Here is a 57,671-nt window from a genome sequence, read left to right as displayed (position 1 = left end):
ACAACCACTTTATCTATGTTAACGGGGCTTTTAAGACCGACTGCTGGAAATGTAAAGATGCTAGGTAATGATTTACGTGCGAATATAGGTTTTTTACCCCAATATCCACAATTTCATCCTTGGTTAACTGCGTTAGAGTTTACAGAAATGGCTGCAAAATTGAATGGTGTAGCAGCCAAAAAGGCTAAATTAGAAGCACAAAAAACCTTAGAATTTGTAGGGTTAGGGGACGTCCAACATAAAAAAATAGCCTCTTTTTCAGGTGGAATGAAGCAGCGACTGGGTATTTCCCAAGCAATAGTGCATAAGCCTAAATTACTGCTATTAGACGAACCTGTTTCAGCTTTAGATCCAGTCGGCCGTAGAGAAGTACTTGATTTATTAAAAGGACTACAGCAAGAGACGACTATTTTATACTCAACGCATATTTTAAATGATGCTGAAGAAATGACAGATCAACTATTATTCTTGCAAAATGGAAAACTAGTAGAGCAGGGAACATTACGTGAAGTACGGCAACGTTTTGATGAGCAAAATTATGTCATTGAATTTGGCAGTGAAGAAGAGGCTAAGCTTTTTGCAAATTCCTCTAATCATGTAATAGGTTGTAATGTGTATATTGAGATCGTGAATGAAGAGCCGACGATGAAAATGTTGCTTCAACGGTTAAGTGAATGTCCTTATACAATTAGAAAGGTAGAGCGACAGACAGCATCTTTGGAAGAAATTTTCATGAAGGTGGCGAAAAAGGCATGAGAGGATTCAATGTACTTCTGCAAAAGGAATTTAGAGAAGCATGGCGGAGTTGGAAGTTTCTATGGATTCCTCTAGTGTTTGCTCTGCTTGGAATGAGTGATCCACTAACAAACTATTATATGATGGATATTTTAAATGCTGTTGGAAATGTTCCAGAGGGCTTTGAAATGTTGATGCCAGAATTAATGCCACTGGATTTAATTCAAGCTTCTATCGGGCAATTTCAAACAATTGGCTTGTTGGTGATGATGGCTTCGTTTGTAGGAGCTGTCAGTAAGGAACGTGCTAATGGTATGGCAACATTACTATATGCTCGACCTATATCATTTGGCGCATATTTTTTGAGTAAATTTGTTGTTATGAGCACCATTTGTTTTGTTAGTATTTTAGCTGGGTTTGGTGCAAGTGTCTATTATACAACTATTCTATATGGAACGTTGGACGTGGGTGCACTGTTAGTAAGCTTTTCTACGTACTATATTTGGTTGCTATTTGTGATAGCTGTTACGTTAATGATGAGTGCCAGCTTTAAAACAGTTATTGCTACAACATGTGCATTTACAGTGATCTTTGTTGGGCAAATTATCGATATGATTATAGGAATCTTTTGGACAATATCACCGTGGAAACTAGCAAGCTACGGAATTGCAAAATTTCGAGGGACAATAGATATGTCAGATTACTGGTGGAGCTTAGTCATTACGCTAGCATTGACAATTATCTGCATCGGCATTGGTATCGTGATGATGAAAAGAAATGCGTCTATGACAAAAATCTGAAGAGAAAACGGTAAAAATGGATTTTTACCGTTTTTTATTTTAAATCATCCTACCATTTATAAGCAAAATCAATCCTACAAAGAACATAATCCAAGAAAGGGTCGAGCTTGTTCTTTGATCAAAAAGCGTTTGAATTTTTCTTAAAGGTTTATTCATAAATCGGCGGAATAATAGATGTAAGCATAGTAGGATGATCCCTGGTGCAATCATTACTAAATTGTATCCTGCCAATAAAGGTAACCATTCATAAAACACTATTTGATTACTCGTTAAAATACCTATTGCCGCGAAATAAGGAAGAGCGGTTGCAACTTCTAAAATAGAAGTTGTGAAACCTAAAGCTACCATAGAGCTGACATGTAAAGATTTTGGTTTAGGGGATCCATTTGCCTTTCTTTTTGGAACTAACCAACTGCCAATAAATAAAATTCCCCCTACCATGGTCATGATTAATCGAGCTGAGTAACTATCTAGCAAATTAGAAATAGGGTTGAATATGACACCTAGACCTAACATTAAAAAAATCCCAGTACTAAAGTAAAACAACCCAACAGTCATTAAATAGGTTAATAAAAGGCGGATCTGCTGTTTTTTAGCCACAAGCAATACATAGACGGATACACCAATTATAGAAGGACTAAACATGTCTAACAAAGCTAAGGTACCAATCAGTAGCAACATTTCTATGTTCATGATTGTGACTTTCCTAACGCCTGTTTTTTTGTTTCATAAACATGAAAAGCCTGCTCTATAAAATGTAGAAATTCTTCCTCTAAAGGATATAATCCTATTTGTTCAGATTTATAAGTAGATTTTCTTATCGTCCACATCTTCTCTAAAAATTCATCATTTCCGTTATATTCTACCTCGGCTTTTTCCATCATTCGTTTAATAATAAACTGCACGGAATCGGCTTCAGGGCTTTCCTTATGAAGCTGCTTTAATTGACCTAATAAACCAATCCACTCTAAAGAATTAGGATCATTTTTATTTAAATTGGGTAATTTTCTAAATAGTTCCATTTCTGTGGCTGCAAAAATCTGCTGGCGGAAGGCTTGCTTATTATCTCGTTCTTGATTTGAAAGCTTAATGTACTTTTGGATAAGGGACTCTGTCAACCCACCTTCGATAGACGAAGCATTCTTTAATCCAAGAATAGTGTCCTTCATTTGCTGTAGTTTCTTTTGCTCTTCTGCTACAAAAGCTAACTGATGGTCTAAACTTGCTTCCCAGTTCCATGAATTATTGATAAGCGTCTGAATTTCTTTCAACTTGAAGCCCAATGCCTTTAAAAATACAATCTGTTGTAACGTTTTGAGTTCGTTCTCTCCGTATATCCTATGTCCCCCCTCAGTCTTTGCTATAGGAAGTAACAAGCCGATCTCCTCATAGTAACGTAACGTTCGAACAGAAATGCCAGTTTGTTTTGATACATTGTGAATCGTAAGCAAGGTAATCACTCCTCCTCTCTGTTAATGACATTATATAAAATGACGTAACGTCACTTTCAAGAGGGATTGTAAAACTCCTTTCTTGGAATCTCTATAACTTAGGAATATAATGGGTGTGTAACTCGAAATTTGTCAAATAACTCGGAAAATATATAGACTACTATAGAAAGAAGGGACATGAAAAGTGGGAACTGAAAATTCCGATCGTTTCCTGACAGCGTTTAATCGAATAGATCATAGACTGAGAGATATTGTAGGTGCGAAGGATTTTATGCCTTTTTATCGGCTGATTGATCAAGCAAAGAAAAAGGATGTCTTGGTGAAGAAATATGAAGATGATCTCCGCTCATATGCAGACTTACGAAATGCGATTGTGCATCATCGTACATCATTACATTATGTGATTGCAGAGCCACATACTGATGTTGTAGAACGAATTGAATACATAGATGCTACCCTTGCTAAGCCAACGCTTGTGGGGCAAATGTTCCGTAAAAGAGTATTGATTTTTCAAGAAAATGATTCTTTAAAACATGTTTTAAAAGTGATACGTCAGCGCAAATATACACAATTTCCTGTTTATTATAATAAGCAGTTTAAGGGGCTCATCACAACAGTAGGAATCACAAATTGGCTTGCGTCAAAGATGGGTGGTGATCATTTACCGAAAAGAATACCAACATTGCATGATATCTTATTGCATGAGAAAAATAGAGTGAATTACAAATTTGTCAGTAGAACGATATCCATCTATGAGGCTGAGGAAATATTTAAACAAGGAGTCGAAAGAGGGAGACGCTTTGAGGCATTATTAATAACGGAGCATGGTCAACCACATCAAAGATTACTCGGTATTATTACGCCCTTAGATATTGTCAAAATTGATTAACAAAAAAACGAGACTAGACAAGCAATTAAGGGCTTGAATGTCTCGCTTTATCTTTTAAGCTGATGTACAAGGAACCATTTGTTTGGACTTGAGCAAAATAAACTTCTTCTACAGAATGCACATTTTGCTTTTTCAATTTCTTTATTACCCAGTCTTCTGTCAGCTCAAGTTCAACAATATTCTCGGTAATAAGTTGACCATCAGAAATAACTTCAGTAGGAAGGTAGGTAGGTGGTGATACATCGGCTTTAACATCCTGCTTTGTAGCCACTTGTTCAGAGGTTTTTTGTAGCACACTGAGCTTTCCATTTGTTTCTAGTAAAGCATACTCAACGTCCTGTACGGAGAAAATGGCTTGTTCACGTAACATCATTGTAAGCTCATCTAGATGAAGACGGTTTTTTTGTAGTGCTGATTCTAATATAAGACCCTTTTGAATAACAATTGTTGGTTTATCATCAATGAGAACGCGAGCTTTTTTAGATTTAATCGTAATAACGGTCATCAAATACGTTAAAGCACTCCACCAAACGAGAGAAATCAAACCATCTAAAAAAGGTGTTTCTTCCTGAGAGGCAATTTCTGAAGCGATCGACCCAAATGTAATACCTGTAATGTAATGGAAAAACGTTAACTGGCCTAATTGTTTTTTACCAAGTAGACGTGCCAGAATTAGTAAGGCAAAAAACGAAAGTGTTGTTCGTAGAATCATTTCCCAAAAGTGAGCATGAATAAAGCTTTCCATGCATATATCAACTCCTTTTACAGCTGTCGAACTATAGCTTGTGCAAAATGGTCGATAGTATGCGACAATCATGTTTAAACAAAATAAGAGTGAGGTGGCAACATGAATAAACAATTAAATGTAACCAATCCAATCTATCCAATAATGATTGCAATCGGTGTTGCTCACCTAATAAATGATACGATGCAAGCTGTTATCCCAGCGATGTTTCCGATATTTAAGAGTGAATTAGGATTGACCTTTACACAAATTGGAATGATTTCTTTTGTATTAAACATATTTGCTTCTGCATTGCAGCCTGCGGTAGGCTTTATCAGTGATAAAAAACCAATGCCTTATGCTTTACCTATCGGTATGATTAGTTCATTTATAGGGATTGCTATTATAGCGTTCACAACGCAGTATTGGATTATTATTATTGCGGTATTATTTATAGGCTTCGGGTCAGCTATTTTTCACCCTGAGGGATCGAGAGTTTCCTTTATGGCAGCTGGATCTAAACGAGGACTTGCGCAGTCAATTTATCAAGTGGGGGGAAATTCAGGGCAAGCACTAGCACCATTAATTAGTGCTTATATCTTTGATATTTTAGGGCAACGTGGGGCTGCGATCATATTAGTAATTGCAACGTTTGGTATCATTTTATTAAGTAAAATTGCTACATGGTATAAAAAACAATTGGAGCAGGAGCGTGCAACTAAGAAAAAGCGTGTACTCGTCTCAACATTGCCTCCATTAACAAAGAAACAAGTAGGAATCGCATTAACATTATTATTTACAATTATTTTTGCACGATCATTTTATACAACAAATATAACAAGTTTTTATGTGTTTTATCTAATGGATCACTATGAGGTCAGCCTTCGACTAGGGCAAATATTAATATTCACCTTCATGGCATTTGGTGTAGTAGGTACCTTTTTCGGAGGTTCTTTATCAGACCGTATTGGTAGGAAAAATGTCATTATCCTTTCTGTAGTTGGCCCTATGCCATTTTGTTTAGCATTGCCATATGTACCATTATGGGCGGCTATGATATTTTTAGTTATTATTGGTACGTTGATTATGATTAGCTTCTCCGTAACGGTGGTCTATGCGCAAGAGTTAGTCCCAACAAAAATTGGCACCATGGCAGGTTTAACAACAGGATTTGCTTTTGGAATGGGCGCAATAGGGGCAATGGTTATCGGCGTTTTAATGGATCATAAAGGCATTGATTTTACAATGATTGTTGTTTCATTATTACCTTTATTATTACTAGTTGCCTTCTTCTTACCGAAAGATAAACCTGCTTCAGCTGCTGTCTAATAAAAAAAACGCGTATCTACGCGTTTTTTTATTGTCTTAATGGAGCTAAAAATTCTGCTGGCAATTTTTCCTGATCAATTACATAGCCCTCTGAAATATGAACTTCATGCATTTTATCGTTGTAAGTAAATTTAAAGATGCCATTGTCAAAATCTGTGCCAATTTCTTTGAAGAATATACCTTCAATCGATACATACTTAGGACATGTAAATGCTACTTTAAAGTTCTCCTGTTCTTTAATTAAGTAAGCACGTACTCCTTTTTCATATGTTTCATTTGCATCATCATCGGTTGGGCGTTGAACAGCTACGATATGAAAATCAACAAAAGGGACTTCCTTTAACAGTACGTTTAAGAACGAACCTTTAGTGATTTCCTCCCAACGGCTTTGTGCGCTTTGCCCTACGATAATTTGTGAAATACTATAATTCTTCGCGACCTCTGCAATAACCTTTTGTATGGGGCGTTTTTCATTATCTTGCAAAATAAATTTTTCAACCTCAAGTTCATCTGATAACTTTTTCCATTGCTCTATATAACTAGATTTCTCTGCGTCAAATGCATCAAGGGGTTGCGAATCGACTGAAAGAATATAGAGTGGGCAATCAAGCATTGTGGCCATCTTATGACCACGACGAATCAAACGTTCGCCATTTAAGCCGTAATAAACACAAACTAATATACTTTCATCCAAACGCCCTTTTACATGCTTCATAAAAAATGTACACCTCTTATCTGTTGGTATTTTGTTAATTTCACTGTTGATTTTGAAAAAATTATCCTAAAACAGCTAAAATCGATGCTGTTACAGTGCATTATGCTCATTTATATTGTATACTTAAAAATGTATAAAAGTTAACGAAAATGTATTGGAAAACCCTTGAAGGATTAAGCTTAAATCGATAATTAGAGATTATTTAATTTATGCATTCTGTGCATCTATGCTAATTTGCTTTCATATGCCACACTATTATGCAGTGAGTTAAATAGATAGTCAAGTGTCTTCATTATGCTGATATTAACTGAGTTGTAACTGTATAAATTATCTGATTTTCCACAAGTTATTTAGGCTTGCATCGGGTTAGAAGTGACTAAATAACTAAAATAACCGTTTTTATAAACAATTAGGCACTTTAATACCCCACCACATTCCATTAATAAATTTCAAGAATACATCTAATATGTTCCTTAGCTTGAACAAATTTCTAAAGTCTTAGCACTTTACATGCCCATCACCACAAAAATTTGCTAGATGATTTAGATAGTAGGAGGTTTTCATTTGGTCACAGTTCTCATTGCGATACTTTTGCCATTTGTTTGTGCTGCTCTAATTCCATTGCTTTACAGGCGACTAAGGCGTGTCACACATCTTGGCTGGTTTGTTTTATCTGTTCCATTCATCTTGTTTCTTTTACTCGCTCGCTATATTCCTCAATTAGCCGAGGGTAAAACCTTTATTCATACATATGAGTGGATTCCCTCTTTTAATATAAATTTCACAACTTACCTAGATGGACTCAGTATGATTTTTGGTCTGCTGATTACAGGTGTAGGTAGTTTAGTCATTTTATATTCTATTTTTTATTTATCAACGAAAGAATCTCTTCATCATTTTTACTGCTATTTATTACTATTCATGGGCGCTATGCTTGGCGTTGTTTTTTCAGATAACCTAATGGTATTATACACATTTTGGGAATTAACGAGTGTGTCATCATTCCTATTAATCGCATTTTGGCATCATAGAAAGGCTTCTCGGGCAGGTGCTAAAAAAGCGATGATGATTACCGTCTTTGGCGGACTCTCAATGCTTGCGGGTTTCTTAATGCTCTATGTAGCTTCTCATACATTTAGTATTCGTGAAATTGTAGCTAATGTAGAGGTTATACGAGATCATACCTTATTTACGCCAGCGCTTATTCTAATTTTACTAGGGGCTTTTACAAAATCTGCACAATTTCCATTCCACATTTGGTTGCCTGATGCTATGGAGGCCCCAACACCTGTTAGTGCTTACTTACATTCCGCAACAATGGTGAAGGCAGGCATTTATTTAGTTGCTCGTTTTTCACCGGTTTTTGGAGGAGAGGCAGTATGGTTCTGGCTAGTTAGTGTTATCGGCCTAGTTACATTATTCTGGGGCTCCTTTAATGCTGTCCGTCAGACGGATTTAAAAGCATTATTAGCCTTTTCAACAGTGAGTCAGCTTGGTTTAATTATGAGTCTCTTTGGTCTTGGGTCTGTTGGTCATTATTATGGCTATGAGGAAAACTCGATTCTTTACACCCAAGCAAGCTTTGCAGCGCTATTTCACCTTGTGAATCATTCGACCTTTAAAGGAGCTTTATTCATGATGGTTGGAATTGTCGATCATGAAGTAGGTACCCGTGATATTCGTCGTTTAGGTGGCTTAATGTCTTTCATGCCTATCACTTTTACAATTGCTGTGATTGGTAGCTTCTCAATGGCAGGACTGCCACCATTTAATGGCTTTTTAAGTAAGGAAATGTTTTTTGCAGCAGTATTGGCTATTCGTGATGTAGAAGCATTCTCTATTGCTGATATAGGGCTGTTTTTTCCTATAGTAGCATGGGTGGCAAGTATCTTTACCTTTGTCTATAGTTTGATTTTAATTAGTCGTACATTTTTGGGTAAACTACAGCCAGAGAAGATTGATAAAAAACCACACGAAGCTCCACTTGGCATGTTAATATCGCCAATTATTTTATGCTTGTTGGTAGTTGGTATCTTTTTCTTCCCTAATATATTAGGTCATTATATTTTAGAGCCTGCTATGGCTAGTATTTATCCAACATTCCCAACTACAAGTGAGTTAACACCACATATTCATGCATGGCATGGCATCAATGCAGAGTTATTGATGACAGTAGGTGTCATTATTATTGGAATTATCTTATTTAAAACATTAAAAAGCTGGAAGCCACTTTATCGTCTATTTTCACAAAAGTATACGTTTAATACGTATTACAATCGAATGATAGAGATGAGTGAAAATGGCTCACAGAAGCTTACCAATAAATATATGACAGGTAATTTAACACATTATTTTGTCTATATATATGTATTTTTTGTTGCACTTATCGCTGGTTATTTTGTTTGGTCAGATGCCATGACCTTTAATTTTGACAAAGATTCCGCTATAGAATCCTACGAGTTAATCCTTGTGTTTGTCATGATTTTTGCTGCTGTTTGGATGATTTTCGCAAAGGGTCGGGTGACAGCCATGTTGCTAAATGGTGTACTAGGCTATTCTATTGCCTTCTTCTTTGTTATTTTCCGTGCACCAGACCTAGCTTTAACACAATTAGTTGTTGAATCGGTCACAACAGCTTTATTCCTTTTATGTTTTAAATATCTGCCAGATTTAATGCCAGAGCTACCACGTAAAAGGGTTCAATGGTCAAAAGCATTAATTTCTATTTTTGTTGGTGCAACCGTAACTATTGTTGGTTTAGCAGTAGTACACTATGATCGCTTTGAACCAGTGGCTACTTACTTCAATGATGCCTATGAATTGGCTGGCGGTTCCAACATCGTTAATACAATACTAGGGGATTTCCGTGCTTTTGATACGATGCTAGAGGTTGTTGTTCTTCTAATTGCTGGCTTAGGGGTCTATGCTCTGACAAAGCTTAAGCCACGAAAGGAGGAAGCAGATCATGAAAATTAATGATGTGATTTTAAGAACCGTCACCAAAGCCGTTGTGTTCATTATTTTAACACTCGGCGTGTATTTATTCTTTGCTGGGCATCATGCTCCTGGTGGTGGCTTTATAGGTGGTCTGGTGTTAGCCTCAGGCATTGTTTTGTTATATCTAGCCTATGATATTGAAACTGTTCATAAAGGGATGCCTTTCGACTTCAAAAAAGTTGCAGCTCTTGGTGTATTGCTAGCAACTGGAACAGCAATAGGTTCGTTGTTTTTTGATGTCCCATTTTTAACACAAGCACATACGTATATAGATGTTCCTATCTTTGGAAAAATGGGCTTTTCAACTGTCACTATTTTTGAAGCAGGTGTGGCTTTAACAGTGGTGGGGGTTGTTGTAACAATTATTTTAAGTATAAGCGAGGATGAGTAGCCAATGGAGTCTTTAATACTTGTTTTAGTAGGTATATTAGTAGCTGTTGCGACGTACTTAATCCTCTCGAAGCAGTTATTGCGTGTTATTTTAGGCACCGCTGTTTTATCTCATGCTGCCCACTTACTGATTTTGACTATGGGAGGTTTAAAAAAAGGGGATGTCCCGTTATTAGGAGAATCAGAGGGACCATATACAGATGCATTACCTCAAGCATTAATATTAACAGCGATTGTGATTAGCTTTGCTGTCACTGCTTTTGTTCTCGTTTTAGGGTATCGCGCGTACAAAACAAATGGTTCAGGGAATTTTGATGAATTGAGAGGTACGCCTGATGAGTAATATGATTGTTTTACCATTAATTGTACCAGTAATTACGGCTATTTTACTGGTGTTTTTAAAAGAGCATGTGACGCTACAACGTATCATCAGTTTATTGACATTGAGCTTTATTATTATCATTAGCGTCATTTTATTAGTAGAGATTCAAGAACAGGGTGTGATGCGCATTGATTTTAGTGGATGGGCACCACCATTTGGAATCTCATTTGTAGCCGATTCATTTGCGACACTATTAGTGTTAGTTGCAAATATTGTAGCTCTCATTTGTATGCTATATGCAATTTTTACAATGGAGCTAAGATATGAAAAAATGTATTTTTATCCATTTACCTTGCTGATGATAGCAGGTGTCAATGGCTCATTTTTGACGGGCGATATTTTTAACTTATTTGTGTGTTTTGAAGTAATGTTGCTCGCTTCCTATGCATTGATTAGCTTAGGTGGCGAAAAAATTCAGCTACGTGAAGCATTGAAATATGTGCTCATCAACATTGTTGCCTCTTGGATTTTCTTAGTAGCACTAGCTTTTCTGTATGGAACGGTAGGCACATTAAATATGGCACATATTTCAGTTCGTGTAATGGAGGCAGGAGCTAATCCTCTTATTACAACAGTAGCGCTTATTTTCTTAATCGTCTTTAGCTTGAAGGCTGGACTTTTATTATTCTTCTGGTTGCCAGGATCTTATAGTGTACCACCAACTGCCATTGCTGCTTTATTTGCTGCTTTATTAACAAAGGTAGGGATGTATGCACTTGTACGTTCCTTTACATTGCTGTTCCCTAACAATTCTGAAGTCACACACACAGCTCTTGGCATCATGGCTGGACTCACAATTATAGCAGGCTGTATCGGTGCACTTTCAGGTCGTGATGTTAGAACAATAGCCTCTTACAATGTACTAATTGGCGTTGGTTTTATAATAATTGGGCTAGCTGTAGGCACAGAGTCAGCCTTACAAGGTGTTATCTACTATTTAATGCACGATATGATAGCTAAGGCTATGTTGTTCTTAGCTGTTGGCATGATGATATATCTCACTGGGGAAACAGTAATTGATAAGATGAGTGGACTTATTCGTAACTACCCCTTTTTTGGATGGTTGTTCTTTATAGCAATGTGTTCACTAGCTGGTATACCCCCACTGAGTGGTTTTTTAGGAAAGGTTTTAATTGGACAAGGTGCGATAGAAGGTGGCCATTTCGTTCTATTAGGTCTAGGGTTTTTCTCTAGTTTAATTGTTTTATATTCATTGTTAAGGATATTTCTTTCTTCCTTTTTCGGCGAAACCATTATTAGCTTAGAGGATGAAAAACCTTTACCTAAACGTATATTGTTGCCATTAACATTACTAGCTGTTTGCACATTTGGGTTAGGTATTGGGGCAGAAAAACTGGCACCATTTGTCACAGATGCAGCTGAAACACTTTATACACCATCTATCTATATCGATGCAGTTTTAGATGGCGAACAATGGCAAGGTGAGGTGAATAAATAATGGCGATGCAGTTTATTTTAAATTTATTTATCGCAACACTTTGGTTACTTCTACAGGATGAAGTGACACCACAATTTTCAACATTTTTAATGGGTTTTGTTGTAGGTATGGGTATTCTATATGCGATGCATCGCTTTTATGGTACTCAATTTTACATGAGGAGAGTCTTTTCCATTATCAAGTTATTATGGCTGTTTAACTGGGAACTATTTTTATCAAGCTATAGTGTATTAAGACAAATCACTACACCTAAGCTAAATATTACACCGGGTATTTTCACATATAAAACTGTATTAGAGGGTGATTGGGAGATTACAGCTCTTGCCTTACTGTTAACGTTAACACCTGGCTCTGTCGTCATGGAGGTATCGGAAGAGGGAGATGTCTTTTATATTCATGCTATGGACATCGAACAGTCAAAGGATGCTGTTATACGATCAATTGGAAAATTCGAACAAGCAATAATGGAGGTGACACGCTAATGATTAACAATATATTACTTCTTGCACTTGCTTTCTTCAGTATTTCCATTGCGCTGTCGTTATATCGTGTTATCCGTGGTCCGTCAATGCCTGATCGAGCGATAGCTCTCGATACAATTGGTGTTAATTTATTATCGGCTATTGCGATTGTCTCTATTATATTGAAGACTAAAGCATATTTAGAAGCTATTCTTATTTTGGGCATTTTAGCGTTTATCGGAACGATTGCATTTACAAAATATATAGAAAGAGGTGTGATTGTTGAACGTAAATCAAATGATTGAATGGGCAGCAGTTATCCTTATTCTTATAGGTTCCATTGTGAGTGTTATTAGCGCATTTGGGATGATTCGCCTACCAGATGTCTATACACGATCACATGCTGCTACGAAAAGCTCTACATTATCGGTTTTAACCTGTTTGTTAGGAGCGTTTATCTATTTCTGGGTACATGACGGTTTTGTTAGTGTACGGCTCATTTTAGGTATTCTTTTCGTCTTTGTGACAGCACCCGTTGCAGGGCATTTAATTTGTCGTGCTGCCTATCGTTCTCGCGTTCCATTAGCAAAGGACTCTGGTGAAGATGAATTAAAGTCAAAATTGTTCCCAGAAGAGCATACGATAAAATAGAAGGAGGACTGTTTGCCCTAAAGCAAACAGTCTTTTTAGTGCAAAATAATGAAAATAGTAGAACTGCAAAATTGATGAATAGATTGTTCAAAGAGAGTGGCGAAATCCCTGCACAAAAGATAAGAGAGCACTGGCTTAAGATAGCAAACATTGGACATTTCTTAACATTCAAGTGGATTCTAAATAAGTGAAAGGGAAGTTGATTGGCTTAATCAACTTCCCTTTCAAATTATTCTTGAAAAACTAATTGATACCCAGAGCCTCTTACCATAACGATTTTAGCTGTATGACCTGGAATCGTTTCAAGTTTTTTTCTTAAATTGCTGATATGAACTCGTAAGGCTTGTGTTTGTCCAAAGCTATCCTCGTCCCAAATAAGTCGGTACAGCTCAGCGGCTGGAAAAGCTTGATTGCAATGCTGTGCTAAAAAGAATAAAATTTGGAATTCCTTTGTTGATAAAGTTAATACAGTATCACCAATTGAAACTTTTCCTGAGTGTATATGGAAGTGTAATGTATGAATAATTTTGATTCCTTCATTTACGGAAGTATGTTCAATTGGTTGCATCAACTTTTTATGTTGCCTTCGTTCAAGTAGCCGCTCAATTGTTTTTAAGAGTCGGTTGTAGTCAATGGGCTTTAAAATATAATCTATAGCCTGTACATTAAAGGCCTCTAAAGCATAATTTTCGTAAGCTGTAACAAACACAATATCTATATAGCTTGAGACATCTTCTATTTTAGAAGCAAATTCAAGTCCAGTCATTTCAGTCATTTCAATGTCTAAAAACAATATATCAGGTTTTAACATATCAATATTTACTAAACCATCTTTTGGATTCTGGAAGGTTCCAATAATCTCAATAGAGCCACTTGCCTTTAGCATGGATTCTAATAAACGAATGGCTAAAATTTCATCATCTATAATAACTGCTTTTAACAAGCTGCTCACATCCTCTATAAAGTAATTATTGGAAATCTTATTTCAACAGTCGTTCCTTTGTTTTCGTGGCTATCAAAATGGATAGTAGCGTTGTCGAATTTTTTTAATCTTTTGGAAATATTTAAAATACCAATGCCTTGACTAGCTGTTTTTTCACCATTTTGAATTTGCCTTAAAAGCTCTGAAGATATCCCAATGCCGTTGTCAATCAGTTGGAAAATCACCATATGCTCTTCCTGCCTTATAACTAATAGTAGCTCGCTAACCTCTTTTCTGACTTTCAAACCATGAAGAAGGGCATTCTCTACTAAAGGCTGAAGCAGTAAAGGAGGAATAAGACATTGGATAGGCTCATCCATGCAAATATTAAATTCTAGTTGCTCAGGATATCTAGTACGATGAATATTTACATATGCCTCAATAAGACTAAGCTCCTTTTCCAAAGGGACAAGACTGTTGGCATTTTCAAAGGCAAAACTGTTACGTAAAAATGTAGCAAAATCTGTAATCATTGCCCGTGATTTATCTAAGTCTAAATAGCTTAGGGACAGAATGGAATTTAAGACATTATAAATAAAATGCGGTTTTATTTGTGCTTGTAAAAACGCAGTTTCCATTTTCACAGCTGTTTCTGCAGACTCCTTCAATAAAAGAAGATTGCGAACCCTTGTCATTAGCTCGGTAGCATCTAAAGGTTTATGTAAAAAATCATTTGCTCCAGATTGAAAGGCTGCAATCATATCCTCTGGGCGAACCGCAGCAGTCAACATTAGAATAGGTAGCTCTGTAGACGTGTAATGTTGCCTAACCTGTTGACAAATCTCATAACCAGAAATAGTGGGCATCATTATATCTAAAATTAATAAATCAATACTAGGTTGTTGTGTAAGGTACTCAAAAACATGGTTTCCATTATCAATTGCTATAATGGAATAGTTTTCTTGTGTCAATATATCTATTAGTACCTTTAAATTAACAGCATCGTCATCTACAATAAGAATTTTTTTCTTTCCTATTTTCTCAACAATATGTGGGAATGTTAGGAAAGGATGCTGGTATGTTTGGATTGGCATTGATGGTAATTCCTCATTTGTCGGCTGACCTTTTCGTAATTTGAATGAAAAGGTAGCGCCTTGTCCGACAATAGAATCAACAAATATTTTCCCACCCTGCCGTTCGACAAGCTCCTTTGTAATATGTAAACCTAATCCACTGCCACCAATTGAATAATTGAATTGTTGGAACGGGTTAAAAATGGTTTTTAAATTTTCAGGTGCTATCCCACACCCAGTATCCTTAACTTCAATCACAAGGAATGACTGTTTCTCATAACAAGTTATATCAATTTTTCCTTCATTTGTATACTTCACTGCGTTATGAATTAAATTATATAAAATTTGGCGAAGACGGTTTTCATCAGCTTGGACAAAGGTTCCCCGTTCTATATGATTATAAATTTTGACATTCTTACTAATCGTGTAGGAAAGCACTTCTACAGTCATATGTGTAATGGCATATAAATCAACAGATGCCATCCGCAATGTTAATTCATTCTCCTTCAGCTTTGAAAAATCAAGTAAATCATTGACTAAATAGGATAGACGTTCTGCAATATTGAAAATAAGTGATACTTTTTCTTTTTGTTCGTCCGCTGAGATAGGTAAACTATTATCCTTCAGCATAGATTGTGAAATGCCTATAATGCCATGTAAGGGCGTTTGGAATTCATGAGATGTTTTAGCGAGAAACTCATCCTTTAATTTATCTACACGTATCAGTGCCTCCGTTAGCTTGCCTTTTTCTAAATAAGAATCTGCAAAACGATGAGAAATATATAGGGAAAGCATTGTCAGGCAAATAAATGGCAACAATGGTGGTAGAGCACTCAGTTCAAGATTAATATTTGTATTTAAAGTAGCAACGATAAAATAAAGCAAAATGGCTAGAGAGCTTAATGTTAAATACATTACTCCAGTAGCACGTTTGTAAATTGCTATAATTTGTACATAGAAGATATAAACAATATTTGCGAATACATACAATGAGTTGATATTCTGAAATAGTGAATTAATGGATGTTGGAAGCAATGCAACCAGCATTAGAAGGGTACCTATTGCGCAAAACACTTTCACAACTAAACGATTCATATGTTTTATTAGAGCACGGTAAAAATACAACAATATAAAAAGGCCTACAGCTATACTAGAGATCATTTGCATTTTCTGAAATGGAGCATAGGAAATATTTATAAAGTCTAGTAATAGCTTTTCGCCATGAGTAAGGGTGTAAACCCCACTTGCGAAACAAAATATAGAGAAGTAAAGCTGTTCTATACCAAATTTTGAATAAAGATATGAGCCAAAAAAGTAGATAAACATTGTTAAAAAACCTGCTAAGGTAATTAAATCGTAGAATATGGCACCCTCTCGAAGCTTTGCAATACTAGATTGATCCCCCAAAAAAATGGAGCTAATAATTCCTCCTCCTGGTGCATAATCAAAATTGGCTACATGAACAATCAATTCAAGTTCTTTTTTATCAGGCGAAAAATAAGCGGTATATGGGGTATTGTGGGGTATATAGCTGCTATCCTCAGCTGGCTCTCCACTATGTCCAATTCGCTTTCCGTTAATATACAATGCGTTCGACATTCGAATGTTACTCGTTTTAATTCCTAAAATATCTTCGGTATCATCGATTAAAACCTTGAGACGATAAGTCCCACTTTCAAATACAGGTATTTGTTGCCCATCAATTGTATATTTTGTCCAAGCTGAAGGGACATTAACAAGATAGCTTTGATAGGAATCAAAGGCTTTACCGTCCACTAAATGATTCGGGATAAATTCCCACTCCCCATCTAATTTGATAGGCGTATTATCGTGAAATGAATGATGACGTAAATCCATCACACCTTCAATCGCTTGCGGCCCATGCGACTTAGGTTGAGTTAAGAAAAAGGTAATGCCTGCTATCAGCACTGAGCCAATAATAATTGCGAACAATAACGATAATTTTTTCATCGTAAAAATCCCTTTCAAATGATTTATTTGGATTATACAAGATAACTTACGGCATTAATACAAAATTCCTACTAGCGATGAAATCTAAATATTGCGAGCTTAAAGGATGGCGATAATCTCTATCTCTGAACTGTTGAAATTAAGTTGTTTTTATGATGGAGGAATAAATAATGCTAAAACGGAAAATAGTAAAGTTACTTTGTAAAATGAATGAAAACAAAAATAAATTGACTTATCAGAAAATTATGCATATAATATTTAGCTAAAATTTTTTTAGTTTATCTTGATTATTATTTCAAAAGAGTATATCTTAATTAGCAGATAGATTTTTTATTCTTCAACATGAATAAATATCCAATCAACTATATTCGAGAAATGTATTCTCATACACAATAAATTATAAATAAAAGGAGTTACAATTTATGAAGAACAAGTTATTCATCATGATGCTGGTACTAGTAATAGGTGTACTTGCAGCATGTGGCACTAAAGACAATAATGCAAGCGATACAGGTTCTACTACGGATACAGAGGGTAAGCAAGTATTAAAAGTTGGTACATCAGCTGACTATGCGCCATTTGAATATGTGGATGCAGCAAAAGGCGAAGAAATTATTGGATTTGATATTGATCTAATCAAATTAGTTGGAGAAAAAATAGGCGTTGATATGCAAGTGCAAGATATGGACTTTAACAGTTTAGTGCCAGCACTTCAAGCAGGGAAAATTGATGTCGTTATTTCTGGTATGACACCGAATCCAGAGCGTGAAAAAGTGGTAGATTTCTCAGATAAATATAATGAAACAGAGCAAGTAATCCTTGTTAAAAAGGATAGCGGTATTAAAAAAGAAGCTGACTTAGCTGGTAAAAAAATAGGTGTACAAACTGCATCTATTCAGGAAAACTTAGGTAATGAAATTGCGAAAAAGGTTGATGTAACAGTAGAAGGACGTACGCGAATCCCTGAGATTGTGCAAGATATGATGTCTAAACGTTTAGACGCAGGTATTTTAGAGGGTGGCGTTGCGAAAGGCTATTTAAAAACGAATGATCAATTAGAGGCTTTCCCAGTGGAAGAACAGCCTGAAGATTTCAAAGCAATCGCTGTTCCAAAAGGAAGCGATTTAAAAGATAAAATTAATAAAGCTTTAAAAGAGCTAGCTGAAGAAGGCAAAATCAAAGAGTTAGAAGAAAAATGGTTAGAAAAAGTTGAATAATAATTGCGTGCGATAGCTCTACTTTTGGGCTATCGCTTGTGCTTTTCATTATTATCCTTTAAGCCTCTTCTAAATTTGTGTTTGGTACAAAAAACAAAGCTACATCATGATGAAAAAGAAAGGAGGGAGCGCTGTGAATTTAGATTTTACAGCTATCGTTCCCTCTATTCCTTATATTTTAAAAGGGATAGGTGTTACACTTCAAATTGCAATCGGTGCATCCATCATTGGTTTTATCGTAGGTATACTTTTAGCATTATGTAAAATTGGTAAAGTGAATTTTTTACGTTGGTTTGCTGATTTCTATACGTCGATTTTCCGCGGTACACCTCTTGTATTACAATTACTAATTATTTATTATGCAGTACCGCAATTACTAGATATCCAAATTGAGCCTATTCCAACAGCTATTATTGCTTTTGGTTTAAATTCAGGTGCATATATTTCGGAGATTATCCGTGCTGGTATCAATGCAGTTGATAAAGGACAAATGGAAGCTGCACAAGCATTGGGTATTCCATATGCAAAAATGATGAAGGATATTATTATTCCGCAAGCAGTAAAAAATATTTTACCATCCTTAGTAAATGAATTTATTACATTAAATAAAGAAACAGCAGTTGTGACAGTAATCAGTGCATTAGATATTATGCGTCGTGCCTACATTGTAGGAGGTTCGACATACCGTTATCTTGAGCCACTACTTTTTGCAGGGGTAATCTATTACATCATGACACTTGTTTTAACGTTCCTTGGCAAACGAATCGAGAAAGGAATGAGAAAAAGTGATTAAAATTGAAGATTTACACAAATCTTATGGGCAGAATGAAGTATTAAAGGGTATATCAACTGAAGTTAAAGAAAAAGAAGTAATTGCTATTATTGGACCTTCAGGATCAGGTAAATCGACATTTCTTCGTTGCTTAAATTTATTAGAAACTCCGACAAGTGGGAAGGTAACGATTGCAGGGGATGTCCTGACAGATAAAGGGACAAATATAATGAAAATACGTGAAGAAGTAGGTATGGTATTTCAGCATTTTCATCTTTTCCCTCATAAAACTGTGCTTGAAAATTTAACATATGCGCCAATCAATGTGAAGGGTTTGGATAAGGCTACAGCTATCAACAAAGCAGAAGAGTTACTAAAGAAAGTAGGTCTGTTTGAGAAGCGTCTAGAATATCCAAATCGTTTATCGGGAGGACAAAAGCAACGTGTTGCTATTGCGCGAGCACTTGCCATGGACCCTAAAGTTATATTATTTGATGAGCCTACATCGGCACTTGACCCTGAAATGGTTAAAGAGGTATTGGCTGTTATGAAAAACCTCGCAGATTCTGGGATGACAATGTTGATTGTGACACATGAGATGGGCTTTGCTCGTGAGGTTGCTGATCGTATTCTTTTCCTTGATGGCGGCAAGCTCATTGAGGATGCTCCTCCAGAACAGTTTTTTTCAGCGCCATCAACACAGCGTGCAAAGGATTTTTTAGAGAAGGTTTTATAATAAAACAACAGGCATTTAGCTTCTCCGTTAGATGAGAGCTAAATGCCATTTTTATTGAAGGGACATATCAAATTGAGTCTGTAAGGTGTCTAATGTAAATAATTCCTCAATATGATAGGCTCCTGCTGGATGTTTATTGTTAAGAAACTCGTTAGCTATAAATGCTGCAACTTTCGCTGTTACAAGTGATTCATCGCGATCAAGAAAGTCTAATGTGAAGCTTACTTCTTTGTGATGTTTTGTCCCAATGGCTTCTATTTGTATGCCACACACATCAGAACCAATTTTAATTTTTTGAATAAGTGAAGCGAGCAAGATTTGTATTCCGTTAAATTTTAATAGGCAAGCAATTCTACTCTTTTGTAAAAAGGATACAAATTTATTGAGTGGCTCAACATCAAAGCCTAATCTTGTGACGATAGGAATAGAAGGGAAATGCTTTGTTAATGTATGCTGGTCAGAGAAATTAAATTGATACACACTTCGTTTCCCAATCTTTTTAAATTTCACGGTTCTCTTATTAGTAAAATTAGCAACCTTATGATTGTTGTAGCTACTAAAGGGTTTATTTAATTGTTGCAATATCCAAAGAATTGCCGCGGTGCCATGTGTATCGCCTGCCCCAAGTAAGATGGAAATATGCATCTTCTCGAGGGAGGATAATTGCCTTGCAGCATGCATGGCCATTAAGTTGGTCAATCCTGGAGCCATACCAACACTAAAAATGGCTGTAGAATGTTTTTGTATAGCTAGTGAGTGAAGTGCCTCTAACTTTTTAAGGAAGGTATAGCTTGCAGTAATATCGATATAGATAATCCCTTCATTTAAGCAGAGCTGTGCAAATGCAGTATCTTTTTGCTCTAGACACATAATAACCAGTGCTACATTTTCTAATTGCTCTGGATGCACTTTTTCTGACACATCCAATTGAAGAGGTCTTACTAAGTTTTTGTGCTCGACACAGAAATCCTTAGCCTTTTCTATATTTCTTCCGGCAATCCATATTCTGTTGGGATAGCTTTGCAACAATAATTTTGCAATTTTCCCTCCCACTTCACCATAGCCTCCGATGATTAAGATATTCCCATTTTTCATATAGTAGTTTCTCCTTTAATAGCGACTAAAGCGTCAATCATATGTGTTTTAAAATAGGGAAGGATTGTTGTAAAGCCAGCCTCTTTCAGTAAATTAATAAGCAATTCAAGATTAATCGGATGGGTTGTGACGCTAAAGGATTGCTCAAAGCGTTGCCAATGATCCTCACCTATTCCGTTATGAAGCATGGAGCTTCGCCAATAACAAAGCTCATGTTTGAACGTTTGTGAAGTTAAATCAGCATTTATCGATGAAATAAATAACACTCCATTTTCTTTTAAGCTATCCGCAATCTTTTGAAGCATTGTTCTCTTTTGATCAAGGCTTTTTATGAAATGCAAAACCAAATGACAACTAACTACATCGAAAACCTCATTTACTCTTAAGGATAGTAGATCCTTCTCAACCCACATAATAGTAGGTCGATGTGGTAGCGATTCAATTTGTTTAGCAGCCAGCTCCAGCATTTCCTTTGAGGAATCGACTGCTGTGAAATGGGCAGAAGGAAAGGATTTGCCTAAAGTGAGTAATTCCTGTCCGCCACCAGCACCTACTACTAAAAATTTATTTGCAGCAGTAAAATTGTGAAGTATACTGGCCATCATGTCATAGATAAGATCATAGCCTATGATTTTTTGTCGAATGGACTGTTGATATGTGTTGACAGAAGGACTGTCCCAGCTATATATAGATCTATACATTAAAATACCTCCAAAGCAATTTATTTTTATACGTTAAAATTTCGAGAGCAATTCCTTCATCTTTAAGCAATCATTCTGATGAAAGGCTGATGATTGTTTAGTGAAGTCACCTAGTATCTGTGTAGGACTATTCCCTAAAAATATCTGGTGGACCACCTTAACTAGGTATGAAAATAGTTTGATGTGCTAGACCTCCTATAAGTTGTAATGGCACTCTTTTTGCATATAGATTAGCTCCCATATTAAGAGGAAGTACCATAAATTGTGCTTGGTTTTTTTGTATTTGAGCTAAAAGGGTATCTACTGTTTCCCAGGTAATAAGTTCAATATCCTCTTCTGTTCTGCCAACAGGATGCTTGGAAAAATAGCAGACGAGTTAGGGGCACTAATAGTAGCTTTAATCTGAATTCACACCACCCACAATTGCTTGAGACGATTTCTCTGAGCAGCCACTAATAACGGAAGTAGCTAGCAAGAAAATAAAAAGTAAAAATTTTCTTCAAAATAGTATTCCTACTTGTTGAACTTCTGTACAATTCAATTAAGAATTATTCTCAATTATAAACTTTCGGAAAAAAAGAACTATCCCATATTTCTGGGGGGAGGTAGGTGTTTATGAAGGAAGCACAATATTGGCAACGAAAATCTGACCAATGCTTAAAGCACAGCAAAAATTCGTTTGAATATCGTCAATTGATGATCGAAGCTCTACGAACACATATAAATTTTGATGCGTATTGCTGTACATTAACGGATGTACATACTCTTTTTTCGGTAGGAGCAGTTACTGAACAATCAATAGAGGCGATTCATCAGGAGATTATGGAATTGGAATATACGACAGAAGATGTAAATAGATATGGATTCTTAGTTCAAAGTGGGCAAAACATAGGCAGGTTAAGCGATTCCTCAAGTCGAAGCTTTCGCTATAGAGAAGTTTTAATGCCCAATGGTTTTAGTGATGAAGTAAGAGCTGCATTAATTTATCAAGGACAATGCTATGGTTTTTTAACACTATTCAAAAGAGCTGAAAATGAACAGCCTTTATTTAAAGATCAAGATGTGATGCTTATAAAAAGACTGATGCCAATTATGGGTGAATCATTAAAGAAGTTCTATCATTATATTATTGAGGAGAGGATTCCAGCTGTAGAAGGAGAACAAGGCATTGTTATTTTTGATAAAGGGTTAAAAATTCTTTCAAGTAATACCAAAGCTTGTGAATTGCTAGCCATTTTAAGAAAGTATGAAAGTTTAGCAGAAATTCAAGTTCCTAAGCCTATTCAAGCTATCTGTGCAAAATTACTTGCTGACAAGTACAATTCAAATACTTCTTTAATAGTACCTATCAAAGATACAGGCTATATTGCTATTCGGGCTTCACTTTTGCTGACAAGCCAACAAGAACAGCAAATTGCTTTATTAATAAATGAAGCATCATCAAGAGAAATGCTCAATTTCTTAATAACAGCCTATAATCTTACCCCTAGAGAAAAGGAAGTAGTATTTGAAGTTATTAAAGGGATTCCTACAAAAGAGATTGCTTATAATCTTGATATTTCAATCTACACGGTACAAGATCATTTAAAGGTAATTTTTCAAAAAGTAAATGTCTCAAATCGAAATGAGCTAGTATGGAAGATCTTCTCCCGCTTCCAATTAGATTAATAAGGTGAACTAACGAATCTGCTAGCTTTCTAGCAGATTCTTCATGTTGTTGAAAAAAGATGATGTCAACTTTTCCTTAACTTTCATACTTAGCTGTAGTGAACAAATAGCCCATTATTTGTATAACTAGAGAAAGAATAGGCTTTTTTTCATTGTAGAGAAGTGATGGGTGACAACACCTCTTCATAAGAGTAGTGAAGACCTCCACCTTATTTGAAAACCTTTGCTAAAAAGGTAACACTTTTGTGGGGCGGATTGGAAGGCTACTTGACTCCGGTGGGATAGCGAGACAGGCGAACCCTGCATGGAATGGAAGCGGATCAGCGCTCGCCTACAGGAAAGTAAGTATAAAGGAATTAAATCCATTTGATAGTTAAAAAGAAGCCAATAACTATACTTTAGCTACTAGTATCACTAATCATAATAAAAGGTTAAGAAAAATTAACCTAAAAAATGGAATAAATTCATAGTGAAATCTATTGACCTATAATATAATGAAAAAAAGGCTAAAAGCCACAAAATAAATGCAATAACAGACTTTTTATTTGGGTATTAAGTATTATTTATTACTAGGATTTTAAAAATCTGAATTTTTTGATAAATGAAGTATGGGAGATATAGGATATGACTCTATAATTAGTAAGCTATTCAAGAAAAGAAGGAGGCGAAAGGATGGAAGTAGAGCTTAAGTCTATTACGAAAGAGGACGAGCCATTCCTTTACGAAGTCTATGCTTCTTCTCGTAGGAAAGAAATAGATTCATGGGGATGGTCTGCTGAACAAATACAGCACTTTTTAGAAATGCAGTGGTGCGCACAGCAAACCTCATATAGACAACAATTTCCACATGCAAGCCATTGTATTATTACTTCAGATGAGCAATATGTTGGAAGATTGTTAACAGAAGATTTACCTGAGCGACTACATATAATTGATATTTCTATTTTGCCAAGTTTTCAAGGTAATGGAGTAGGATCTTATCTCATTAGCAATCTTCAGCAAAAGGCAAAAGAAGAAAATAAACCAGTGATATTACAAGTTCTTCATACTAATCCTGCAAGAAATCTATATGAGAGACTAGGATTTCATGTAGTGTCAACTGATGAACTCTATTTAAAAATGAGGTGGCAATAAACGTATCAAGTCTTTTAAAGCTGCCTCTCGTCCATTATTAAAAACTAAAGAGAGGTGAATGTGAAGTGCCAATATCAAATTCGGCTTTACAGACATATGAAGAAAATTTACGGCAAACGATTCAGTACTTTTTTAATTTAGAGGGACAAATCGAAAATGTCATTGTACACATTGACAGCAGTATCAAAAACTATATTCAAAAAAAAGAAAGGAGATTTTTATTAGCAAGTAAAAAGAAAGAAAAACATCTCGAAGAAGTAAGAATACTACAATCGGATTTACAAAAATCTTTAATTGGTATGGCACATATTAAACAGCTACTTGTCAATGAAATAAACACTTTGCAAAAAAATAACAGAGAATTACAGCAAACTTTTAAGGAAATGCTTCCCCTACTTCCATTTGCAGTATCAAGCATCCCTTTTGAGACAAGTTTTTCTTCAAATGTTCAATTCAACATATTGCTGTCCCTCTTAATTGAAAAAGAGATAGTAACAAAATTACCCCTTCTAACTGCAACAATTGAATCGAGTCAAGTAAATGAAATAATAGTAACCCTAGACAATTTTGATGTGAACATAAAAGAGCAAATAAATGAAGCAAAAAGCAGTGTTGCTAAATTAATGTCAATCATTATGGATACTGAAAATGAATTGGACAAACTATTTGGCGATGTCGTCTCTAATTTAAATCAAAGTGATAAGTTGTCAGAATCGCCCTATACGCAACAGGATGTCATTACAGAGATTAAGAGCAAGGGAGAGCAGTTGAAAATATGGGCGGACCATTATCAAATGCTTCATACAATGTTTGAAAAAGATATGGAATTCCAAGAAGCTATACATCTAACGGCAAAAGTATTAAGCGAAAGTTTAGAGGAACCAGCACAAATCTATCAAAACCAGAGAGTTTTACAAGGAGCTTATCTACTCGAAACAGGTGCGAACTATGTGACATTAGCACAAGATGTAAAGCTATCAGAACAACAGGCAAAGCTGTTAGTAGCAGCATACTTATTGCTAAACCAAGAGAGCATAGCAGTAGTTGCTGAAGAAGTGAATTTAGAATTTATGGAGATTGAAGCTTTTTATAAAGAAAATAAAGAATTATTTTCTTTAATTATTTCCTAATCAGAAAGGAGAAAATGCTATGCCAATTTCGGAATATCAATTAGACAACTATGTAAAGGAACTTCAACCCAGTATTAAAAATATAATTGAACTAGAAGACAAGCTTGGAAAAGCCGGTGGAGATATAGACAGTATTTTATCTAAATTAAAAGATGAAGGATTTGACCTAGGTGCATGGCTTGGTGACAATCTATTTCGGACAGATAACCCGAAAAGGAAAGAAACAGCTATTCAACTGTTAAATGACTTAAACAATGAATTAAGTAATGCAAAAATTGATTTAAATATTTTAAAGCATGATATCCAAGATGAATTAAATACTTTATTAAAAGAGTATGGGGATTGGAAAACTTACTTTGATAATAGGTTACCATTTATTGCGTTTTCCATAGCTGTACCTAAATTCCAGGCTTTTAATCCCTTTCATCGATTAATGCTAGGGTTTGTATTAACCGTCGTATTGAAAGATATATTACTACCAATATTTGAGGTATTAGGGTTAGGTGTTGTAGGTCTTATTGTTGTGGTGGTGTTAATAGATGGAATAATTCAAGGCGAAAAAAGAATGGAGCTATTTGAAAATATCCAAAAAGAAACAAAGGCTGCGATGGAGGATGTTAAAAAGTTAAGACAGGATATCAATGATGTGCAGGTGCAAGTAAATGCCTTTTTTGAAGATGTGGCAAAGAGCTTTCAAGAAACAGGCTTGTTAACAAAGCCATATACAAACCATCAGGAGCTAGTATCGTTCGTTAAACAACAGGCTGGCACATTAAGACGTTGGTCGGATCAATATGATTCGATGAAGCGAATGATTAATAAAGGCTTAGATATTGAATTTTCAGCAGAAGTGGTTGCTGCAAATCTAGTAAATAAACAAGATGATGAAAATGAATTAGACAATTACAGCAAACTGTTAATGGGTGCCTACCTTATTGAAATGGGAGAGCAAAATAGTGTAGTTTCTCAAAAGCTTGATATGTCCCTAGAAAGAATTAAAAAAGTAAAAGCAACCTACATGTTATTTAAAATGCATACACCAGATGAAATTGCACAAGTCTTGGAAATGGATGTAAACGAGGTCATGACAATTCAAGAGACAAATAGCGATTTAATAGCAATTGTTAGCTAAAAAATAATTTTAGAATGGATGGATAATATGGCGATTACAGAAGCGACATTAGCAACCTATGTAGAAGAATTACAGCCTACTCTAAAAAATATTTATGAGGTAGAAGACAAGCTGGCTGAATGTAAAGAGGGAATTGATAGTATCATTTCTAAGCTATTGGACGAGGATTTAGAAATTAGTGCATGGCTTGGGGACAATGTATTTCGTACAGATAACCCAGAGCGAAAGGCACAAGCAATTAAGCTTTTAAAAGAGCTGAAAAGTGAGTTAAGTGGAACATCAATTGACTTAAATATTTTAAAGCATGATATCCAAGATGATTTAAATAGTTTGCTAATGGAATTCCTAGAATGGAGAAAGTGCTTTAAAAATACGTTGCCATTGATTTCTTTATCAATCGTTGTGCCTTCTTATAAAAAAATCACTTTAGATAAATATGTCGCGCTTACATTATTTGTTGTGAATCAATGGATTGGAAAAATAAAAGTGCTGGATAGCTTAGTAGCAAAACTTGGTACGCTTGGCGCAATAGCAGCTGTCCTTTATCTTATTACAGGAATTATTCAAGGGGAATTACGCAAAGAGTATTTTGAAAATATTCAAGCAGAAACGAATAAGGCAAAAGAGGATTTAACTAAGACAAAAGAAGAGATTAATCGTGGCCAAAGTCAAGTTAATGCTTTCTTTAAGGATCTTGCAAAGACTTTTAAGGAGACGGGACTTTTACACGATACGGATGTAAATCATCGAGAGCTTGTTTTCCTAGTAAAGGAACAAAACTATACATTACGCAAATGGGCGGATCAATTTAATGCTATGAAAAGGATGCATGAAAAAGGGATGGATTTATCCGTAGCAGCGAGTATAGCTGCAGAAGCATTATGTAAAAACGTTGTGGACCAAAATGAGTTACAAAAAGTCACTAATACTTTATTAGGTTCGTATTTGATTGAGAACCATACGGATTTAGCTGAAATCTCCAATATTTTAAAAGTCTCTGGAGATCAAGCAAAGAAAATAAAAGCTATGTATATGTTATTTACAAAGCATACACCATCCGAGATAGCAAGAGTTTTAGAAATGGAAATTCAAGAAATCGAAGCTATACAAGAAGAAAATAAGGATATTTTAGCGAGTGTTGCTTAATATTGTTTGAAATTTCAGGAAAGAGGTGAGTGGCAAAGCAAAAATGAAAGATAAAGTGAAATTGCGAGTGGCATTAAGTGAAGAGGAAGATACCCTTTATTCATTATTTGTATCTACAAGAAAAAATGAATTTGCCATATTAGAATTGGATGAGCAACAAATAGAAGGTTTATTACGTATGCAATACGATGCTCAAAAAGCTTCTTATCAGCAACAATTTCCTAATGCCAAATATGAAATCATAATGTATGAAGGTGTAGGTATTGGTAGATTAATAACCGAGGTACAGCAAGAAGCAATACGTCTGATTGATATTTTCATACTTCCTGAATATAGAGGTAGCGGAATCTGTACAGTGCTATTGAGGGAATTTCAGCATGTAGCTGCTGAATCTAGATTGCCAATAGAATTAACTGTGTTGATGGGGAATCCTGCACAGAGGTTGTATGAGAGATGTGGGTTTGTTGTTACCGGAGAGGTAGTGCCGCATGTGATGATGGCGTGGCATAGGAAATAATGAATGTTTCTTTGAACTTACTAAGTAGTTTTGTCATTGGAGTTAAAGTGAGGGAACTGCCGATTTTTAAATGATTGGAATACTTATACGATTTTTAAGTTAATTATGAGTGTCGGAGAACCTTTCAAGCGTATTTGTATTAAAGGAAATTTCCCTCAGTAAGAATAAATAAAATTAAAGTGAGGTATAAAATTATGGCCGAAATGTATATGGGATCTATTGTTGCATGGCCAGCACCATTTGCTCCAAAGTACTGGGCATTTTGCAACGGTCAAGAACTTCCAATTCAACAGAATCAAGCTTTATTTGCTGTATTAGGAAATCGATATGGTGGAGACGGAAAGAATACTTTTTGTTTACCAAACTTAAATGGACGTGTGCCAGTAGGCGCGTGTGGGAATGGGGGAATGGGAGGAACTATACCACAAGGAGTCACTCCGTGTAATCTAGGACAGACTGGCGGTGTGGAGAAAATAACCCTTTCTCCATTAAATATGCCACAACATACTCATAGTGCAACTACGTCTACATCTAATCTAACAGTAAGTAATATGAACGTTGCAATCCCAGCCTCCTCTCAAGGGGGAGGAAGTAATTCACCAAATAATGCAAGCCTTGCAGCCTCTGTAGATCAAGGTATGGGAACAGCAGATTTTTATACAGCGGGAACTACGGATACAAACTTGAAGCCATTTTCTGTCTCAGGTGGAACAGTGAGTGGGAATGTAACAACCACGATTGCGCCAGCTGGACAATTAGCGCCTTCTGCATTGGATATTCGGCAGCCTTTCCAAGCGTTGAATTATATTATTTGTATTCAAGGCTGGTTCCCTATTCGAGAATAAATAAAATCTATTTTTTATTAAATAAAATTAAAGTGAGGTATTTTATGGCAGAGAATTACACAGGAACTATTGTAGCATGGCCAGCATCATTTGCTCCACAGGGCTGGGCATTTTGCAACGGTCAAGAACTTTCAATTCAACAGAATCAAGTTTTATTTGCTGTATTAGGAAATCGATATGGTGGAGACGGAAAGAATACTTTTTGTTTACCAAACTTGAATGGACGTGTGCCAGTAGGCGCGTGTGGGAATGGGGGAATGGGAGGAACTATACCACAAGGAGTCACTCCGTGTAATCTAGGACAGACTGGCGGTGTGGAGAAAATAACCCTTTCTCCATTAAATATGCCACAACATACTCATAGTGCAACTACGTCTACATCTAATCTAACAGTAAGTAATATGAACGTTGCAATCCCAGCCTCCTCTCAAGGGGGAGGAAGTAATTCACCAAATAATGCAAGCCTTGCAGCCTCTGTAGATCAAGGTATGGGAACAGCAGATTTTTATACAGCGGGAACTACGGATACAAACTTGAAGCCATTTTCTGTCTCAGGTGGAACAGTGAGTGGGAATGTAACAACCACGATTGCGCCAGCGGGACAATTGGCGCCTTCTGCATTGGATATTCGGCAGCCTTTCCAAGCATTGAATTTTATCATATGTATTCAGGGGATATTTCCTAGTCAACAGTAGGTGTTGCAAAATGCTAGGTTCATATAACATTTCTTTATTTGATACATAGAAGGAATAGTTTTGTTGGAGGAGATATTTATGAGACAACGTTATAAGAAAATAGTAAGTATCCTACTAATCTTTCTATTATTTTTTCAATGGATACCCAGTACATTTGCTGATTTTACACTAGCAACACCACCAAGTGTAAACTATAAAGCAGTGGCTTATGGTGATGGTAAATATGTAGTTACTGATACTACTGGTAAGGCTTATTATTCAACAAATGGATCATCATGGACACAATCAACTATTATAACTTCCTTACAAACAATTAACTCAGTAGTTTATGAAAATAATCATTTTATGGCAGTTGACAATTCATCTAATTTTTATACGTCATCAGATGGGCAAACATGGACAACAGCTACTTCAGTAGATAGTAGTACCCCTCTTCATTCAGTAACATATGGATATAATAAATATGTTACTGTTGGTAATTTAGGTAATATGTATGTTTCAAGCAATGGGGTGACATGGCAAAAAAAAACCCCACAGACAAATCATCTTTATGGTGTAATATACGCTAATAATCAATTCGTCGCAGTAGGTGCTGGTGGAACGATATTAACATCTCCAGATGGGGAAAATTGGTTATTGCAAACCTCTAATACCAAAAATATTTTAAGATCTGTAATTTATGCAAATGGTCAATATGTGGTCGTTGGTCAAAATGGAACGATTCTCACCTCACCAGATGGGGTATATTGGACAATTCAATACAATTTACCAGTAGATGCAATGTCTTTCCTCTTAACTAGTGTATCTTATGGAAATGGTCATTATGTAACAGTTGCAGCTTCTGGTAAAGTATATTACTCTATGGATGGAATAAATTGGTATGAACAAGCGGTTGGTTTAGGTAAAACTATTTTACAGGGGGTTACTTATGGAAATGGCCAGTTTGTAGTAGTTGGTAATAGTGGAACTATACTGTATGGGAATCCAGATGTACCGACTCAAGCACCCGCAGTTATAACCTTAACCCCAGCGACAAATATTACGAGTACAGGTGCAACGGTAGGTGGGGAGGTAACTTTTGATGGAGGGGCCGAGATTACAGAACGTGGAATTGTGTATTCAACGAGTACCGAACCAACTACGGAGAATAGTGAGAAAGTAACTGCTATTGGAACAACGGGAGCGTTTAGTGTCGATCTATCAGGTCTTAATCCAAGTAGTACTTATTATTACCGAGCGTACGCGAAAAATTCGGTGGGGACTAGTTATGGTGAAAATGAGATGTTTGAGACACTAACTGTTTTGCCAGAATTGGGAGGCACGGTAAGCATCACAGGAGAGGCTAAGTATGATGGTGTGCTAACCGCGGATATTAGTGGTATCACGTATACACCAACAACGACAGCGGATGTGCCAACCTATCAATGGTATAGAGGGAACACGGTAATTCCAGGAGCGACCTCATTCACATATACGTTGGCAGAGGCCGATATCGGTGAGAAACTCAAGGTTACAGTTAGTGCCGATGGAACGCATGCGACAGGAAGTGTAACGAGTGGAGCGACGGCAACTGTGGAAAAAGCGAATGGTCCAAGTGCACCGTCAGCACCAACTGAAGCCAGTAAAACGCCGACAAGTATTACGCTAAATGGAGTAGCAGGTCAAGAATACAGTAGAGATAACGGGACGACCTGGCAGGATAGTCCAATCTTTAGTGGACTCACTTCAGATACGGAATATATTTTTATCACGAGAGTGAGAGAAACTGCGACTCATAAGGCATCACTAGTAAGTGCAGAGGCACCAATCCAAACTCAACCTGTAGCGATTCCAGTAATAGGAGGCACGGTAAGTATTGCAGGAGAGACACAGTATGGAAACGTATTAACCTCGGATATTAGTGGCATCACGTATACACCAATAACGTCATCAGATGTACCAACCTATCAATGGTATAGAGGGAACACGGTAATTCCAGGGGCGACCTCGTCCACGTATACATTGGTAGAGGCGGATATTGGTGAGAAACTCAAGGTTACAGTTACTGCCGATGGAACGAATGCGACAGGAAGTGTAACGAGTGAAGTGACGGCAACTGTGGAAAAAGCAGATGGACCAAGTGCTCCATCAGCACCAACTGAAGCCAGTAAAACAACAACAAGTATTATGGTACATGGAGTAGCAGGTCAAGAATATAGTAAAGATAACGGGACGACCTGGCAGGATAGTCCGATCTTTAGTGAACTTACTCCTAATACTGGGTATATGTTTATCACGAGAGTGAAAGAAACGGCAACTCATAAAGCTTCGTCAGTGAGTATAGGAACACCGATCCAAACTCAACCTGTAGCGATTCCAGTAATAGGAGGCACGGTAAGCATCGCAGGAGAGACAAAGTATGGCAGCATGCTAACCGCAGATATTAGTGGGATCACATATACGTCAACGACGATAGAAGATGTGCCAACTTATCAATGGTATAGAGGGAACACGGCCATTTCAGGGGCGACCTCACCTACGTATACGTTAGTTCAAGCAGATATTGGTGAGACGATTAAAGTTACAGTCACTGCCGATGGAACGAATGCGACAGGGAGTATAACGAGTGGTGAAACAGCTTTCGTGGAAAAAGCGGATGGACCAAGTGCTCCGCCAGCCCCAACCGAAGCCAGTAAAACATCGACAAGTATTACGCTAAATGGGGAAGTAGGTCAAGAATATAGTAAAGATAACGGGGCAACGTGGCAGGATAGTCTAATTTTTAATGGACTAATACCTGAAACGGAGTATACATTTATCACGAGAGTGAAGGAGACACCCACTCACAAGGCATCACTGGTAAGTACAGGAACATCGATCCAAACACAAACTCAACCTGTAGCGGTTCCAGAAATGGGAGGTACGATAAGTATCACGGGAGAGACGAAGTATGGAAGCGTGTTAACTGCAGATATTAGTGGGATCACGTATACGCCACCAACGACAGCAGATGCACCAACCTATGAATGGTATCGAGGGAACACGGCTATTTCAGGAGCGAACTCTTCCACATATATGTTGGTTCAAGCAGATATTGGAGAGACGATTAAAGTAAGAGCCAGTGCCGATGGAACAAATGCAACAGGAAGTGTAATGAGTGGGGAAACAACTATTGTGGAAAAAGTGGATGGACCAAGTGCTCCGCCAGTCCCAACTGTAGCCAGTAAAACAGCGACAAATATTACGCTAAATGGGGTAGTAGGTCAAGAATATAGTAGAGATAACGGAACAACGTGGCAGGACAGTCCGATCTTTAGTGAACTAACGCCTGATACAGAGTATACGTTTATCACGAGAGTGAAAGAAACGGCGACGCACAAAGCTTCATTAGTAAGTGCAGGAACCCTAGAGAATACTTCTGTGATTAGTACGTTTACTATCACCTACAACGGCAATACAAACACAGGGGGCACAGCTCCAACAGATAGTGAAACGTATGAGCAAGGAGAAACTGTAACAGTTCTGGGTAATATAGGAAATCTAGTAAAAGTGGGTTACACGTTTGAGGGCTGGAACACGCAAGCAGATGGAAGAGGAATAGATTATGCATCAGCTTCAACTGTCCTTATGGGTAGTGGAAATATCATATTATATGCAAAATGGAATCCAGTGACTGTAACACATACGGTAAGCTTTGATGTAGCAGGGGGAAGTGCTGTCTCTAATCAGACGGTAGTACACGAAGGAAAAGCAAGTCAGCCAACAAAAGCGCCAACGAAAGCTGGCTATACATTTGGTGGCTGGTATACAAATAATGCCTACACAACACCATATAACTTTAATACTGTAATTACAGCAAACACAGTGATCTATGCAAAATGGATTAGTAATAATACAGGTGGCGATAATACTGATCCTTCACCAAATCCTGATTCAGGTTCATCAACACCTTCAACCAATGTAGAGGAAATTGTAGTAGATGTAGAATCTGGAAATGGTGATGTAGTTTCAAAAACAACGATAAAACGAGCAAAAAATGTAGATAACACGATGAATGATGATGTCACATTAACAGCAGCAAGCGCAACAGAGACAATTAGGAAATTAAAGGAACAAGGGAATGATAAAGCAAGGATTATCATCCCAGACGAGAAGGATCAAGTAAATCAAGTCCAAGTGTCCATTCCGAAAAATGTGCTGTCACTTCTGCAAAATGGAGCAGTCCATCTCGAAATTGTTACCGATAAGGTTAGAATTGAAGTGCCAAAAACTTCATTGGAAATGTTTAATGAGAATCTATACTTCCGACTGGTTCCTATAAAAGAGTATGATAAACAGCTAGAGATTGAAGAACAAGCCAAAAGGGAAACCGTTGTGCAGCAATTGGTAGAAGGTGGGATTGTAAAGTTGCTTGGTCGTCCAATGACCATCGAAACTAATATGCAAAGCCGTCCTGTTAAATTAACATTGCCGTTGCCTACAGATTTAACAGATGAACAACTTGCCAATTTGGCGATCTTTATCGAGCATAGTGATGGCACAAAAGAAGTTGTACGTGGGAAGGTTGTAGAATATCAAAAGGGAATAGGTTTGCAGTTTGAGGTGAGTAAATTCTCCACCTTCTCCATTCTCTACTTACCAGAGAAGGAAGAAGTGAAGGAGCCAATTACTGAGGGTGTTACCCATCTACCTTACATTCAAGGCTATCCAGATGATACCTTCCGTCCAAATGCTCCTGTTACAAGGGCACAGATGGCAAGTATGTTTGCTCGTCAATTAACAGGTAACGCCATTCCGCAAGCAAAGGCAACCTATACAGACACATTCCAACATGATGCTAAAGATGCAATCGAATTTGCGAAGGAAAAGGGTCTGTTTAAAGGGGTTACAGCAACGAACTTTAATCCAAACGGCTTGATTACGCGTGCACAGATGGCTACAGTGGCAGCCCGCTGGATAGAACAGCAATGTGTAGAACGTCCTGATGCAGATTTCTGTCCACCAACCTCACAAAGTGCAGTATTCAAAGATGTGAGTGTCCATCATTGGGCAGGGCAAGCAATTGATACTGTCAATGCGGCGGAAATTATGACAGGAATAACAGCAGATACATTCAATCCAGATGGATTGTTAACACGTGCACAAGCAGTGAAGGTATTAAATCGACTGTTTGAACGTCAAATTCTCATTGAAGATCAAACACCATTATTTAAAGATGTTCCAAAACACCATTGGGCATTTTATGAGATTCAAGAAGCCGCAAAAAAATAACCAAAAAGAGGGTACGCGATTCGTAATGTAATCGCAGTGCCCTTCTTTTTCATGGCTCGAAATGGAATTTATATCCCGAACCCCTCACTGTTATAATCTTTGCTCTATGGCCAGTAACGGATTCTAGCTTTTTTCGTAAATTACTAATATGAACCTTCAATGCCTGTGTATGCCCGATACTTTCCTCTGCCCAAATAAGCTTATACAGCTCTGATGGGGGAAAAATTTGTCCTGATCGTTGTGCTAGAAAGAAAAAAATTTGAAATTCCTTTGTAGATAGGGCTAATGCTGTGTTACCGATATATACTCTTCCAGAATGAACATGAAAGTGAAAATCCTCTATTATATGAGCTTCTTCCTCTATGTGGTGTACAGCAGCTTTAACTTGAAATTGCTTTCTACGCATGGATATTCTCTTGATTGTCTTCATTAAACGCTCTTTCTCAATAGGCTTTAAAATATAGTCAACAGCCTGTACATTAAAAGCTTCTATTGCAAAACGTTCATATGCAGTGACAAATACAATGTCCATTAAAAAAGGAAGGTCTGCAATCTTACTAGCAAGTTCAATACCATTCATTTCGGCCATATCTATATCTAAAAAAAGAATATCAGGTTTGAGTGTAGGGATGTTTGCAATAGCTTCTAGTGGATTTACGAATTTTCCGATAATAGTAACATCGCTATTATCATGTAACGTGGCTTCTAATAAATTGATTGCTAAAATTTCATCATCTACTATGATGGCTTTCAACATTTTTTCACCTCTTATCATCTAAATTTAGAATATTATGTAGCCCAACTGTACTAAATAAATTTTTCGTCATCAATTTTATACTTGCCTGTAGCAATGGAAGCTGGATTCTGAAATTATTCGATTCTGTAAATTATGTAATTTATTAGTATGTAAAACACATTTATCGTCCAATCTAACTCGATTATTACCTACAATAAAGCAATTCTTTTCTCCTTTAACTGATTTAAGTTTATTAGTATTCTCGCACTTTAGTAAATGAGATGCATTTCCCAAATCGTGATGTATTATGAGGTGATAATAAAATATGCCTTTCTACCCATAGTATAGCATGCCAATAGTTAACAAAAAATAGATTAAAGCGTGTATCATAATCTAATGATAAAAATTTTAAGCTAAGTGTATTTTGTGCATTTTGTGTATTTAAAGTGCATATACTTACAATCACTCTGTTTTTTGCTTATAATGAGAAAGTCAGAATTATTTCTGAAAAAAGTAGCCACAAAGTGAGCGATTGCGATTGAAAAAATTATTATATGGTATCTTCTTTGTTGTTTTTATAGTCATTTTTTTGTACGTAAACAATCACTGGCTAGTCGTAAGTAAACATGTGTTTGAATCAGATAGTGTGCCTGACAGCTTTGATGGGCTACGCATTGTACAAGTTTCGGATTTACATGACGCTGTCTTTGGTGACAAGCAACAAAAATTGATTGCTAAGGTAAAGGATACAAAGCCTGATTATATTTTTATCACAGGTGACGTGATCGATAGTAATCGCTATAATTTAAAACAAAGCCTACAAGCAGTGGAAGGACTAGTTAAAATAGCGGATGTTTATTATGTACTAGGAAACCATGAGGTAGCGACGAATAAGGTGAATGAAATTTATGAGGCGCTGTCATCGTTAGGGGTACATATTATGGCCAACGAATCGACCGTGTTAGAGCGCGACGGGGAGCGCTTGGCGATTGTTGGTATTGAGGATCCGTTAATGGGTAGAACAACAGAAGATATGCTGGACATTGCAACGGCCTATTTGCCAGACGATATGTTTAAGTTGTTACTAGCACATAGACCAGAATTATTTAATACGTATGTAAATTATCACATAAATTTAGTATTTTCGGGACATGCGCATGGTGGGCAAGTTCGTATTCCTGGGCTTGGAGGACTTGTGGCACCAGGACAGGGGCTGTTCCCAAAATATACAGCTGGTGTCTACGAAGCAGACGCGACGAAAATGGTAGTTAGTAGAGGGTTGGGTAATAGCACAGTACCATATCGTATTTTTAATCTACCAGAAATTATTGTGATGGATCTAAAGAAAAAATAAGCACTGCGTAAAATTTACGCAGTGCTTTCAATTTGTTTGCGTTCTATACGTTTAACGAGGTAAATACTTATTTCATATAAAATAATCATCGGTATTAATACGAGTAACTGACTTATAAAGTCTGGTGGCGTGATAACAGCGGAGCCTACGCCCATTGCGATATAAGACCAGCCTCGTATTTTTTTCATGGATTCAGCAGTCAGTACACCAATGGCTGATAAGAATAGGGCAACAATCGGTAACTCAAATAATAGACCAAGCGGTACAGTCGTCATGATTAAAAAGTGCATATATTCATTTGCTGATACCATGACATCGAAATTGGTAGCCCCAATGCTTACTAAGAATGTATAGCTAAGTGGGTTAACGACGAAATAGCCAAAAGCTACTCCTACTAAAAATAGAACTAACATGATTGGTGCATAGAGGCCTAAAAATCGACTTTCCTCTTCTTTTAAGCCTGGTTTAATAAAGCTCCAAAGAAAGTGGACGAGGAAAGGCATTGCAAGACCAAAAGCTAAAGTTGTTGAAATCGTCATGTAAAATTTAACTACTTCTAGTGGTCCTAAAATAACGAGTGAGTGACCTCGCGTTATGAATGGAAACCAAATATTAATAGTAGAAAAGACAACAATGAAAAATAAAATAAAAACCGTTAACCCTTTGATAATTTGCTTACGTAAATCACTAAGATGCTCCAATAATGAGGTAACAGGTATCAGGGGTTCATCTGACACATGATCCTCTTCAATTGCTACCGTAGGTATTTCAACTAAAGCCTCCACTGGCTTTGGAGGCTCGGCTTGTGGTTTATCTAGAGGGCTTAAATATTTTCTTTTTCCGTCTTCATATGGATCCATAGGAAACCCTCCTACGAAGCATCAGATTTTTTTTCGACCTTTTTTACGGTATCATCTTCATCATCCATAAGTCCCTTAGTAGACTTTTTAAATTCTGCAAACGTTTTGCCAACTGCTCCACCGATTTCTGGTAATTTTTTTGGGCCAAATACAATTAATACAATCACTAAAATAATGATTAATCCAGGTACTCCAATTGCTCCTAGACCTCCCATAAGTCTTGCCTCCTTTAGAATGATTTTTTTATACTAATGAACCACCTGATTGACTGTATTTGATGACTCCCTCAGCACAACGGTAGGCAAGTGCCCCTAATGTGCCTGTTGGATTATAACCACTATTGTGTGCAAAGTTGCCTGCACTTACTGCGAAAAGGTTATCAACATCCCAGTGCTGTAAGTAATTATTCACAACCCCTTGTTCTGGTGTTAAGCTCATCACCGTACCACCTGTATTATGCGTTGTTTGGTAAGGTACGATATTGTAATCGGTAATTTCCGCGTTAGGGACAATAGTTTTTGCACCCATTTCCTTCATAATGTCAGCTGCACGTGCAGAGATATATTTATGAAGAGCTCGATCCTGATCAGTAAAATTGTATGTTAACTGAGTTAATGGCAGCCCGTAAGCATCCTTATAGGTAGGGTCCAGTGATATATAGTTTTCCTTATGTGGCATAGATGCTCCTTGCGCACCAATCCCAAATGAACGTGTATAGTAATAAATAGATTGCTTTTTAAATTCTGGTCCCCAAGTAGGCGTATCAGGCGGAGTTGGATTTGAGCCGATTGGTCGCGTACCTGTCTGTGTAAGTGCAATATTACCTCCGTGAATAAAATCTAAATCACTATGGTCAAAATTATCCCCATTGTAATCGTCTATACACATGCCTAACGAACCTGCACCCATAAATGTATTGTATTGTTCCTCGAAGAACCCAGCAGCACCAGGCAAAATTTGATAGCAATAGTTTCTGCCAAGTGTTCCTTTGCCAGTAGTAGGGTCATATCTTTCACCAATGTCAGAGACCATTAATAGCTTGGCATTATTAAAGACATAACTAGTTAATACAACAGCATTAGCTGGCTGAATGAATTCTTCTCCCGAAACAGTATCGATATATCTTACACCTGTAGCCTTGTTACCCTGCTTTAAAATTTCAACAACATTGGAATTAAAGCGTAAATCAAAATTCCCTGTCTTCAGGGCTGTAGGGACAACAGTAATTTCTGCGGACGACTTTGCACCATATTCGCATCCAAAGCGTTCACAAAAACCACAATATTGGCAAGCGTTGATTGTTTCGCCATCTGGATTTTTATAAACCTCTGATACATTAGCTGATGGAACCATATAAGGTGTTAGCTTCAGGTTTGTTGCAGCTTTTTCGAATTGTGCAAGCATAGGCGTTTTTTTCATAGGCGGTGTTGGATAGGGATTCGAACGCTTTCCACTAAATTTATTTTTATCATCACCCGAAATACCAGCTGTTTTCTCGAACTTATCGAAATAGGGCTCAAGCTGATCATATGTTAATCCCCAATCCTGAATCAGATAATCTGGTCCAAGCTTATTTGGTCCATAACGTTTATCTGTTAATGTCTTGATTTGAAAATCATAGGGTAAAAATCGATAAGTCATTCCATTCCAATGTGTTCCTGATCCACCCAGACCCTCTCCAAGTAAGAAGGAGCCAAGCTGACGCATTGGTAATGCCTTCATATTTCGATCATTCCGAAAGCTTACGGTCTCTTTAGAAAGATTTTGCATTAAATCATATCGGATGGCATAACGGTATTCGTCATGAACATTTAAATAATCCTCGGTCCCACGCTTTTGACCTCGCTCTAAACCGACTACCTTTAAGCCAGCTTTAGCACATTCAGCAGCGACAATACCGCCAGTCCAACCTACACCAACTGTTACAACGTCTACACTCGGTAATGTTTTAGCCATTTTGTATCCCCCCTTAGTGGTTGCCTAATGGATTAGGCTCAATTTTTTGGAACTTGGCATCTTCTATTTGTGTAATATAAGCCATCTGGTGACCAGGGAAGCCCTTCATACGCCAGCCATCCATATTGCGATTTCCTCCATACATAGGGTCAGAATAAGCTCCCTCTAATGTAGCTGCTCGTAATAATGTAAAGAAGAACGCGGAAGTAACCCCAACCATTTCTATGTCACCTTTTTGGAAGGCAGTTAATAGTTCATCCATTTGTTTGCCATCTAAATCGTTAAAGCTTTTCTTATAACGCTTTTGTGCTTCATCCTCCATTTTTTGAATACCCTGTCTAAAAATTTCCGCTCGCGTTAAACGGCTCTGATAGCCTTGAGTTGGGGCACCAACATCAAATGGACCTTGCATATATTCTTTAGAGTTACTTCCATAATTTCCTGCAAGTTGATGATCGATAAAATAGGGAACGTCTAAACCAATAGCTCCTGGTCCCAAATCGTCCTCTGGGAAGATACGTTCCGTGGCCTTTGATAAGATACTAAAATCTTTTTCATTTCTGAAGAACATCTTAGCTTTTGGTGAGCCTGTGGCCTCATTCGTTGTTTCATGACCACCATGCTCTAGGGTAGAAGTACCTTTACCATGGATGTTGTAACCAACTAATCCTCCAATTAAACCACCACCGACTAATGTACCAGCAGCAATACCTGTAGTTTTTAAAAAGTCTCGACGAGAAACATTATTTTTGTCTGAACTCATGGAAATCCTCCCCTCAAAATGTGTTAAACGGATCCTATCTTTAATAATCAGCAAAAAATGTGAATTATAATCAATTTTTGTTGGAAAATGTTTTAATTACCTCTATTAGCATGGTGTACTCTCCTTTTTAATGACAAGAGGGATCTATGAATTGAAAATTTTGTAGAAAATTGTTAGCACTATAAAGGTAGTGCGAATGGTATTATTATACATTTATTAATCATATTGGAAAACTTTTGTTGACTTCTACTTTTAGTGACTTTACTCTGAAGTTATGCAAAAATATGCGGATTGTATAGCTAAAAATGGAAGAAGTGAGAAAAAGAGAAATGTGGTTAAAAGGTATTGGTGGTAAATTAATTGTTGCAATTATAGCTCTTATATTTGTAACATGTGGCACGCTTGGGCTATCTACTTGGATAAATAGTACAAAAGCTGTGAATGAGCAAGTGGAATCTAATTTGGTATCTAGAGCAGAGGATGTGTCCCAATACATAGAAGAACACTTCCAATTAACACTAGTGGAGGTGGAAGCCATTGCAGAGCAAGAGGCAGTTCGGAGCATGGACTTTGAAAAGCAGAAGCAGTATCTATCGAAACGTCTTGCCAGTAATGAAAATTACTTAGGTTTTGGCATTATCAATGCTAATGGAGTTGCCCATTATCTGGATGATACAACAGCTGATCTAGGGGATCGTGATTACGTAAAAGAAGGTTTTACTGGTAAGTCTGTCATGTCTGACATTACGATTAGTCGTGTAACAGGTGAACCAGTCATTTTAATCGTTTCTCCAATTGACACAGTGACAGGTGAAAAAGCTTTATTATTAGCACGTATTGACGGCTATTACCTATCTAAAATTGTAGAAGGCATTAAGGTTGGAGACAGTGGCTATGCATTTATGTTAGATGCTAACGGAACAATTATTGGACATAATAATCATTCGTATGTGAAGGAGCAATACAATCCAATTAAGGAAGCAGACGAAACAGGTATCAAGACAGGAAGAGCAATGGCTGCTAAAGAAATGATTACTAATGATAACGGTTATTTTACTTTTAAAACGGAAGATACAGGAACTAGTCTAATGGGCTATCATACCCTCGATAATGGTTGGAAAATGGGGGTTATCGCACTAGAAGATGAGATGCTTTCAGGGCTTACTAAGCTTAAGACCAACTTCATTGTCACTACGATCATTGTTTCGATACTTGGGCTATGCATCTCATTTGCCATTTCTCGCTCTGTTAGTAGACCACTTCGACATGTACTTCGCATTAGTGAGGGCTTATCGAATGGAGACTTTACACAGGAGATTCCAGAAAAATATTTGAAACGTATTGATGAAATGGGAACGATGGCACGTGCATTAGATCGCATGACTGATAATATGCGGGAAATGATAGCCAAAGTGAGTCAAGAAGCAACGGCAGTGAATGAAGCTGCGTGTGATTTAATGGGAGATGTAAATGGAGTAACAAAGCGTTCAAAGCAAATTGCTGGTGCAATAAGTGAAGTAGATCGAGGGGCACAAAGCCAAACTGTGATGGCAGAGGAAAGTGCCTCAGCAATGGAACAAATGGCAATAGGGATACAAAATGTAGCTGAAGTTGCCTCCTCAATTGCTTGTAATACAGATTTTATTTCCCAGAAAATTAGTGAAAGCAATCATGCAGTTCAACAATCCGTTCTATGTATGAATGAGATTCAGCAAGGCACAACAGATGAACTATCAATTATTCACAAACTAGAAAAAGAGTCAGAAGAAATTAGCTTAATTTCAAAAATGATTACCGATATTTCCGATCAAACAAATTTATTGGCATTGAATGCCTCTATTGAAGCAGCACGGGCTGGAGATGCTGGTAAAGGCTTTGCCGTTGTAGCAGAAGAAGTTCGCAAGCTATCGGAGCAAACAGCAGAATCAGCTACTAAAATTAATGTGCTCATCGAAAGAGTTCAATCTTATACATTAGAAGTAGTAAAAGCAGCGGAGTCTGGTGAAGATAATGTTGAGCGTGGTTTAGCTTCCATTGAGGCAGTAGGAGAACGCTTCGAGGAAATGGTTCAAGCAGTAGGAGAAATAGCAGGTCAAATTGAAGAAATGAATGCTTCAGCTGAACAAATGTCTGCCAACACGGAGGAAGTTTCCGCGTCTATGGAAGAAATGGCGGCTACTGCACATGCGGCCAGTGATTATGTGCATGAGGTAACAGATGCAACAGCGGAACAGTTGAAGACGGTAGCAGTAATGAACAATCAAACTGAAAAACTATCAGAAATGGCAAAACGTTTATATGAAGCCATTCAAAAATTTAAATATTAAATTAGAGAGGAGCTGTCTATTAATGACAGCTCCTCTCAGAGTGTTGAAAAACAAAACCATTCATACAATTTTTGTGAAAGGTGAAGATGGATTACCGCTCCATACACTCCACCTCATAAAAATGTTACTTTTTTTGCAAAGGCTTAATTGAAGGTGTTCACTACTCATTTTATGGAGAGGTGTGGTCAATCATCATTTCTCCCATTGAAAATAAGAGTCTATCCTTTCTCGAATTATACATTTGCTATTTTGTTCACAACGACTGTATGAAAGATAAGGAAAAGCCACTTTTACAGAATGGTTGATTGGAGTGGAGCCAGTGTCACTCCTAGGGGATTTAGTGAACTGCACCCAAAATATTGGACTTAAAAAATCTAATATAGGGGGTGCAGTTAGTGATTTCTGATGAACAAAAGTTAGCCGCAGTTCTAGCTTACATTGAAGAAAAGGAAAGTACGTATCAGATTGCCAATAGATTACAGAGGGATCGACAGTACGTTCGATTATGGATTGAATTATATCGATACCATGGCATTGAAGGAATTATTCGTCCTCAAGGGTTCACGAATTACGAAGATTCTTTTAAAATAAAAGTAATTCAACACCTGATAGAGACGGGCGATTCGCTCCTTCAGACTGCTGCGAAGTTTAATATTCCTTCTCGTGAAACCATTCGGAGATGGAAAAAACAGTGGATGTCCAAGGCTGGAAAGGTGCTCTATCAAATAGAAAAGGAGCACCAATCAATGCCAAAAAAACAACCACCTTCGTCTGATTTAAATGAAAAAACAACGGAAGAGTTAAAAGCGGAAATTGAGTATTTACGGATGGAAAATGCCTATTTAAAAAAGTTGAAAGCCTTAGTTCAAGAAAAGGAAGCATTCAAACCGAAGAAAAAATGAGAGCTGTGTATGAGCTAAGGCTGGAATTTCCACTTCAAGCTCTATTAAAAGTGGCAAAAATCAAGAAAAGTACGTATTATTATCATCTTCAAAAATGGGTAAAACCAGATAAATATCAGGCGATCAAAGAACGAATCCAGACACTTTTTCATCACCATAAGGGGCGTTATGGCTATCGTCGTATTTGTCTTGCCCTCCGAAATGAAGGTTTTTTCATCAACCATAAAACGGTACAACGATTGATGCAAGAATTGGGCTTAAAAGGGACGGTACGCCCTAAAAAATACCGTTCGTATAAAGGGACAGTCGGCTATGTCGCAGAGAATGTCATCCAACGTGATTTTGAAGCCACTGCATCCAATCAGAAATGGGTAACCGATGTCACAGAGTTTAAAATAAACGGTCAAAAAATCTATGTATCGGCTGTATTAGATTTATTCAATCGAGAAATCGTTGGATATGAGGTATCAAAATCACCTAATTTTGAGTTAGTTCAACAGTCTTTTAAAAAGGCGTTTACGTATACAAAGTTATCGAAAAAGAGTGGCTTAATCATTCATTCTGATCAAGGATGGTTATATCAAATACCCCGTTTTAAAGCGTTATTGACAACGCATGAAATCAAGCAAAGTATGTCACGGAAAGGAAATTGTTTAGATAATGCCGTAATAGAAAGCTTTTTTGGTATTCTGAAATCAGAATTTCTGTACACAACTACGTTTAAAAACTATGTAGAATTTACAAAAGCATTAGCAGATTATATTTACTATTACAATCATGAGCGGATTAAAAGAAAACTCAACGGAAAAAGTCCCGTTGAGTATCGAAAAGCTTCGTAAAAAAGTTTATATTTTTGGGGTCAGATCATAGCGTCATAGATGAGACCCTGGAGCGAACGTAAGTGAGTGAAGCGACTCGTCGGACGCCCCCTGGAAAGGACGCTGGCGAAACGGAAATCAACCCCTCGCCTAGTCAAGAAGTCTTTTTCTGCTAGCAACATTTTCTTTTCTCAACAACATAGTAGGAGCCGTCTTTTAATAACAGCTCCTCTATATATGCAACTAAGCGTCTTGCATCGCTGCTAGTAATTCTTCTTTCGAAACGGTGCAATCGCCACCGCCTTGTACCATTTGGTCACTTCCGCCACCCTTACCATTAATAAGCGGCAGTGCCTTTTGGGCAACATCCTTCATGCTTTTTGAAACATTATTACCTCTTGCTGCAACGAATTGTAGTTTGCCTTCATTTTCAGACACAAGTAGAGCTATTACATCTTTCTGTTCCGAAACAATCATACGGGCTATTTTTTGTAGCTCTTGCATTGTTCGCTGATTAAAAGCAGCCGTTACGACACCTTCGCTATTAACAAGTGCCTTTGCTTCATACGTGAGTAATTCCTCTTTCGCAGCAGCGAGTGCTTTTTCTGTAGTTTTTTGAGTAGATAAAACTTTTGTAAGTGCTGTGGCAGCATCAATCTCAGGGACACTTAATTGACGAGCAACGTCCGCTAATACTTTTTTCCGCATGCCAAGCTCAGTCAAAACGCGTTGACCACACACAAAAGAAACGCGCACATTGCCCTTCATTTTTTCGGTCCCTAATATTTTGATGGTACTAACTTGCCCTGTGGATGTAGGGTGAGTGCCACCACAACCGTTGTAATCAAAATTAGGGATAATCACAAGTCGAATGTCTCCCGTCACTGCAACTTCTTTACGAAGATTATAGTTGCCCAGCTCTTGCTCTGTAACCCAGCTAGTTTGAATGGGGCGGTTCTCTAGAATAATGTCATTGGCTCTTGCTTCTGCCGCTGCAAGCTGTTGCTCAGAAATCGTTTCTATAGCAAGATCAATTGTTACTTGCTCACTGCCTAGATGAAAGCTTACAGTCTGCGCATTAAAAAGCTCTACAAAAGCAGCTGTTAAAATATGTTGCCCAGCATGCTGCTGCATATGATCGAATCGTCTTGGCCAATTTAACTTGCCATGTACCACACCATCTAAAGTCGATAGATCACCTTCAATATAGTGACGAATTTCATCATCCACTTTTTCAACATCTATGACCTCCAACGCATTCAATGTACCTGTATCGTGAGGTTGACCACCACCAGTTGGATAGAAAGCGGTGTTCGATAGTACAACATAATGACGGTCGGATTCGTCAGTTCCTTTACTAATAATAGTTGCATCAAACTCTTGTAACATAACGTCTTGATAATATAATAGCTCTTTCATGAAAAAGCCTCCTCGTATGTAGGGAAATTTAGTTCTAAATTAATTCCATTTCATTGTGGCATAATTACTGACAGGTGTATACGAGTTTTCTAGTTGACCCATGCTGAAATTGATTTAATATAGAAAAGAACAGCTAAAGAAAAAGGAGCAAATATAATGGAAATTACACAATTCTCAATGGAAGAGATTTTAGACCCAACAAATATTATTGAAGGTAAGCGTTATGAATTTATTCTGGATGTAGAAATTGATGAAGAGGATGAGCTTTACCACGAAGCTGGCATTGAAATTCGTGTCCTAATTGGTGAAAAAGACGAAGAACCATTTATATTAAATTACTTCATCATGGAAAAGGCTGAAGGTGAATATTTAGACTTTGCATTAGAGGATGATGAACTAGAAGAAATTTTGACATTCTGTAAAGAAGAAATAGCGAAAGCATAGTAAGTAACAGGTAGAGAGTATAGATTCTTTACCTGTTTTTTTATTGAATTAAGGATTATGTAAGCTTGATGAAATATACATGTAGTATTGAAGGACTAAACTTAGTTTTAGTGTTCAGAAAATAGGGCAATTTAAAGAGAGAGGTGTTTTTATGTCAACGTACACGCAATCCATTTTTATAGCATTTTTCATAACTATTATTTTATCCTTTGTACTATTTATACCATGGCTGATTTATACGTATCGTAAGTATGGATACTTATCGATGTCCAAAACCATTATCATGTTCTCATTTATTTTTTACTTTTTATCAGCGCTTTGTTTAGTATTACTACCATTTCCGTCTACAAGAGATACTTGCTCACTTCAATCCGCGGACACCGTTCATACTAATTTGCGACTTTTTCAATTTGTTGATGATGTTTTAAAGGATAGTGGCGTTGTTGTCACAAATCCATCTACATGGCTTGCTATCACAAAACAGCAGGCATTTTTTCAAGCCTTCTTTAATTTCTTACTACTAATGCCATTCGGCGTTTACTTGCGATATTTTCTTAAAGAAAGAAGGTACTGGAAACGTGCATTTTTAATTAGCTTTTTGCTAACATTGTTTTATGAGGTCACACAAAGAACAGGCATTTATGGCATCTTTAATTGCGCATACCGAATCTTTGATGTCGATGACTTATTACTAAACAGTGTAGGTGCGCTCCTAGGTTTCTTCTTAGCACCAATTGTTTGGGCATTATTCCCCTCTCATGAAGAGGTTGAGGCTAAAGCTGCTGAAATGGAAAAAAATGATATTGTTAAGCCGATTTCTATTTTACTAGCATTGGCCATTGATTTATTTATCGTCCAATCAGTTTGGATGATTATTGGTGTTCTGACAGGGTATAGCGGTACTTTTGAATTCTTAGTGAAAATGGCTCTGTACGTGGTACTCTTTGGGGTGTTACCAAGTATGATGAATGGTGCAACACTCGGTATGAAGGTGATGCGTTTTACAATGGTCAACAAGAATGGCAAAAGTATTGTAAAGCAATCATGGCGTCGTTGTATTGCTATTATCGCTACCTGGTGTTTATCAGAAGCCATTACAACATTAGGTGACATCCAATTAGATATGGATTCACCATTTTATGTTCTACAAATTGTCATTTCTCTACTTGCCGCAATAGCAGGTTTTGCACTTACAATGATAATAGCTATTCATGTGGTACGGGTCATCGTAAGTGGTGGAAAACGACGTTTGTATATCGATCAATATGCAGATTTAATGGCAACAAGGAAAAAATAAGGGGGCTTGTAGAATGAAATACGTCATCATTGGTGGAGATGCTGCAGGTATGTCTGCAGCAATGGAAATCTATCGGAATGTTCCAGGAGCAGAAATAACTACTTTAGAACGTGGTTTTATTTATTCATATGGGCAATGTGGATTGCCTTATGTTGTAGATGGTCGTATTTCATCAACCAAACGTTTAATTGCAAGAGATGTCGAAACTTTTCGAGATAAGTATGGCATTGATGCAAGAGTTGGCTATGAGGTAGAGAATGTAAACATAGAGAAGAAGGTTATTACAGGTACACAAGCAAGTGGTGATAAATTTGAGATTACCTACGATAAACTTCTTATTGCAACGGGGGCTAGTCCAGTCATGCCTGTGAAAAGGGGGAATGAGCTAGATGGTGTCCATACGGTAAAAACAATTCCTCAACTGGAAGATTTGATGGCAGATTTAACATCAGAGATTGAGCAGGTAACAATCATAGGTGGTGGCTATATTGGTTTAGAAATGGCTGAAACCATACATGCCTGTGGGAAAAAGGTAAGGCTTATTCAGCGCGGAAGTCATGTGGCCCGTATTTTAGATGAAGAACTTGCTCAGCATGTTCATGAGGAAGCGAAAAAGAACGATGTAGAGCTGTTATTAAATACGAGCGTTGAAGCTTTTGAAGGAAATAAACGAGTGGAACGTGTTATTACAGATAACGGCGTTCTAGAGACGGATTTAGTCATTGTCGCTTCAGGCATAAAACCAAATACACAGTTTTTAAAGAATACTGGGATTGCACTTGCAAAAAATGGAGCAATCATTGTAAATCGCCATTTAGAGACTTCCCTTGAAAATATTTATGCAGCTGGCGATTGTGCAACTCACTTTAATATTGTGAAAGAACGTTTAGATTATATACCTTTAGGAACGACTGCTAATAAGCAAGGTCGTTTAGCAGGTCTCAACATGTCAGGCAAATTTGCTCCGTTTAGAGGAATTGTGGGCACTTCTATTTTAAAATTTTTCAATTTAACTATTGCTACAACAGGTATTAATGAGCGCGATGCTAAAGAGCTTGGTTTTGACTATGAGGCATTTAAATTATCTGCACGCCATATAGCCGGCTATTATCCAGGTGCACAACGTATGTTTATAAAAGTGGTCGTTCGCAAGCGTGATCAATTGTTATTGGGTGCACAAATCGTGGGACCAGCGGGAGTTGATAAGCGTATCGATGTGTTTGCGACAGCATTATATAGTAAAATGACCTTACCTGATTTGCTAGATTTAGATTTGGCCTATGCACCACCATTCAACGGTGTTTGGGACCCTTTGCAGCAGGTGGCAAGAATGAATGGACGTTTATAATAGGAGGTAGAGAGATGAGCATTTATGATATTAATGTAACTTTAGAAGATGGTACTATCTATAGCCTTGAACGTTATAAAGGAAAGCCGATGCTAATTGTTAATACAGCTTCCAAATGTGGCTTTACACCACAATTTGAAGAATTAGAAGGTCTCTATGAAAAATATCAGGAGCAAGGTCTGGTTGTACTTGGTTTTCCATCAAATCAATTTAAACAAGAGCTAGCGTCAGCTGAAGAAGCGGCTTCCCAATGTCGACTAACATATGGAGTGACGTTCCCGATGCATGAGATCGTGAAGGTGAATGGTAAAGAAGCACATCCTATTTTCGATTATCTTACTTCCCATTCCAAAGGATTTTTAGGCAATAGTGTTAAATGGAACTTTACAAAATTCCTTGTAAACCGTAATGGAGAGGTTGTTGGACGATACGCCTCAGCAGATAAGCCAAGTAGCTTTGAGGAAGATATTCAAAAAGTATTAGCACAATAGATTAGAAAAGATTCATGCACAGTTTGTGTATGAATCTTTTTTTGTCTACAAATTTCAAAAAGCAGATGATTTAAGGTTGCTGTAAGCTTGCGACAAATTTGCTGTAAGTTTGAGGTCGTATACTAAAGTCAGAAAGAAGAGGTGAGCGTATATGACGCCATTATTAAAGGTACAAAACGTTGGGAAAAATTACGGCAAAGGCGCAAATACTTTTACAGCGCTATCGAATATATCATTTGAAGTAGAAAAGGGAGAGTTTGTTGGGGTAATGGGTCCTTCTGGGGCTGGAAAATCTACGCTTCTTAATGTATTAGCAACGATTGATACGCCAACAACTGGTGAAATTATTATTGAAGATACTAATTTGGCACGTATGAAGGATGCTGAATTAGCGGATTTTCGTCGAGATAATTTAGGGTTTATTTTCCAGGATTATAACTTGCTCGATTCTTTAACAGTGCGAGAAAATATTGTTTTACCACTAGCGATTGCAAAAATGCCGACAAAGGCTATTAATGCAAGAGTTGATCGAATTGCTGCATTGTTTGGAATTAGTGATTTATTAAACAAATATCCTTATCAAATTTCAGGTGGGCAAAAGCAGCGTACAGCCTCGTCGCGAGCATTAGTGACAGAACCAAAACTAATTTTTGCCGATGAGCCTACAGGTGCGCTAGATTCAAAATCTGCAACCGATTTATTAGAAAGCCTAAGTGATTTAAACCAATCTCAAGCCGCAACGATTATGATGGTTACACATGATGCCTTTGCCGCTAGCTTCTGCCAGCGCATTCTATTTATTCAGGATGGACAGCTATCTAAGGAAATTCAACGTGGGACTCTAACGAGGAAGCAATTTTTCCAAGAGATCTTGCAGGTGCTATCTAGCATCGGGGGTGGAGTAAATGACGTTATTTAGTTTAGCGCGTAAAAATATTCAACGCAATTTATCGAATTACTTTTTATATATTGCCTCAATGGTATTTAGTATCGTTATTTACTTTACGTTTGTGACGCTCAAATATAATGATGATCTTTCAGCCTTAAAGCAATCGTCACAACAAATTAAAGGATTAATGAGTGCCTCGTCAGTTGTACTTCTGTTCTTCATTGTCATCTTTATGGCCTATTCCAACTCGTTTTTTATGAAGAAGCGGAAAAAGGAAGTAGCCCTTTACTCGTTACTAGGTGTACGTAAGCAAAAAATTGGCTTAATGCTCTTTTTTGAAAATTTAGTCATAGGGCTTGTCTCTCTTGTGTTTGGTATCCTTCTAGGTTTCTTTATGTCCCAAGGGCTATTAATGATACTAGTACGCTTAATGGGCTATGAAGTGGTTGGTAGTCTGACATTTTCAATGGAGGCACTAATTAATACAACGGGCATTTTTACACTACTGTTTTTATTCACATCCTTACAAGGTTACCGTGTGATTTATCAATTTAAACTAATTGATTTATTCCATGCAGACAAACAGGGAGAGCAAATTCCACGTGCATCATTAGTAGCTGCTTTACTTGGCACTGTACTTATTGCATTTGGTTATTATACAGCTGCCTCTGATATGTTTACGAGTGAAATATGGAGATTCTTTACGGTATTAGGTACGCCATTAATGGTTATAGGGGTAACAATTGCAGGGACATACCTTCTATTCCATAGTGTGAGTGTCTTTGTATTAACAGCATTAAAGAAAGCAACATCATGGTCCTGGAAGGGTTTAAATTTAATCGGTGTTTCTCAATTATTGTATCGTATTCGAGCTAATGCCAAATCGTTGTCAATCATTGCAATTTTAAGTGCCACTACGATTACAGCAGGTGGCGGTGTCTTCGGTATGTATTATAATGCAGAAGCCTCTGTACGTCAGATGCTGCCAAACACATTTATGTGGAAAGGCGAGACAGTAGAATTTTCACAACAGGATGTCTTATATAATGAAGCACTGGCTGTGAAAAATTTACGTGTGGATAATGAATTCTCATTTTTCGAATATACATTACTTAAGGAATCGGACTATAATCGCTTAGCGAAATTACAAGGCAAGGATAAAGAGCTACACATTGCAGAGGGTTCTACGGTTTTACTGGATGCAGCCTATGATGAACGATTTTCACATGACTTTACAGGAGAGGACTTTAAGTTACAAAACGGAGACTCCTTCCATGTAGAGAAGATGTACATGGAAAGTGTATTAAACTTTATAGCAGCTGGAACAGTTCTCGTTGTGAATGATCAAGAGTTTAAAGCTACTGATGCCGATGAGATTATAATGCAGGTTGTTGGATTGGACAATGATTTGAAACAACAGGACGTGTCGAAAGACATTTACCAGCAGTTGTCTTCTGAACAACAAGAATCATTTTCTAGTGTACCGCAAAGCTATGAGGATAGTTTAGCAACAGTTGGTGCCCTATTGTTTGTGGGAAGCTTCCTAGGATTGGTCTTCCTAGCGGCAACAGGCAGTATTATCTACTTCAAAATTTTAACGGAAGCCGAAGAAGATCAGGCAAAATATGCTATTTTAAATAAAATTGGTGTAAATAGTAAGCAAATCTTAAAAACAGTAGCAGGACAGGTCGCTGTTATCTTTAGTGCGCCACTTATTGTGGGTATTGCACATAGTGTGTTTGCATTACTAGCATTTTCACAGCTATTTAACATGAATATTACAAAACCAGTCATCTTGTGGATGATTGCTTATTCAGCTATTTACTTTATTTATTATATCTTTACCGTTCGTTCGTTTTATAAAATAGTGAGACAGGGGAATTAATATGAAAAAAGTATTTGTCGGAATAGGTGCATTGTTTATCTTATTCGTAGCAGGGTTAATTGTATTGATGACTGTAGATTTTAACCGATTAAATAAAGATACCTACTATGTTCATATCACGGCTGATGGTGAGGTAGAGGAGTATAAAGCAGATAGTGGTGAAATCTTTAAAATGTATTGGTACGAGCTACCTACTTACGATAAAAATGGGGAAGAGATAACATTAAAGTTTTCTGCTCATAAAAATTTACGCCAGGATGCTTATTTAAAGCTTTACGTGAAAAAGGAAACAGAAGTTACTTCATTTGATGAAGTGAAATTCCATGAATTACCTGCTAAAGTACAGGATCAAATGAAATAGCACAAAGAGGGAGTCTCAAATTTTGAGACTCCTTCTTTTCCACACGAAAGTTCAGTGCAAAGTATTTAGCGTTTAAATTCAACTGGTTAAATTTAGTTTATTTAGTATTCCTTTTGTAGATCAATAATAACGCATGTACCTTTTCCTTTTTCCGAGGTGATGGTCACTGTTCCTCCATGGGCCTCAATGATATCTCTAGCAATAGCTGTACCTAAACCAGTCCCAGCAGTATTGTCCGTATTTGTGCCTCGGTAATAGCGTTCAAAAATATGTTCTAGATCCTCTGGGTCTATCCCCTTGCCATTATCAGAAATTGTAAGAGTATTCTCATCAACAGACACATGGACAGATACATCGGGAGCATTATGAAGCAATGCATTGTGTAAAAAGTTCATGATAGCTCTGCGCATAAAATGTTCATCGATCTGATGCAGACTTTTCTCGGTTGTCGCCTCAAACATAAGATTAGCTTGTTCATATTGTGGTGTATTTAATGTTTCAATCACTATCTCTCGAATAAAAGGCACCATGTTCACTTCATTTAGTGTAAGTGGAAGCTGTTGATGTCTTAAACGCATCGTTAAATTTAAGTCATCCAGTAGATTTTGCATATGCAATGATTGCTTTTCTATAATTTGTGCATACTCCATTTGCTCAGTATTTGTTATTTGTGCATCATTCAATAGTTCTGCATAACCTCGAATAGAGGCAAGTGGTGTTTTCATATCGTGTGAGACATTACTAATCCATTCTTCACGCATAATCTCTAGTCTCTTTCGCTCCTGTTCATGGGCTGCCAATTCTCGTGATACTTCATTTAAGTTTTCAAAAACCGGCTTGTAGACACCACCAGGAGACTTAATAGACGTATGATCATGATTCTTTAAATGATGAATGCGATCTATCATCGCATAAAGAGGTTTCGTTAATGTACGACCAAAAAGCCACCCTACTAATGTAGCTACTAACAAGTCCGCAATCACGATGAACAAGCCAAATTTCCCTATAAACTGTAAGAGTGATGTGCCAGAAACATGCGTAACAAACCTTGTAACACCGCTACCTTTAATACCGATTAAATAACTAATGGAATCCTTACTGCCAATATACACAGTAGTATCTGAATCGAATTCTTTATATTTATATACTTGAATTAAGTCGATAGGTGCATAGTGCAATGGTGCTTTATCTGGTGCAAAATGAGCATCAATCACTTGACCATTTTCATCAAGCAATTGTATCCACGCATTTCTTTGATGCAATTGTTCGATTCCTTCTGCACGTATGGAAGTTGCTCCATTTTTTATCTCGATATATTTTTGAAATTCCCGCACAAAGTTTTCCTCTTCTGTGGCAGAAACGCCTTCAGAGTCAGTTGCTAGCCGATAAGTAAGGAGTCCCATGAAGATAGCTGTATTGACGAAAATAACAATGATGACGATAGAAAGTACGGAAAGGAGAAAGCGAGCGGTTAATTTCCACTTCATTCTTGTGCCTCTTTTGGCATGACAAACTTATAGCCAAGTCCTTTTACAGTTGTGATATATAGAGGATTAGAGGCATCCTCCTCAATTTTTTCACGCAACCGGCGAATATGCACCATAACAGTGTTATCAGAACCGAAGAAATCCTCTCCCCATACACGTTCAAATAATGTTTCTTTACTTAAGATTCGATTGGGATTGTGCATAAAGCACGCCATTAATCCAATTTCCTTAGCTGTTAACTCCAATAATACGCCATTTTTATGGACTTCAGTTTCATCGGCATTCAACTGAAATGGTCCAATTTGTAGTGCTTTTTCAACAATATTCGTTACGGTATCTTGTGTTTGATAGCCAGCTCTACGTAGTTGCGCCTTCACACGATAGGCTACTTCTTTCGGGCTAAAAGGTTTTGTAATATAATCGTCTCCGCCAATGGCTAGTCCTAAAATTTTATCAATTTCCTCATTTTTAGCAGACATAAAGAGCACAGGGACATGGGATACTTCACGGATACGTCTACATAAATCGTAGCCCTCACCATCGGGAAGCATGACATCTAGAAGTATAATATCGGGTGTTGTTTGTTGAAAGCTTGTCCATGCATCGTGAATGGTACCAGCTGTATAAATTTGTTTGTAGCCCTCTTTTTGTAAGCTTACTTTTAGTAGATTCGCTAAATCTGCCTCATCATCCACTACTAAAATGGTTGGTTCTTGCACTTGTTCACACGACCTTTCGATTTGGAAGAATCTTTACTGACAATTATTATAAATGAAATGTATAGAAAAGAGGAAATGTTGGGTTGTATAGCTTAACCAGTAAATGCTTTTATTCTACAAGAGAAGAAGAACATTTTTTATATAAATCAATACATGGTGAAACCTTTACAGATTCTAAAGCGTAAAAAGAGTATTACAAATTAGGAGGAATGACGATGTTTAAAAAAATAGCAGCAGATGCACTTGGACTTTCAGATATTGGTGTGGTTGTGCCAAGAGAGGACTATGATAAGACAGATGCAGATGATTTTATCTTACATGAAATTGATGAAAAAATTTACTTTTTAATTAAAACGAAGGCAGATGAGTATTGCTTTACAAATCGTGCGATTATTCATGTAGATGGCGAAAGTGCTATGAGCAAGAAACGATTACTGCGACGCTATGACTATTCAATGTATACTGTGACAGAAGTTTTTCTCGAAACAGCAGGAACAATCGACCTTGATGTCGAAATTAAGTTTACAATCGGCAATTCCCCACTATCCATCGACATTCATAAACGCTTTATTGATGACATTAAAGATTTATATAAAGCACTACATGCCATTAGCTATGAACAAAAGAACAATGCTTATAAGCTAGAAGTAGCGGAAAAAAGTTTAAACATAGCATCATCATCACTTGGTCGAATTGGCAATGACAATATATCTCCTGCGTCGTCATTCAAAGAAATTACAAGCTTTGCGAATACTTGGATGATCGATCATAAAGATAAGTATAAAAAAGAAGACTTCTCACATATTTTTGATTTATATATGAACAATTGATAAAAATAGCTCTCTGCAAGTGTAGAGAGCATTTTTAACATATAACGATATACATAAAAATTATTCTAGGAGCGTGATTAGAAAATGACAAACGACATGCATGTGCTAGAAAAAGAAGAGGTAGAAAGTGATGATTTTATACAGCAACCTCAAGCCGCTGAAACATTGTTCGTAAATGAGTTTATTGATGGTATTTTAGATCCATCACAGAAGATGTTAGGGCCGCTTAAGGATGGTGGAACGATTATTGCCAATACAACACCTGGATGTTGGGGACCCATGCTTACTCCTACTATTCGTGGAGGACATGAAGTAACGAAGCCCGTGTTTGTAGAAGGAGCAGAGGTGGGTGACGCCATTGTTATAAAAATTAAATCTATTCAGGTCACATCTCTTGCAACTTCGTCTGGCCATGATGAAGCAATTGTAGATCGATTCATTGGTGATCCGTTTGTTTCTGTAAAATGTCCAGGCTGTGGCAAGCTTCATCCAAGCACAGTTGTAAAAGGAATAGGCCCACATGCAATTCGATGTTCTACATGTGATACAGAAACGGCACCCTTTAAAATGACAAACGGCTATACGATGGCACTCGATCATAAAGGGCAAATGGGTGTAACTGTTGGACGAGAGGGTGCTAGACGAATTGCACTTGATGCTAAAAACTACATGAGAACACCTGAAAATTCTGTACAAAATCCTGTTGTTGCATTGGCTCCAAGCGACTTAGTAGGTGTATTGGCGAGAATGCGACCATTTTTAGGTCAGCTTGGGACAACCCCTTCTAAAGCGATGCCTGATTCACATAATGCAGGTGACTTTGGTTCATTTTTAATTGGAGCACCACATGAATATGCTTTTACTCAAGAAGAATTGGATTTACATCGTACCGATGGACATATGGATATCAGCCGAGTACGAGAAGGTGCGACTATTATTTGTCCAGTCAAGGTACCAGGCGGTGGTGTATATATTGGAGACATGCATGCTATGCAAGGGGACGGCGAGATTGCAGGACATACAACCGATGTAGCGGGTATTGTGCAGCTTCAAGTTAAGGTATTGAAGAAAGTAGCTTTGGAAGGCCCAATTTTACTACCAAATGTAGAAGACTTACCTTATACAGCAAAACCCTTTACCAAGGAAGAAAAACGTCGCGCACGTGAGCTAGCGGAGGAGTTTGGTGTTAAACAGGTAGAGGATGCATTCCCAGTGTCGGTGATTGGTTCTGGTAAAACGTTAAATGAGGCGACTGATAACGCGATTAGTCGAGCTGCGAAGCTATTTGAGATGAGCGAACCAGAGGTTTTAAATAGAGCAACTATCACAGGTTCCATTGAAATCGGACGCCATCCAGGGGTTGTCACAGCCACTTTCCAAGTACCTAAAACTGTATTGAAAAAGGTAAGAATATATAAAACTATTAAAAAACAATATGACTAATAATGATTTCTTGAAAAAGCAAACTTTTAAAAGTTTGCTTTTTTGTATGAGCTACAAGTCAGATAAGTAAATGTTTGTCTGAAATTTGAAGTTTGGATTGAAATCTATTGTTGTGTTGATATAATAGTTAAAGTTTAAAAATGAATAACAGGACCTTATATAAAACAGATGAGTATAGAAGAGAAAAGTTGGTGTCTAATGACAGAAATTATAGGTGTGGAAAACAAAATAGAGAAAAAGAATAGTATAAAACCTTTTATATTAAAAATGAGAGGAGGAGGTCATGCCCCATCTCGAACAAATTTCGCTGATGCCTTTACTGGAGCGATGGGAGGATTAATATGCATTTTTGTGT

Annotated in this window: 53 protein-coding genes (2 of these 53 running past the window's edge); 37 read left to right on the top strand and 16 right to left on the bottom strand. The window is 37.2% G+C overall.

All coding sequences use genetic code 11. The features are described from left to right. Both AAJG31_RS12715 and AAJG31_RS12710 read left to right on the top strand, forming a co-directional pair. Window positions 1-756: the 3' portion of an ABC transporter ATP-binding protein gene (locus AAJG31_RS12715; RefSeq protein ID WP_048395781.1), read on the top strand. The gene continues 129 nt to the left of window position 1, outside the view; 756 of the gene's 885 nt are visible here — the last part of the coding sequence; its start codon lies off the left edge, out of view; the stop codon is at window positions 754-756. After that, window positions 753-1,535, top strand: a complete 783-nt coding sequence (locus tag AAJG31_RS12710) for an ABC transporter permease subunit (RefSeq protein ID WP_066038454.1) — start codon at window positions 753-755, stop codon at window positions 1,533-1,535. The genes AAJG31_RS12715 and AAJG31_RS12710 overlap by 4 nt, the downstream gene beginning before the upstream one ends. Window positions 1,536-1,574: 39 nt before the next feature. On the opposite strand, the gene AAJG31_RS12705 is transcribed toward AAJG31_RS12710, so the two are convergent. Together AAJG31_RS12705 and AAJG31_RS12700 are read right to left on the bottom strand one after the other, a co-directional pair. Then, complete coding sequence (locus tag AAJG31_RS12705; protein WP_066038455.1) at window positions 1,575-2,228, bottom strand: GAP family protein; 654 nt, start codon at window positions 2,226-2,228, stop codon at window positions 1,575-1,577. Then, window positions 2,225-2,995 (bottom strand): MerR family transcriptional regulator, encoded by a 771-nt coding sequence (locus AAJG31_RS12700; protein WP_279493612.1) that lies wholly within the window; start codon window positions 2,993-2,995, stop codon window positions 2,225-2,227. Before AAJG31_RS12700 ends, AAJG31_RS12705 begins: the two co-directional genes overlap by 4 nt. 175 nt (window positions 2,996-3,170) lie before the next feature. Here AAJG31_RS12700 and AAJG31_RS12695 point away from each other — a divergent pair, with 175 nt between their 5' ends. Continuing rightward, complete coding sequence (locus tag AAJG31_RS12695) at window positions 3,171-3,875, top strand: CBS domain-containing protein (RefSeq protein ID WP_048395772.1); 705 nt, start codon at window positions 3,171-3,173, stop codon at window positions 3,873-3,875. Between the two features lie 25 nt (window positions 3,876-3,900). Here AAJG31_RS12695 and AAJG31_RS12690 read toward each other — a convergent pair whose 3' ends face one another. After that, window positions 3,901-4,620 (bottom strand): DUF421 domain-containing protein, encoded by a 720-nt coding sequence (locus AAJG31_RS12690; RefSeq protein WP_082148191.1) that lies wholly within the window; start codon window positions 4,618-4,620, stop codon window positions 3,901-3,903. A 102-nt stretch (window positions 4,621-4,722) separates the two neighbouring features. Between AAJG31_RS12690 and AAJG31_RS12685 the strand changes: the two genes are divergently transcribed. Next, window positions 4,723-5,928 (top strand): MFS transporter, encoded by a 1,206-nt coding sequence (locus tag AAJG31_RS12685; RefSeq protein WP_048395769.1) that lies wholly within the window; start codon window positions 4,723-4,725, stop codon window positions 5,926-5,928. Between the two features lie 28 nt (window positions 5,929-5,956). On the opposite strand, the gene AAJG31_RS12680 is transcribed toward AAJG31_RS12685, so the two are convergent. Beyond that, window positions 5,957-6,643 carry a histidine kinase gene (locus tag AAJG31_RS12680; protein ID WP_036075307.1) on the bottom strand — a complete coding sequence of 229 codons (687 nt, stop codon included), beginning with the start codon at window positions 6,641-6,643 and terminating at the stop codon, window positions 5,957-5,959. Window positions 6,644-7,207: 564 nt separating this feature from the next. On the opposite strand from AAJG31_RS12680, the gene AAJG31_RS12675 reads away from it, so the two are divergent. The 7 genes from AAJG31_RS12675 to AAJG31_RS12645 are packed head-to-tail and all read left to right on the top strand — an operon-like array spanning window position 7,208 to window position 12,983. Continuing rightward, on the top strand, window positions 7,208-9,619 hold the full coding sequence (locus AAJG31_RS12675; protein WP_048395768.1) for a Na+/H+ antiporter subunit A: 2,412 nt from the start codon (window positions 7,208-7,210) through the stop codon (window positions 9,617-9,619). Continuing rightward, on the top strand, window positions 9,609-10,031 hold the full coding sequence (locus AAJG31_RS12670) for a Na(+)/H(+) antiporter subunit B (protein ID WP_004233141.1): 423 nt from the start codon (window positions 9,609-9,611) through the stop codon (window positions 10,029-10,031). The genes AAJG31_RS12675 and AAJG31_RS12670 overlap by 11 nt, the downstream gene beginning before the upstream one ends. A 3-nt stretch (window positions 10,032-10,034) precedes the next feature. Continuing rightward, window positions 10,035-10,373, top strand: a complete 339-nt coding sequence (locus AAJG31_RS12665; RefSeq protein ID WP_004233143.1) for a Na(+)/H(+) antiporter subunit C — start codon at window positions 10,035-10,037, stop codon at window positions 10,371-10,373. Continuing rightward, window positions 10,366-11,871, top strand: coding sequence for a Na+/H+ antiporter subunit D (locus tag AAJG31_RS12660; protein WP_066038458.1), 1,506 nt, complete (start codon window positions 10,366-10,368; stop codon window positions 11,869-11,871). The genes AAJG31_RS12665 and AAJG31_RS12660 overlap by 8 nt, the downstream gene beginning before the upstream one ends. Then, the gene (locus AAJG31_RS12655) at window positions 11,871-12,353 is read left to right on the top strand and encodes a Na+/H+ antiporter subunit E (RefSeq protein WP_048395764.1); all 483 of its coding nucleotides are present in this window, start codon (window positions 11,871-11,873) and stop codon (window positions 12,351-12,353) included. The genes AAJG31_RS12660 and AAJG31_RS12655 overlap by 1 nt, the downstream gene beginning before the upstream one ends. After that, on the top strand, window positions 12,353-12,637 hold the full coding sequence (locus AAJG31_RS12650; protein WP_004233151.1) for a Na(+)/H(+) antiporter subunit F1: 285 nt from the start codon (window positions 12,353-12,355) through the stop codon (window positions 12,635-12,637). The genes AAJG31_RS12655 and AAJG31_RS12650 overlap by 1 nt, the downstream gene beginning before the upstream one ends. Then, window positions 12,615-12,983 (top strand): Na+/H+ antiporter subunit G, encoded by a 369-nt coding sequence (locus AAJG31_RS12645; protein ID WP_048395761.1) that lies wholly within the window; start codon window positions 12,615-12,617, stop codon window positions 12,981-12,983. Before AAJG31_RS12650 ends, AAJG31_RS12645 begins: the two co-directional genes overlap by 23 nt. A gap of 229 nt (window positions 12,984-13,212) precedes the next feature. Here AAJG31_RS12645 and AAJG31_RS12640 read toward each other — a convergent pair whose 3' ends face one another. Further along, window positions 13,213-13,935: a DNA-binding response regulator gene (locus AAJG31_RS12640; protein ID WP_345803549.1), complete on the bottom strand. Its 723-nt coding sequence runs from the start codon at window positions 13,933-13,935 to the stop codon at window positions 13,213-13,215. A 5-nt stretch (window positions 13,936-13,940) separates the two neighbouring features. After that, window positions 13,941-16,949: an ATP-binding protein gene (locus AAJG31_RS12635; RefSeq protein ID WP_279493615.1), complete on the bottom strand. Its 3,009-nt coding sequence runs from the start codon at window positions 16,947-16,949 to the stop codon at window positions 13,941-13,943. Between the two features lie 422 nt (window positions 16,950-17,371). Here AAJG31_RS12635 and AAJG31_RS12630 point away from each other — a divergent pair, with 422 nt between their 5' ends. The 3 genes from AAJG31_RS12630 to AAJG31_RS12620 all read left to right on the top strand — a co-directional run bounded on the left by AAJG31_RS12630 (window position 17,372) and on the right by AAJG31_RS12620 (window position 19,674). Next, window positions 17,372-18,166: a transporter substrate-binding domain-containing protein gene (locus AAJG31_RS12630; RefSeq protein WP_004233155.1), complete on the top strand. Its 795-nt coding sequence runs from the start codon at window positions 17,372-17,374 to the stop codon at window positions 18,164-18,166. A 133-nt stretch (window positions 18,167-18,299) separates the two neighbouring features. Next, window positions 18,300-18,959 (top strand): amino acid ABC transporter permease, encoded by a 660-nt coding sequence (locus tag AAJG31_RS12625; protein WP_036075291.1) that lies wholly within the window; start codon window positions 18,300-18,302, stop codon window positions 18,957-18,959. Continuing rightward, window positions 18,952-19,674, top strand: coding sequence for an amino acid ABC transporter ATP-binding protein (locus AAJG31_RS12620; protein WP_054548544.1), 723 nt, complete (start codon window positions 18,952-18,954; stop codon window positions 19,672-19,674). The genes AAJG31_RS12625 and AAJG31_RS12620 overlap by 8 nt, the downstream gene beginning before the upstream one ends. 51 nt (window positions 19,675-19,725) lie before the next feature. Here the strand turns inward: AAJG31_RS12620 and AAJG31_RS12615 are convergent, their stop codons facing one another. Continuing rightward, on the bottom strand, window positions 19,726-20,769 hold the full coding sequence (locus AAJG31_RS12615; RefSeq protein WP_259951225.1) for a saccharopine dehydrogenase NADP-binding domain-containing protein: 1,044 nt from the start codon (window positions 20,767-20,769) through the stop codon (window positions 19,726-19,728). After that, window positions 20,766-21,470 (bottom strand): class I SAM-dependent methyltransferase, encoded by a 705-nt coding sequence (locus AAJG31_RS12610; protein ID WP_259951226.1) that lies wholly within the window; start codon window positions 21,468-21,470, stop codon window positions 20,766-20,768. The genes AAJG31_RS12615 and AAJG31_RS12610 overlap by 4 nt, the downstream gene beginning before the upstream one ends. 615 nt (window positions 21,471-22,085) lie before the next feature. On the opposite strand from AAJG31_RS12610, the gene AAJG31_RS12605 reads away from it, so the two are divergent. From AAJG31_RS12605 to AAJG31_RS12565, 9 genes are all read left to right on the top strand, one after another. Further along, entirely contained in the window at window positions 22,086-23,138 is a 1,053-nt protein-coding gene (locus AAJG31_RS12605; RefSeq protein WP_259951227.1) for a helix-turn-helix transcriptional regulator, read from the top strand. A 672-nt stretch (window positions 23,139-23,810) separates the two neighbouring features. Then, on the top strand, window positions 23,811-24,272 hold the full coding sequence (locus AAJG31_RS12600) for a GNAT family N-acetyltransferase (protein ID WP_103117272.1): 462 nt from the start codon (window positions 23,811-23,813) through the stop codon (window positions 24,270-24,272). A 65-nt stretch (window positions 24,273-24,337) separates the two neighbouring features. Continuing rightward, window positions 24,338-25,402: a hypothetical protein gene (locus AAJG31_RS12595; RefSeq protein WP_115673066.1), complete on the top strand. Its 1,065-nt coding sequence runs from the start codon at window positions 24,338-24,340 to the stop codon at window positions 25,400-25,402. A 19-nt stretch (window positions 25,403-25,421) separates the two neighbouring features. After that, window positions 25,422-26,534, top strand: coding sequence for a hypothetical protein (locus AAJG31_RS12590; RefSeq protein WP_115673065.1), 1,113 nt, complete (start codon window positions 25,422-25,424; stop codon window positions 26,532-26,534). 27 nt (window positions 26,535-26,561) lie between these two features. After that, the gene (locus AAJG31_RS12585; protein WP_103117274.1) at window positions 26,562-27,680 is read left to right on the top strand and encodes a hypothetical protein; all 1,119 of its coding nucleotides are present in this window, start codon (window positions 26,562-26,564) and stop codon (window positions 27,678-27,680) included. A gap of 43 nt (window positions 27,681-27,723) precedes the next feature. After that, entirely contained in the window at window positions 27,724-28,197 is a 474-nt protein-coding gene (locus AAJG31_RS12580; RefSeq protein WP_279493616.1) for a GNAT family N-acetyltransferase, read from the top strand. A 194-nt stretch (window positions 28,198-28,391) separates the two neighbouring features. Continuing rightward, complete coding sequence (locus AAJG31_RS12575) at window positions 28,392-29,042, top strand: tail fiber protein (RefSeq protein WP_345803548.1); 651 nt, start codon at window positions 28,392-28,394, stop codon at window positions 29,040-29,042. Window positions 29,043-29,086: 44 nt separating this feature from the next. Next, window positions 29,087-29,737 (top strand): tail fiber protein, encoded by a 651-nt coding sequence (locus AAJG31_RS12570; RefSeq protein WP_103117277.1) that lies wholly within the window; start codon window positions 29,087-29,089, stop codon window positions 29,735-29,737. Between the two features lie 78 nt (window positions 29,738-29,815). Then, on the top strand, window positions 29,816-34,987 hold the full coding sequence (locus AAJG31_RS12565; RefSeq protein ID WP_279493618.1) for an S-layer homology domain-containing protein: 5,172 nt from the start codon (window positions 29,816-29,818) through the stop codon (window positions 34,985-34,987). A 49-nt stretch (window positions 34,988-35,036) separates the two neighbouring features. Here the strand turns inward: AAJG31_RS12565 and AAJG31_RS12560 are convergent, their stop codons facing one another. Further along, window positions 35,037-35,744 (bottom strand): DNA-binding response regulator, encoded by a 708-nt coding sequence (locus tag AAJG31_RS12560; protein ID WP_279493619.1) that lies wholly within the window; start codon window positions 35,742-35,744, stop codon window positions 35,037-35,039. 517 nt (window positions 35,745-36,261) lie between these two features. Between AAJG31_RS12560 and AAJG31_RS12555 the strand changes: the two genes are divergently transcribed. Continuing rightward, the gene (locus tag AAJG31_RS12555; RefSeq protein WP_048390788.1) at window positions 36,262-37,077 is read left to right on the top strand and encodes a metallophosphoesterase; all 816 of its coding nucleotides are present in this window, start codon (window positions 36,262-36,264) and stop codon (window positions 37,075-37,077) included. A 14-nt stretch (window positions 37,078-37,091) separates the two neighbouring features. Here AAJG31_RS12555 and tatC read toward each other — a convergent pair whose 3' ends face one another. The 4 genes from tatC to AAJG31_RS12535 are packed head-to-tail and all read right to left on the bottom strand — an operon-like array spanning window position 37,092 to window position 40,656. Next, on the bottom strand, window positions 37,092-37,937 hold the full coding sequence (gene tatC, locus AAJG31_RS12550; protein ID WP_048390786.1) for a twin-arginine translocase subunit TatC: 846 nt from the start codon (window positions 37,935-37,937) through the stop codon (window positions 37,092-37,094). An 11-nt stretch (window positions 37,938-37,948) separates the two neighbouring features. After that, complete coding sequence (tatA, locus tag AAJG31_RS12545) at window positions 37,949-38,152, bottom strand: twin-arginine translocase TatA/TatE family subunit (protein WP_048390784.1); 204 nt, start codon at window positions 38,150-38,152, stop codon at window positions 37,949-37,951. A gap of 28 nt (window positions 38,153-38,180) precedes the next feature. Further along, window positions 38,181-39,893: a GMC family oxidoreductase gene (locus AAJG31_RS12540; RefSeq protein WP_004233912.1), complete on the bottom strand. Its 1,713-nt coding sequence runs from the start codon at window positions 39,891-39,893 to the stop codon at window positions 38,181-38,183. Window positions 39,894-39,906: 13 nt separating this feature from the next. Further along, window positions 39,907-40,656, bottom strand: a complete 750-nt coding sequence (locus tag AAJG31_RS12535) for a gluconate 2-dehydrogenase subunit 3 family protein (protein WP_066038276.1) — start codon at window positions 40,654-40,656, stop codon at window positions 39,907-39,909. Between the two features lie 329 nt (window positions 40,657-40,985). On the opposite strand from AAJG31_RS12535, the gene AAJG31_RS12530 reads away from it, so the two are divergent. The 3 genes from AAJG31_RS12530 (at window position 40,986) to AAJG31_RS12520 (ending at window position 44,724) form a co-directional block, all read left to right on the top strand. Further along, window positions 40,986-42,983 carry a methyl-accepting chemotaxis protein gene (locus AAJG31_RS12530; protein WP_345803547.1) on the top strand — a complete coding sequence of 666 codons (1,998 nt, stop codon included), beginning with the start codon at window positions 40,986-40,988 and terminating at the stop codon, window positions 42,981-42,983. 395 nt (window positions 42,984-43,378) lie between these two features. Next, the gene (locus tag AAJG31_RS12525) at window positions 43,379-43,885 is read left to right on the top strand and encodes a helix-turn-helix domain-containing protein (RefSeq protein WP_066038258.1); all 507 of its coding nucleotides are present in this window, start codon (window positions 43,379-43,381) and stop codon (window positions 43,883-43,885) included. Next, window positions 43,882-44,724: an IS3 family transposase gene (locus AAJG31_RS12520; RefSeq protein WP_066038259.1), complete on the top strand. Its 843-nt coding sequence runs from the start codon at window positions 43,882-43,884 to the stop codon at window positions 44,722-44,724. The genes AAJG31_RS12525 and AAJG31_RS12520 overlap by 4 nt, the downstream gene beginning before the upstream one ends. A gap of 222 nt (window positions 44,725-44,946) precedes the next feature. On the opposite strand, the gene AAJG31_RS12515 is transcribed toward AAJG31_RS12520, so the two are convergent. After that, complete coding sequence (locus AAJG31_RS12515; RefSeq protein ID WP_279493626.1) at window positions 44,947-46,122, bottom strand: DHHA1 domain-containing protein; 1,176 nt, start codon at window positions 46,120-46,122, stop codon at window positions 44,947-44,949. A gap of 156 nt (window positions 46,123-46,278) precedes the next feature. On the opposite strand from AAJG31_RS12515, the gene AAJG31_RS12510 reads away from it, so the two are divergent. From AAJG31_RS12510 to AAJG31_RS12480, 7 genes are all read left to right on the top strand, one after another. Next, complete coding sequence (locus tag AAJG31_RS12510) at window positions 46,279-46,566, top strand: DUF6509 family protein (RefSeq protein ID WP_036075918.1); 288 nt, start codon at window positions 46,279-46,281, stop codon at window positions 46,564-46,566. A 151-nt stretch (window positions 46,567-46,717) separates the two neighbouring features. Next, entirely contained in the window at window positions 46,718-47,863 is a 1,146-nt protein-coding gene (locus AAJG31_RS12505) for a VanZ family protein (RefSeq protein ID WP_279493628.1), read from the top strand. 13 nt (window positions 47,864-47,876) lie between these two features. After that, entirely contained in the window at window positions 47,877-49,211 is a 1,335-nt protein-coding gene (locus AAJG31_RS12500) for an FAD-dependent oxidoreductase (RefSeq protein WP_054548904.1), read from the top strand. Between the two features lie 14 nt (window positions 49,212-49,225). Continuing rightward, the gene (locus tag AAJG31_RS12495) at window positions 49,226-49,702 is read left to right on the top strand and encodes a glutathione peroxidase (protein ID WP_048390772.1); all 477 of its coding nucleotides are present in this window, start codon (window positions 49,226-49,228) and stop codon (window positions 49,700-49,702) included. Window positions 49,703-49,853: 151 nt separating this feature from the next. Then, window positions 49,854-50,621, top strand: a complete 768-nt coding sequence (locus tag AAJG31_RS12490; RefSeq protein WP_054548905.1) for an ABC transporter ATP-binding protein — start codon at window positions 49,854-49,856, stop codon at window positions 50,619-50,621. Then, a complete protein-coding gene (locus tag AAJG31_RS12485) occupies window positions 50,608-52,476 on the top strand; it encodes an ABC transporter permease (RefSeq protein WP_279493632.1) in 1,869 nt (622 codons plus the stop codon). Before AAJG31_RS12490 ends, AAJG31_RS12485 begins: the two co-directional genes overlap by 14 nt. 1 nt (window position 52,477) lies before the next feature. Next, window positions 52,478-52,837: a YxeA family protein gene (locus AAJG31_RS12480; protein ID WP_279493633.1), complete on the top strand. Its 360-nt coding sequence runs from the start codon at window positions 52,478-52,480 to the stop codon at window positions 52,835-52,837. A 101-nt stretch (window positions 52,838-52,938) separates the two neighbouring features. On the opposite strand, the gene AAJG31_RS12475 is transcribed toward AAJG31_RS12480, so the two are convergent. Together AAJG31_RS12475 and AAJG31_RS12470 are read right to left on the bottom strand one after the other, a co-directional pair. Then, window positions 52,939-54,324, bottom strand: coding sequence for a HAMP domain-containing sensor histidine kinase (locus AAJG31_RS12475; protein ID WP_279493635.1), 1,386 nt, complete (start codon window positions 54,322-54,324; stop codon window positions 52,939-52,941). Further along, window positions 54,321-55,043, bottom strand: coding sequence for a response regulator transcription factor (locus tag AAJG31_RS12470; RefSeq protein ID WP_259951273.1), 723 nt, complete (start codon window positions 55,041-55,043; stop codon window positions 54,321-54,323). The genes AAJG31_RS12475 and AAJG31_RS12470 overlap by 4 nt, the downstream gene beginning before the upstream one ends. Window positions 55,044-55,258: 215 nt before the next feature. Here AAJG31_RS12470 and AAJG31_RS12465 point away from each other — a divergent pair, with 215 nt between their 5' ends. From AAJG31_RS12465 to AAJG31_RS12455, 3 genes are all read left to right on the top strand, one after another. Continuing rightward, window positions 55,259-55,873, top strand: coding sequence for a PH domain-containing protein (locus tag AAJG31_RS12465; RefSeq protein WP_048390761.1), 615 nt, complete (start codon window positions 55,259-55,261; stop codon window positions 55,871-55,873). An 84-nt stretch (window positions 55,874-55,957) separates the two neighbouring features. Continuing rightward, window positions 55,958-57,316 carry an acetamidase/formamidase family protein gene (locus AAJG31_RS12460; protein WP_054548908.1) on the top strand — a complete coding sequence of 453 codons (1,359 nt, stop codon included), beginning with the start codon at window positions 55,958-55,960 and terminating at the stop codon, window positions 57,314-57,316. A gap of 198 nt (window positions 57,317-57,514) precedes the next feature. Beyond that, a protein-coding gene (locus AAJG31_RS12455) for an HPP family protein (RefSeq protein ID WP_279493639.1) crosses the window boundary here: on the top strand, window positions 57,515-57,671 show its start. 398 nt of this gene lie beyond the right edge of the window; only the first 157 of its 555 coding nucleotides appear in the window; its start codon is at window positions 57,515-57,517; its stop codon lies off the right edge, out of view.

The organism is Lysinibacillus sp. BS3, from assembly GCF_039614735.1.
GTDB lineage: Bacteria > Bacillota > Bacilli > Bacillales_A > Planococcaceae > Lysinibacillus > Lysinibacillus capsici.
This window is presented reverse-complemented; position numbering and strand designations above follow the sequence as displayed.

Coding starts and splice junctions, on each gene's coding strand:
- AAJG31_RS12710 (WP_066038454.1), top strand. CDS start 753: ATGAGAGGATTCAATGTACTTCTGCAAAAGGAATTTAGAGAAGCATGG.
- AAJG31_RS12705 (WP_066038455.1), bottom strand. CDS start 2,228: ATGAACATAGAAATGTTGCTACTGATTGGTACCTTAGCTTTGTTAGAC.
- AAJG31_RS12690 (WP_082148191.1), bottom strand. CDS start 4,620: ATGGAAAGCTTTATTCATGCTCACTTTTGGGAAATGATTCTACGAACA.
- AAJG31_RS12685 (WP_048395769.1), top strand. CDS start 4,723: ATGAATAAACAATTAAATGTAACCAATCCAATCTATCCAATAATGATT.
- AAJG31_RS12680 (WP_036075307.1), bottom strand. CDS start 6,643: ATGAAGCATGTAAAAGGGCGTTTGGATGAAAGTATATTAGTTTGTGTT.
- AAJG31_RS12670 (WP_004233141.1), top strand. CDS start 9,609: ATGAAAATTAATGATGTGATTTTAAGAACCGTCACCAAAGCCGTTGTG.
- AAJG31_RS12665 (WP_004233143.1), top strand. CDS start 10,035: ATGGAGTCTTTAATACTTGTTTTAGTAGGTATATTAGTAGCTGTTGCG.
- AAJG31_RS12660 (WP_066038458.1), top strand. CDS start 10,366: ATGAGTAATATGATTGTTTTACCATTAATTGTACCAGTAATTACGGCT.
- AAJG31_RS12655 (WP_048395764.1), top strand. CDS start 11,871: ATGGCGATGCAGTTTATTTTAAATTTATTTATCGCAACACTTTGGTTA.
- AAJG31_RS12650 (WP_004233151.1), top strand. CDS start 12,353: ATGATTAACAATATATTACTTCTTGCACTTGCTTTCTTCAGTATTTCC.
- AAJG31_RS12635 (WP_279493615.1), bottom strand. CDS start 16,949: ATGAAAAAATTATCGTTATTGTTCGCAATTATTATTGGCTCAGTGCTG.
- AAJG31_RS12630 (WP_004233155.1), top strand. CDS start 17,372: ATGAAGAACAAGTTATTCATCATGATGCTGGTACTAGTAATAGGTGTA.
- AAJG31_RS12615 (WP_259951225.1), bottom strand. CDS start 20,769: ATGAAAAATGGGAATATCTTAATCATCGGAGGCTATGGTGAAGTGGGA.
- AAJG31_RS12610 (WP_259951226.1), bottom strand. CDS start 21,470: ATGTATAGATCTATATATAGCTGGGACAGTCCTTCTGTCAACACATAT.
- AAJG31_RS12605 (WP_259951227.1), top strand. CDS start 22,086: ATGAAGGAAGCACAATATTGGCAACGAAAATCTGACCAATGCTTAAAG.
- AAJG31_RS12600 (WP_103117272.1), top strand. CDS start 23,811: ATGGAAGTAGAGCTTAAGTCTATTACGAAAGAGGACGAGCCATTCCTT.
- AAJG31_RS12590 (WP_115673065.1), top strand. CDS start 25,422: ATGCCAATTTCGGAATATCAATTAGACAACTATGTAAAGGAACTTCAA.
- AAJG31_RS12585 (WP_103117274.1), top strand. CDS start 26,562: ATGGCGATTACAGAAGCGACATTAGCAACCTATGTAGAAGAATTACAG.
- AAJG31_RS12580 (WP_279493616.1), top strand. CDS start 27,724: ATGAAAGATAAAGTGAAATTGCGAGTGGCATTAAGTGAAGAGGAAGAT.
- AAJG31_RS12575 (WP_345803548.1), top strand. CDS start 28,392: ATGGCCGAAATGTATATGGGATCTATTGTTGCATGGCCAGCACCATTT.
- AAJG31_RS12570 (WP_103117277.1), top strand. CDS start 29,087: ATGGCAGAGAATTACACAGGAACTATTGTAGCATGGCCAGCATCATTT.
- AAJG31_RS12565 (WP_279493618.1), top strand. CDS start 29,816: ATGAGACAACGTTATAAGAAAATAGTAAGTATCCTACTAATCTTTCTA.
- AAJG31_RS12560 (WP_279493619.1), bottom strand. CDS start 35,744: ATGTTGAAAGCCATCATAGTAGATGATGAAATTTTAGCAATCAATTTA.
- tatC (WP_048390786.1), bottom strand. CDS start 37,937: ATGGATCCATATGAAGACGGAAAAAGAAAATATTTAAGCCCTCTAGAT.
- tatA (WP_048390784.1), bottom strand. CDS start 38,152: ATGGGAGGTCTAGGAGCAATTGGAGTACCTGGATTAATCATTATTTTA.
- AAJG31_RS12540 (WP_004233912.1), bottom strand. CDS start 39,893: ATGGCTAAAACATTACCGAGTGTAGACGTTGTAACAGTTGGTGTAGGT.
- AAJG31_RS12535 (WP_066038276.1), bottom strand. CDS start 40,656: ATGAGTTCAGACAAAAATAATGTTTCTCGTCGAGACTTTTTAAAAACT.
- AAJG31_RS12530 (WP_345803547.1), top strand. CDS start 40,986: ATGTGGTTAAAAGGTATTGGTGGTAAATTAATTGTTGCAATTATAGCT.
- AAJG31_RS12520 (WP_066038259.1), top strand. CDS start 43,882: ATGAGAGCTGTGTATGAGCTAAGGCTGGAATTTCCACTTCAAGCTCTA.
- AAJG31_RS12515 (WP_279493626.1), bottom strand. CDS start 46,122: ATGAAAGAGCTATTATATTATCAAGACGTTATGTTACAAGAGTTTGAT.
- AAJG31_RS12510 (WP_036075918.1), top strand. CDS start 46,279: ATGGAAATTACACAATTCTCAATGGAAGAGATTTTAGACCCAACAAAT.
- AAJG31_RS12505 (WP_279493628.1), top strand. CDS start 46,718: ATGTCAACGTACACGCAATCCATTTTTATAGCATTTTTCATAACTATT.
- AAJG31_RS12500 (WP_054548904.1), top strand. CDS start 47,877: ATGAAATACGTCATCATTGGTGGAGATGCTGCAGGTATGTCTGCAGCA.
- AAJG31_RS12495 (WP_048390772.1), top strand. CDS start 49,226: ATGAGCATTTATGATATTAATGTAACTTTAGAAGATGGTACTATCTAT.
- AAJG31_RS12490 (WP_054548905.1), top strand. CDS start 49,854: ATGACGCCATTATTAAAGGTACAAAACGTTGGGAAAAATTACGGCAAA.
- AAJG31_RS12485 (WP_279493632.1), top strand. CDS start 50,608: ATGACGTTATTTAGTTTAGCGCGTAAAAATATTCAACGCAATTTATCG.
- AAJG31_RS12480 (WP_279493633.1), top strand. CDS start 52,478: ATGAAAAAAGTATTTGTCGGAATAGGTGCATTGTTTATCTTATTCGTA.
- AAJG31_RS12475 (WP_279493635.1), bottom strand. CDS start 54,324: ATGAAGTGGAAATTAACCGCTCGCTTTCTCCTTTCCGTACTTTCTATC.
- AAJG31_RS12465 (WP_048390761.1), top strand. CDS start 55,259: ATGTTTAAAAAAATAGCAGCAGATGCACTTGGACTTTCAGATATTGGT.
- AAJG31_RS12460 (WP_054548908.1), top strand. CDS start 55,958: ATGACAAACGACATGCATGTGCTAGAAAAAGAAGAGGTAGAAAGTGAT.